At 72.9% G+C, this 56,295-nt stretch carries 53 protein-coding genes and 1 riboswitch; of the genes, 25 read left to right on the top strand and 28 right to left on the bottom strand.

The genetic code is table 11. The annotated features are described in order from the left end of the window. Nucleotides 1-30: 30 nt before the first annotated feature. From ACFY0F_RS36505 to ACFY0F_RS36490, 4 genes are read left to right on the top strand one after another with little or no spacing between them, the layout of a single operon-like run. Nucleotides 31-894 carry a transporter substrate-binding domain-containing protein gene (locus ACFY0F_RS36505; RefSeq protein WP_388804541.1) on the top strand — a complete coding sequence of 288 codons (864 nt, stop codon included), beginning with the start codon at nt 31-33 and terminating at the stop codon, nt 892-894. Then, a complete protein-coding gene (locus ACFY0F_RS36500; protein ID WP_388804538.1) occupies nt 891-1,727 on the top strand; it encodes an amino acid ABC transporter permease in 837 nt (278 codons plus the stop codon). The genes ACFY0F_RS36505 and ACFY0F_RS36500 overlap by 4 nt, the downstream gene beginning before the upstream one ends. Then, nucleotides 1,724-2,518, top strand: a complete 795-nt coding sequence (locus tag ACFY0F_RS36495) for an amino acid ABC transporter ATP-binding protein (protein WP_388804536.1) — start codon at nt 1,724-1,726, stop codon at nt 2,516-2,518. The genes ACFY0F_RS36500 and ACFY0F_RS36495 overlap by 4 nt, the downstream gene beginning before the upstream one ends. Nucleotides 2,519-2,536: 18 nt before the next feature. Beyond that, on the top strand, nt 2,537-3,628 hold the full coding sequence (locus ACFY0F_RS36490; protein WP_388804533.1) for an amidohydrolase family protein: 1,092 nt from the start codon (nt 2,537-2,539) through the stop codon (nt 3,626-3,628). A gap of 185 nt (nt 3,629-3,813) precedes the next feature. On the opposite strand, the gene cobC is transcribed toward ACFY0F_RS36490, so the two are convergent. From cobC to cobM, 6 genes are all read right to left on the bottom strand, one after another. Then, nucleotides 3,814-4,878 (bottom strand): Rv2231c family pyridoxal phosphate-dependent protein CobC, encoded by a 1,065-nt coding sequence (gene cobC / locus ACFY0F_RS36485; protein WP_388804530.1) that lies wholly within the window; start codon nt 4,876-4,878, stop codon nt 3,814-3,816. Next, nucleotides 4,868-5,800 (bottom strand): sirohydrochlorin chelatase, encoded by a 933-nt coding sequence (locus ACFY0F_RS36480; protein ID WP_388804527.1) that lies wholly within the window; start codon nt 5,798-5,800, stop codon nt 4,868-4,870. Before ACFY0F_RS36480 ends, cobC begins: the two co-directional genes overlap by 11 nt. After that, nucleotides 5,797-6,384 carry a precorrin-8X methylmutase gene (locus tag ACFY0F_RS36475; protein WP_388804524.1) on the bottom strand — a complete coding sequence of 196 codons (588 nt, stop codon included), beginning with the start codon at nt 6,382-6,384 and terminating at the stop codon, nt 5,797-5,799. Before ACFY0F_RS36475 ends, ACFY0F_RS36480 begins: the two co-directional genes overlap by 4 nt. Continuing rightward, nucleotides 6,381-8,063: a precorrin-3B C(17)-methyltransferase gene (cobJ, locus tag ACFY0F_RS36470; protein ID WP_388804521.1), complete on the bottom strand. Its 1,683-nt coding sequence runs from the start codon at nt 8,061-8,063 to the stop codon at nt 6,381-6,383. The genes ACFY0F_RS36475 and cobJ overlap by 4 nt, the downstream gene beginning before the upstream one ends. Nucleotides 8,064-8,259: 196 nt before the next feature. After that, a complete protein-coding gene (gene cbiE / locus ACFY0F_RS36465; protein WP_388804518.1) occupies nt 8,260-9,504 on the bottom strand; it encodes a precorrin-6y C5,15-methyltransferase (decarboxylating) subunit CbiE in 1,245 nt (414 codons plus the stop codon). Then, on the bottom strand, nt 9,501-10,319 hold the full coding sequence (gene cobM, locus ACFY0F_RS36460; RefSeq protein WP_388804516.1) for a precorrin-4 C(11)-methyltransferase: 819 nt from the start codon (nt 10,317-10,319) through the stop codon (nt 9,501-9,503). Before cobM ends, cbiE begins: the two co-directional genes overlap by 4 nt. Before the next feature lie 102 nt (nt 10,320-10,421). Between cobM and ACFY0F_RS36455 the strand changes: the two genes are divergently transcribed. After that, the gene (locus ACFY0F_RS36455; RefSeq protein WP_388804513.1) at nt 10,422-11,153 is read left to right on the top strand and encodes a ZIP family metal transporter; all 732 of its coding nucleotides are present in this window, start codon (nt 10,422-10,424) and stop codon (nt 11,151-11,153) included. Nucleotides 11,154-11,167: 14 nt separating this feature from the next. Here the strand turns inward: ACFY0F_RS36455 and cobI are convergent, their stop codons facing one another. The 9 genes from cobI to ACFY0F_RS36410 form a co-directional block, all read right to left on the bottom strand. After that, nucleotides 11,168-11,899, bottom strand: a complete 732-nt coding sequence (cobI, locus tag ACFY0F_RS36450) for a precorrin-2 C(20)-methyltransferase (protein WP_388804511.1) — start codon at nt 11,897-11,899, stop codon at nt 11,168-11,170. Then, the gene (locus ACFY0F_RS36445; protein WP_388804509.1) at nt 11,896-13,458 is read right to left on the bottom strand and encodes a cobyrinate a,c-diamide synthase; all 1,563 of its coding nucleotides are present in this window, start codon (nt 13,456-13,458) and stop codon (nt 11,896-11,898) included. Before ACFY0F_RS36445 ends, cobI begins: the two co-directional genes overlap by 4 nt. After that, entirely contained in the window at nt 13,452-14,051 is a 600-nt protein-coding gene (gene cobO, locus ACFY0F_RS36440) for a cob(I)yrinic acid a,c-diamide adenosyltransferase (protein ID WP_388804506.1), read from the bottom strand. Before cobO ends, ACFY0F_RS36445 begins: the two co-directional genes overlap by 7 nt. Continuing rightward, complete coding sequence (locus ACFY0F_RS36435) at nt 14,051-16,042, bottom strand: putative cobaltochelatase (protein ID WP_388804504.1); 1,992 nt, start codon at nt 16,040-16,042, stop codon at nt 14,051-14,053. Before ACFY0F_RS36435 ends, cobO begins: the two co-directional genes overlap by 1 nt. A gap of 169 nt (nt 16,043-16,211) precedes the next feature. After that, on the bottom strand, nt 16,212-19,862 hold the full coding sequence (gene cobN / locus ACFY0F_RS36430) for a cobaltochelatase subunit CobN (RefSeq protein WP_388804501.1): 3,651 nt from the start codon (nt 19,860-19,862) through the stop codon (nt 16,212-16,214). Next, nucleotides 19,859-21,367, bottom strand: coding sequence for a cobyric acid synthase (locus ACFY0F_RS36425; protein ID WP_388804498.1), 1,509 nt, complete (start codon nt 21,365-21,367; stop codon nt 19,859-19,861). Before ACFY0F_RS36425 ends, cobN begins: the two co-directional genes overlap by 4 nt. Then, nucleotides 21,364-22,305 (bottom strand): cobalamin biosynthesis protein, encoded by a 942-nt coding sequence (locus ACFY0F_RS36420; RefSeq protein ID WP_388804495.1) that lies wholly within the window; start codon nt 22,303-22,305, stop codon nt 21,364-21,366. Before ACFY0F_RS36420 ends, ACFY0F_RS36425 begins: the two co-directional genes overlap by 4 nt. A gap of 100 nt (nt 22,306-22,405) precedes the next feature. After that, nucleotides 22,406-22,546, bottom strand: a riboswitch (cobalamin riboswitch). Nucleotides 22,547-22,685: 139 nt separating this feature from the next. After that, nucleotides 22,686-22,913: a hypothetical protein gene (locus ACFY0F_RS36415; protein WP_388804493.1), complete on the bottom strand. Its 228-nt coding sequence runs from the start codon at nt 22,911-22,913 to the stop codon at nt 22,686-22,688. Nucleotides 22,914-22,947: 34 nt separating this feature from the next. Next, nucleotides 22,948-24,195: an anion permease gene (locus ACFY0F_RS36410; protein WP_388804490.1), complete on the bottom strand. Its 1,248-nt coding sequence runs from the start codon at nt 24,193-24,195 to the stop codon at nt 22,948-22,950. A 150-nt stretch (nt 24,196-24,345) separates the two neighbouring features. Here ACFY0F_RS36410 and ACFY0F_RS36405 point away from each other — a divergent pair, with 150 nt between their 5' ends. The 3 genes from ACFY0F_RS36405 (at nt 24,346) to ACFY0F_RS36395 (ending at nt 27,917) form a co-directional block, all read left to right on the top strand. Continuing rightward, nucleotides 24,346-25,014 (top strand): class II aldolase/adducin family protein, encoded by a 669-nt coding sequence (locus tag ACFY0F_RS36405; protein WP_388804487.1) that lies wholly within the window; start codon nt 24,346-24,348, stop codon nt 25,012-25,014. A gap of 132 nt (nt 25,015-25,146) precedes the next feature. Continuing rightward, complete coding sequence (locus ACFY0F_RS36400; protein ID WP_388804484.1) at nt 25,147-26,274, top strand: alpha/beta hydrolase family protein; 1,128 nt, start codon at nt 25,147-25,149, stop codon at nt 26,272-26,274. A 224-nt stretch (nt 26,275-26,498) separates the two neighbouring features. Further along, nucleotides 26,499-27,917 (top strand): hypothetical protein, encoded by a 1,419-nt coding sequence (locus tag ACFY0F_RS36395; RefSeq protein WP_388804481.1) that lies wholly within the window; start codon nt 26,499-26,501, stop codon nt 27,915-27,917. Between the two features lie 13 nt (nt 27,918-27,930). On the opposite strand, the gene ACFY0F_RS36390 is transcribed toward ACFY0F_RS36395, so the two are convergent. After that, the gene (locus ACFY0F_RS36390) at nt 27,931-28,344 is read right to left on the bottom strand and encodes a VOC family protein (RefSeq protein WP_388804478.1); all 414 of its coding nucleotides are present in this window, start codon (nt 28,342-28,344) and stop codon (nt 27,931-27,933) included. Between the two features lie 994 nt (nt 28,345-29,338). Between ACFY0F_RS36390 and ACFY0F_RS36385 the strand changes: the two genes are divergently transcribed. The 3 genes from ACFY0F_RS36385 to ACFY0F_RS36375 all read left to right on the top strand — a co-directional run bounded on the left by ACFY0F_RS36385 (nt 29,339) and on the right by ACFY0F_RS36375 (nt 32,401). Continuing rightward, nucleotides 29,339-30,937: an ABC-F family ATP-binding cassette domain-containing protein gene (locus ACFY0F_RS36385; RefSeq protein ID WP_388804475.1), complete on the top strand. Its 1,599-nt coding sequence runs from the start codon at nt 29,339-29,341 to the stop codon at nt 30,935-30,937. A 335-nt stretch (nt 30,938-31,272) separates the two neighbouring features. Beyond that, complete coding sequence (locus tag ACFY0F_RS36380) at nt 31,273-31,494, top strand: helix-turn-helix domain-containing protein (RefSeq protein WP_010355597.1); 222 nt, start codon at nt 31,273-31,275, stop codon at nt 31,492-31,494. Nucleotides 31,495-31,597: 103 nt separating this feature from the next. Next, nucleotides 31,598-32,401: an enoyl-CoA hydratase/isomerase family protein gene (locus ACFY0F_RS36375; RefSeq protein WP_388804473.1), complete on the top strand. Its 804-nt coding sequence runs from the start codon at nt 31,598-31,600 to the stop codon at nt 32,399-32,401. A gap of 11 nt (nt 32,402-32,412) precedes the next feature. Here ACFY0F_RS36375 and ACFY0F_RS36370 read toward each other — a convergent pair whose 3' ends face one another. Further along, entirely contained in the window at nt 32,413-33,132 is a 720-nt protein-coding gene (locus ACFY0F_RS36370; protein WP_388804470.1) for a nucleopolyhedrovirus P10 family protein, read from the bottom strand. A gap of 87 nt (nt 33,133-33,219) precedes the next feature. Here ACFY0F_RS36370 and ACFY0F_RS36365 point away from each other — a divergent pair, with 87 nt between their 5' ends. From ACFY0F_RS36365 to amaP, 5 genes are read left to right on the top strand one after another with little or no spacing between them, the layout of a single operon-like run. Next, on the top strand, nt 33,220-33,717 hold the full coding sequence (locus ACFY0F_RS36365) for an Asp23/Gls24 family envelope stress response protein (RefSeq protein WP_388804467.1): 498 nt from the start codon (nt 33,220-33,222) through the stop codon (nt 33,715-33,717). A 48-nt stretch (nt 33,718-33,765) separates the two neighbouring features. Beyond that, nucleotides 33,766-33,960 carry a hypothetical protein gene (locus ACFY0F_RS36360; protein WP_388804465.1) on the top strand — a complete coding sequence of 65 codons (195 nt, stop codon included), beginning with the start codon at nt 33,766-33,768 and terminating at the stop codon, nt 33,958-33,960. Continuing rightward, entirely contained in the window at nt 33,957-34,340 is a 384-nt protein-coding gene (locus ACFY0F_RS36355) for a hypothetical protein (protein WP_388804462.1), read from the top strand. The genes ACFY0F_RS36360 and ACFY0F_RS36355 overlap by 4 nt, the downstream gene beginning before the upstream one ends. Further along, nucleotides 34,337-34,984: a DUF6286 domain-containing protein gene (locus ACFY0F_RS36350; protein ID WP_388804459.1), complete on the top strand. Its 648-nt coding sequence runs from the start codon at nt 34,337-34,339 to the stop codon at nt 34,982-34,984. Before ACFY0F_RS36355 ends, ACFY0F_RS36350 begins: the two co-directional genes overlap by 4 nt. Beyond that, a complete protein-coding gene (gene amaP / locus ACFY0F_RS36345) occupies nt 34,981-35,568 on the top strand; it encodes an alkaline shock response membrane anchor protein AmaP (protein WP_388804456.1) in 588 nt (195 codons plus the stop codon). Before ACFY0F_RS36350 ends, amaP begins: the two co-directional genes overlap by 4 nt. A gap of 38 nt (nt 35,569-35,606) precedes the next feature. Here the strand turns inward: amaP and ACFY0F_RS36340 are convergent, their stop codons facing one another. The 5 genes from ACFY0F_RS36340 to ACFY0F_RS36320 form a co-directional block, all read right to left on the bottom strand. Next, nucleotides 35,607-36,362, bottom strand: coding sequence for an SDR family oxidoreductase (locus tag ACFY0F_RS36340; RefSeq protein WP_388804453.1), 756 nt, complete (start codon nt 36,360-36,362; stop codon nt 35,607-35,609). Between the two features lie 5 nt (nt 36,363-36,367). Then, nucleotides 36,368-38,155 (bottom strand): glycoside hydrolase family 15 protein, encoded by a 1,788-nt coding sequence (locus ACFY0F_RS36335; RefSeq protein ID WP_388804451.1) that lies wholly within the window; start codon nt 38,153-38,155, stop codon nt 36,368-36,370. Nucleotides 38,156-38,239: 84 nt separating this feature from the next. Beyond that, nucleotides 38,240-39,034, bottom strand: coding sequence for an SURF1 family protein (locus tag ACFY0F_RS36330; RefSeq protein ID WP_388804449.1), 795 nt, complete (start codon nt 39,032-39,034; stop codon nt 38,240-38,242). 48 nt (nt 39,035-39,082) lie between these two features. After that, nucleotides 39,083-39,316 carry a hypothetical protein gene (locus tag ACFY0F_RS36325; protein ID WP_388804446.1) on the bottom strand — a complete coding sequence of 78 codons (234 nt, stop codon included), beginning with the start codon at nt 39,314-39,316 and terminating at the stop codon, nt 39,083-39,085. Nucleotides 39,317-39,425: 109 nt separating this feature from the next. Further along, nucleotides 39,426-40,433: a DEDDh family exonuclease gene (locus tag ACFY0F_RS36320; protein ID WP_388804444.1), complete on the bottom strand. Its 1,008-nt coding sequence runs from the start codon at nt 40,431-40,433 to the stop codon at nt 39,426-39,428. 159 nt (nt 40,434-40,592) lie between these two features. Between ACFY0F_RS36320 and ACFY0F_RS36315 the strand changes: the two genes are divergently transcribed. The 5 genes from ACFY0F_RS36315 to ACFY0F_RS36295 are packed head-to-tail and all read left to right on the top strand — an operon-like array spanning nt 40,593 to nt 45,608. Continuing rightward, the gene (locus ACFY0F_RS36315; protein ID WP_388804441.1) at nt 40,593-41,399 is read left to right on the top strand and encodes an acetoacetate decarboxylase family protein; all 807 of its coding nucleotides are present in this window, start codon (nt 40,593-40,595) and stop codon (nt 41,397-41,399) included. Beyond that, nucleotides 41,399-42,319, top strand: a complete 921-nt coding sequence (locus ACFY0F_RS36310) for an SDR family NAD(P)-dependent oxidoreductase (protein ID WP_388804438.1) — start codon at nt 41,399-41,401, stop codon at nt 42,317-42,319. Before ACFY0F_RS36315 ends, ACFY0F_RS36310 begins: the two co-directional genes overlap by 1 nt. A 9-nt stretch (nt 42,320-42,328) precedes the next feature. Continuing rightward, a complete protein-coding gene (locus ACFY0F_RS36305; RefSeq protein ID WP_388804436.1) occupies nt 42,329-43,612 on the top strand; it encodes an amidohydrolase family protein in 1,284 nt (427 codons plus the stop codon). Beyond that, nucleotides 43,609-44,871: an amidohydrolase family protein gene (locus ACFY0F_RS36300; protein WP_388804433.1), complete on the top strand. Its 1,263-nt coding sequence runs from the start codon at nt 43,609-43,611 to the stop codon at nt 44,869-44,871. Before ACFY0F_RS36305 ends, ACFY0F_RS36300 begins: the two co-directional genes overlap by 4 nt. A 26-nt stretch (nt 44,872-44,897) precedes the next feature. After that, nucleotides 44,898-45,608 carry a VIT family protein gene (locus tag ACFY0F_RS36295; protein WP_388804430.1) on the top strand — a complete coding sequence of 237 codons (711 nt, stop codon included), beginning with the start codon at nt 44,898-44,900 and terminating at the stop codon, nt 45,606-45,608. A 23-nt stretch (nt 45,609-45,631) separates the two neighbouring features. Here the strand turns inward: ACFY0F_RS36295 and ACFY0F_RS36290 are convergent, their stop codons facing one another. Together ACFY0F_RS36290 and ACFY0F_RS36285 are read right to left on the bottom strand one after the other, a co-directional pair. Then, complete coding sequence (locus ACFY0F_RS36290; protein ID WP_388804427.1) at nt 45,632-47,005, bottom strand: CoA transferase; 1,374 nt, start codon at nt 47,003-47,005, stop codon at nt 45,632-45,634. Between the two features lie 70 nt (nt 47,006-47,075). Further along, nucleotides 47,076-48,596, bottom strand: coding sequence for a S8 family serine peptidase (locus tag ACFY0F_RS36285; protein WP_388804424.1), 1,521 nt, complete (start codon nt 48,594-48,596; stop codon nt 47,076-47,078). A 274-nt stretch (nt 48,597-48,870) separates the two neighbouring features. Between ACFY0F_RS36285 and ACFY0F_RS36280 the strand changes: the two genes are divergently transcribed. The 3 genes from ACFY0F_RS36280 (at nt 48,871) to moaA (ending at nt 52,003) form a co-directional block, all read left to right on the top strand. Further along, nucleotides 48,871-49,227: a DUF485 domain-containing protein gene (locus ACFY0F_RS36280; protein ID WP_388804422.1), complete on the top strand. Its 357-nt coding sequence runs from the start codon at nt 48,871-48,873 to the stop codon at nt 49,225-49,227. After that, complete coding sequence (locus ACFY0F_RS36275) at nt 49,224-50,849, top strand: cation acetate symporter (RefSeq protein ID WP_388804419.1); 1,626 nt, start codon at nt 49,224-49,226, stop codon at nt 50,847-50,849. Before ACFY0F_RS36280 ends, ACFY0F_RS36275 begins: the two co-directional genes overlap by 4 nt. A gap of 164 nt (nt 50,850-51,013) precedes the next feature. Next, entirely contained in the window at nt 51,014-52,003 is a 990-nt protein-coding gene (gene moaA, locus ACFY0F_RS36270; RefSeq protein WP_388804416.1) for a GTP 3',8-cyclase MoaA, read from the top strand. Here moaA and ACFY0F_RS36265 read toward each other — a convergent pair. After that, nucleotides 52,000-52,218, bottom strand: coding sequence for a hypothetical protein (locus ACFY0F_RS36265; RefSeq protein WP_388804413.1), 219 nt, complete (start codon nt 52,216-52,218; stop codon nt 52,000-52,002). The two genes, moaA and ACFY0F_RS36265, sit on opposite strands and share 4 nt — an antisense overlap. A gap of 213 nt (nt 52,219-52,431) precedes the next feature. Continuing rightward, nucleotides 52,432-52,833, bottom strand: coding sequence for a DUF3099 domain-containing protein (locus ACFY0F_RS36260; RefSeq protein WP_388804411.1), 402 nt, complete (start codon nt 52,831-52,833; stop codon nt 52,432-52,434). 219 nt (nt 52,834-53,052) lie between these two features. Between ACFY0F_RS36260 and ACFY0F_RS36255 the strand changes: the two genes are divergently transcribed. After that, nucleotides 53,053-53,349 carry a GlsB/YeaQ/YmgE family stress response membrane protein gene (locus tag ACFY0F_RS36255; protein WP_388804408.1) on the top strand — a complete coding sequence of 99 codons (297 nt, stop codon included), beginning with the start codon at nt 53,053-53,055 and terminating at the stop codon, nt 53,347-53,349. A gap of 54 nt (nt 53,350-53,403) precedes the next feature. Here ACFY0F_RS36255 and tyrS read toward each other — a convergent pair whose 3' ends face one another. Together tyrS and ACFY0F_RS36245 are read right to left on the bottom strand one after the other, a co-directional pair. After that, nucleotides 53,404-54,672: a tyrosine--tRNA ligase gene (tyrS, locus tag ACFY0F_RS36250; protein ID WP_388804405.1), complete on the bottom strand. Its 1,269-nt coding sequence runs from the start codon at nt 54,670-54,672 to the stop codon at nt 53,404-53,406. 55 nt (nt 54,673-54,727) lie between these two features. Continuing rightward, nucleotides 54,728-56,122: a metallopeptidase TldD-related protein gene (locus ACFY0F_RS36245; protein WP_388804402.1), complete on the bottom strand. Its 1,395-nt coding sequence runs from the start codon at nt 56,120-56,122 to the stop codon at nt 54,728-54,730. Between the last annotated feature and the right edge of the window lie 173 nt (nt 56,123-56,295).

The raw sequence follows: 56,295 nt of genomic DNA, 5'->3' as shown, positions 1-56,295 counted from the left end.
ACCCAAAGTTCCCTCACAGGGAGGCCCCCCGTGCACACCACCTCCGGGCGCCGGACCCGCGTCCTGGCCGCCACCACCGCGACGGCCGGCCTGGTGCTCGTGGCTGCCGCCGCCTCCGGCTGCACCTCCACCGGCAACGGCGGCAGCGGCTCGAAGACCGCCGCCGGCGGGGTCAAGGTCGTCAAGGCGGGACAGCTCACCACCTGCACCCACCTGCCGTACCCGCCCTTCCAGTCGGAGATCGACGGCAAGGTCCAGGGCTTCGACGTCTCGCTCATCGACCTGGTGGCCAAGGACCTCGGAGTGAAGCAGGCCATCGTCGACACGCCCTTCGAGAACTTCAAGACGGGCGCCTTCCTCAACTCCGGCCAGTGCGACCTGGCCGCGGCCGGCATGACCATCACCGCCGAGCGCAAGAAGAACGTCGACTTCTCCGACCCGTACTTCAACGCCACCCAGGCCGTCCTCGTCGACAAGAAGAGCGGCATCAACTCGCTCGCCGACGTCAAGGCCAAGGGAAAGAAGCTCGGCGCCCAGGCGCAGACCACCGGCGAGGACTACGTGAAGAAGCAGGGCTACGACCCGGTCTCCTTCGAGTCCTCCGACGCGGTCCTCAACGGCCTGCGCACCGGCCAGGTCCAGGCCGTCGTCATCGACTACCCCGTGGTCCAGGGCTGGCTCAAGGACAAGGCCAACGCCGCCCGCTTCAAGGTGGTCGACAACATCAACACCGGCGAGCAGTACGGCTTCACGGTGAAGAAGGGCAACACCAAGCTCCGCGCCGCCATCAACAAGGCGCTCGCCGACGCCAAGGCCGACGGCACGTACAAGAAGCTGTACGAGAAGTGGATCGGCCCGTATGACACCGCCGCGGCCTCCCCCTCCGCCTCATGACCGGCATCGCCGACGCCGAGGTGCGGCCCAGGAAGAAAGGCCTGTCCCGCCGCCAGAAGCGCAGGCTGTCGCGGGGCGTCCAGTACGCCGTGTTCGTCGCCGCCCTGATCGCCTTCGCGGTCACGGCCGACTGGGGACAGCTCCAGAACCAGTTCGCGCAGGCCCACATCGCCCGGGAGATGTTCCCGGACGTCATCACGCTGGCGCTGAAGAACACCGTCCTGTACACCGTGTCCGGCTTCGTCGTCGGCCTGGTGCTCGGCATGGTCATCGCGCTGATGCGGCTGTCGTCCGTGGGGCCCTACCGCTGGCTCGCCGGCATCTACATCGAGATCTTCCGCGGCCTGCCCGCCCTGCTGATCTTCATCTTCATCGGCGTGGCCGTGCCCCTGGCCTTCCCCGGCACCGAGATCATCGGGGGCACCTACGGCAAGGTGGCCCTCGCTCTCGGCCTGGTGGCGGCCGCGTACATGGCCGAGACGATCCGCGCCGGCATCCAGGCCGTGCCCAAGGGCCAGATGGAGGCGGCCCGTTCGCTGGGCTTCTCGCCCGCCCGGGCCATGGCCTCGATCATCGTCCCGCAGGCCTTCCGGATCATCCTCCCGCCGCTCACCAACGAGTTCGTCCAGCTCTTCAAGGACTCCTCACTGGTGCTGTTCCTCGGTGTCACCCTGGAGGAACGCGAACTCTCCAAGTTCGGCCGCGACCTGGCGAGCACCACCGCCAACTCCACGCCGATCCTCGTCGCCGGCCTGTGCTACCTGCTGGTCACGATCCCGCTCGGCTTCGTCGTCCGCCGTATGGAGGCCAAGGCCCAGGAGGCCGTCAAGTGAGCACCCCCGAGGTCCGCATCCAGGACCTGCACAAGTCCTTCGGCGACAACCACGTGCTGCGCGGCATCGACCTGGAGATCCGCCAGGGCGAGGTGGTCTGTGTCATCGGCCCCTCCGGCTCCGGCAAGTCCACGCTGCTGCGCTGCGTCAACCTCCTCGAGGAACCCACCAAGGGCCGGGTCCACGTCGGCGGCGTCGAACTGACCGACCCCGACGTCGACATCGACGCCGCCCGCCGCCGCATCGGCATGGTCTTCCAGCAGTTCAACCTCTTCCCGCACCTTAACGTGACCGAGAACCTCACCCTCCCGCAGCGCCGGGTGCTCGGCCGGGACAAGGCGACGGCCGCGCGGGTGGCCGACGAGAACCTGCGGCGGGTGGGCCTGTCGGAGAAGGCGGACGCCTACCCCTCCGCCCTCTCCGGCGGCCAGCAGCAGCGGGTGGCCATCGCCCGCGCGCTGGCCATGGGCCCCGAGGTGATGCTCTTCGACGAGCCGACCTCCGCGCTCGACCCGGAGCTGGTGGGCGACGTCCTGGCCGTGATGCGGATGCTCGCGCACGAGGGCATGACCATGATCGTCGTCACCCACGAGATGACCTTCGCCCGCGAGGTGGCCGACCGGGTCGTCTTCATGGACGGCGGCGTCATCGTCGAGGACGGCACGCCGGACCAGGTCATCGGCGCCCCCGCCCACGACCGCACCCGCCACTTCCTCTCCCGCCTCCTGGACCCGGCGAGGGCCGAGGTGGAGGAGGAGACCGCGGACCAGGTGGGCGGGAGCAGCCAGTAGCTCACTAAGGTGCCGTACATGAGCGATCAAGCGGTGCTGCACGTGAAGGGCCGGATCCTCGTGGGCCCGGACGAGGTCCGCGACGAACTGTGGGTCGTGGACGGCCGGATCTCCTACGACCGCCCCGTCGGTGCCCGCGAGGTGACGACCGTGGAGGGCTGGGCGCTGCCCGGCCTCGTCGACGCCCACTGCCACGTCGGTCTCGGCGCACACGGCCCGGTCGACAAGGACGTGGCCGAACAGCAGGCCCTGACCGACCGCGAGGCCGGCACCCTGCTGATCCGCGACGCCGGCTCGCCCTCCGACACCCGCTGGATCGACGACCGCGACGACCTCCCGAAGATCATCCGGGCCGGTCGGCACATCGCCCGCACCCGCCGCTACATCCGGAACTACGCCCACGAGATCGAGCCGGACGACCTCGTCGCGTACGTCGCCCAGGAGGCCCGGCGCGGCGACGGCTGGGTCAAACTGGTCGGCGACTGGATCGACCGCGACCTCGGCGACCTGGCCGCGTGCTGGCCGCATGAGGCGGCCGAGGCGGCCATCACCGAGGCCCACCGCCTCGGCGCCCGCGTGACCGCCCACTGCTTCGCCGAGGACTCCCTGCGCGACCTGGTCGAGGCCGGCATCGACTGCATCGAGCACGCGACGGGCCTGACCGAGGACCTGATCCCCCTCTTCGCCTCCCGGGGCGTCGCGATCGTCCCCACCCTCGTCAACATCGCCACCTTCCCCCGGCTCGCCGACGGTGGCGAGTCCAGGTTCCCGCGCTGGTCCGCCCACATGCGCCGCCTCCACGAGCGTCGCTACGACACCGTGCGAGCCGCCTACGACGCCGGAATCCCGGTGTACGTCGGCACGGACGCCGGAGGCTCACTCGCCCACGGCCTGGTCGCCGACGAGGTGGCCGAACTGGTCACCGCCGGCATCCCCCCGACCGAAGCCCTCTCCGCGACCGCCTGGTCCGCCCGCGACTGGCTCGGCCGCCCCGGCCTGGACGAGGGTGCCCCGGCGGACCTGGTGGTGTACGAGGCGGACCCGAGGGCGGACGTGCGGGTACTGGCGGCGCCGCGACGGGTGGTACTGAACGGGGCGGTGGTGGAGTAGCGCAGGCGGAAGTCCCAGGGGGCGGGTGCGCAGCCCTGCGGGGGTGCAGGGGGCGGAGCCCCCGCCGGGGTCCGGGGCGGAGCCCCAGGTGGGGGCACTCCTCGATCGGCTGTCACGGGTGGGTGGGTGGAAACCCCGGGGTCCAGGGGCGGAGCCCCCGCCGGGGTCCAGGGGCGGAGCCCCAGCTACCCCAGCGCGGAAGACAGCGCACGCAGGAACCCGTCCACCGTCCCCCGGTCCCGCACAGCGACCCGCACCCACTCCTCCCCGAGCCCGGGAAACGTGTCCCCCCGCCGCACCGCGTACCCCAGCTCCCGCAGCCGCCCCCGCACCGCCCCCGCCCCCGGCATCCGCACCAGGATGAACGGCCCCTCCGCAGGGGACACCACCCGCACGCCCAGCCCGGCGAACGCCGACAGCCCCGCCACCAGATGGGCCCGGTCGGACGCCACCCGGTGGGCCGCGTGGGCCGCCTCCGCCAGCGCCCGGGGTGCGACGCACGCCGCCGCCGCGGCCAGCGCCGGAGTGGACACCGGCCACAGCGGCTGGGCCCGCTCCAGCTCCCCGATCGTCTCCGGCGCGGCCAGCACGTAGCCGATCCGCAGCCCGGCCAGCCCCCACGTCTTGGTCAGGCTCCGCAGCACCACCAGCCCGGGCACATCCATCCGCCCGGCCAGAGCCTCCCGCTCACCCGGCACCGCGTCCATGAACGCCTCGTCGACCACCAGCACCCGCCCGGGCCGGGCGAGGGAGGCGATCACCTCGGCCGGATGCAGCACCGACGTCGGATTCGTCGGATTGCCGATCACCACCAGGTCGGCGTCCTGAGGCACCCGCGCCGGATCCAGCCGGAACCCGTCCGCCTCCCGCAGCAGCACCCGGTCCACGCTGTGCCCCGCGTCCCGCAGCGCCGCCTCCGGCTCGGTGAACTGCGGATGCACGACCACCGGCCGACACACCTTCAGCGCCCGCGCCAGCAGCACGAACGCCTCCGCCGCCCCCGCCGTCAGCAGCACCCGCTCCACCGGCAGCCCGTGCCGTGCCGCCACCGCGGCCCGCGCGGCCCGCCCGTCCGGGTAGGCGGCGAGCGAGGCCAGCGACCCGGCGATGTGCTCCCGCAGCCACGCGGGCGGGGTGTCCGCACGGACGTTGACGGCGAGGTCGACCAGCGCGGCCCCGTCGTCACGGACCTCGGCGTCCCCGTGGTGGCGCAGATCGTGCTGCCCCGTGACGGTGTCCTCAGTGCGCATGGCTGTGTGCGTGCCCCCCGTGATGGTGATGCCCGTGTCCGTGGCCGTCCTCGTCGTCGTCCGGGTGGAAGTGCGGCTGCTGGGGCAGACCCACCTTGTCCTCGAAGCCGGGCAGCGCGATGCGGTACACGCACGAGTCGCAGTTCATCCTGAGGTCGCCCTTGACGGCCTCCGCGTACCGCTCCATCACCAGGTCGAGCAGCTCCGGTTCGGGCCCGATGACGTCCGCCGACCGCACCTCGACCTCGGGGTGCGCCGCGGCCCAGCCCTCGGTCTGCTGCCGTACCCGGTCGGGCAGGATCCCGGTGAACAGGAAGTACGGCAGGACCACGATCCGCCGGGCCCCCAGCCGAGCGCACCGGTCGAGGCCGCTCGGCACGTCCGGTGCCGCCAGCGACACGAACGCCGTCTCCACACCGGCGTACCCGCGCCCCTCCCACAGCAGCCGGGCGGCCTTGTGCACCTCGGCGTTGGCGTCCGGGTCGGTCGAGCCGCGCCCGACGAGCAGCACGGTCACGTCGGCCCGGTCCTCCGGACTGCGCACCGAGGAGCCGAGCGCCTCGTCCAGCCGTCGCTCCAGCACGTTCAGCAGCGCCGGGTGCGGCCCGAGCGGACGGCCGTAGGTGTAGGAGATGCCGGGGTGCCGTTCCTTCTCGCGGGCCAGCGCGGCCGGTATGTCGCCCTTGGCGTGCCCGGCGGACACCAGCATCAGCGGCACGGCGGCGAAACGGCGTACGCCCTTCTCCACCAGTTCGGTGACCGCATCGCCCAGCGGCGGCGGGGACAGTTCGATGAAGCCGCCCGCGACGGGCAGTTCGGGGTGGCGGCGGCCCAGCTCCCGGACGAAGTCGCGGAACGCCTCGGCTCCGGCGTCGTCCCGGGTGCCATGGCCGGCGATGAGCAGGGCGGGCGGGGTGGTCACGGCTTCTCCTCGGTGGGAACGGGGTGGTACAGCAGGGCGTTGAGCGCGGCGGCGGCGACCGCCGAACCGCCCTTCTCGGACACGTTGCTCACGGCGGGCAGCCCGCTCTCGCGGAGCGCGGCCTTGGACTCGGCCGCGCCGACGAACCCGACGGGCAGACCGATGACGAGCGCGGGGTCGGCGTCCAGCGTCAGCAGTTCCTCCAGGGCGGTCGGCGCATTGCCGATCACCCACAGGGCCCCCGGGCCGACCTGCTCGTACGCGAGCCGGATCGCGTGCGCCGAACGCGTCAGCCCGGGGCCGGACTCCGCGTCCTTGAGGCGGCAGACGGTCTCCCGCCGGGTGATCCCGGCCGCGACCATCTCGACGTCCACGACCACCGGCGCCCCGGCGTGCAGCGCGGCGTGCGCCTTCTCCAGGTCGCCCTCGTCCATGACGAGGTCGGTGGCGTACTCCAGGTCGGCGGCGGAGTGGATGACCCGCTCCACGACGGCCCGGGTCAGCGGCGGGAAGTGCGAGGTGTCCAGGCGGGCACGCAGCCGCCGGTAGGACTCCACCTCGATGGGGTGGACCACACGATTCACCGGTCGCCCTCCTGCCAGCGGTAGCCGCGCGGTGTCACCATGCGGCCCGCGATCTCACGGGTCGCCGTGTTGCCCACGGTGACGACCGTCATCATGTCGACCGTCGCCGGGTCCAGCGCGGCCAGGCTCGTCAGCCGGCTGGACTCGTCCGGCCGCGAGGCGTTGCGTACGACACCGACGGGCGTCGTCGGCTCCCGGTGTTCGGCGAGGACGGCGAGCGCCTTGGGGAGCTGCCAGTCGCGGCCCCGGGAACGGGGGTTGTAGAAGGTGACGACGAGGTCCGCCTCGGCCGCCGCCCGTACCCGCCGCTCGATGACCTCCCACGGCGTGTGCAGGTCGGACAGGCTGATCGACACGTGGTCGTGGCCGAGCGGCGCGCCGAGGATCGCCCCGGCCGCGAGCGCGGCCGTGACGCCGGGGACCCCGACCACGTCGATGTCCTCGGAGGCCTCGGCGAGCGCCGGGGACGCCATGGCGTACACGCCCGCGTCGCCGCTGCCGATCAGCGCGACCGCGTGCCCGGCGCGGGCCTCGGCGACCGCCGTACGGGCCCGCTCCTCCTCCGCGCCGAGCCCCGACTCCAGGATCCGGGTGCCGGGCCGCAGCAGATCGCGGATCTGGTCGACGTACTGGTCGAGTCCGACGAGCACGGAAGCCCGCCGCAGTTCCGCCTCGGCGCGCGGGGTGAGCAGGTCCCGGGCGCCCGGCCCGAGCCCGACCACCGCGAGCCGCCCGCGCCCCGGCCGCCGTACGACGGCACAGGTCGCCATCGCGGGGCTCGCCGCCGACTTCCGCTTGGGTACGAGGAGTTCGCCGCCCCGGAGCAGCGCGGCGGCCTCGGCGACGGACGGCGTGCCGACCGCCGCGAGGGGCGCGTCCGAGGGGTTGGGCACCTCGACGCCCGCCAGCTCCTCGGCGGAGTACGTCACCAGCGGAACCCCGAGCCGCCCGGCGGCGGCCACGATCCCGGGCTCCTCCGCCTTGGCGTCGACGGTGGCGAGCTCGGCGACGGACCTGGCGGACAGCCCGGCGTCCCGCAGCGCGGCCTCGACCAGCCCGAGCACCTCCTCGGCCGGCGCGCCCCTGGAGGCGCCGACGCCGACCACCAGGGACGGCGGCCGCAACAGCACCTCACGCTCGCCCGCCTCGACGTCCCGGTCGGTCAGCCGGATGGTGTACGCCCCTTCCGCCGCCGTCGGCAGCGGGGGCAACGGCCACACCGACTCGGCCTCCAGGGCCACCGGTTCACCGTCCAGCAGGGCCCGCGAGACGGCCGCGACGGAGCCCTCCACCGGAAACCCGAGCGTGTCGAGGCCCGGCAGTCCGACGGAGTCCGTCGCGGTGGTCACCACCGGCTCGGCGCCCAGCAACCCGCCCACCTCACGGGCCAGTTCGTTCGCCCCGCCGCCGTGCCCGCCGACCAGCGACACGGCGAACCGCCCGCCCTCGTCGACGCACACCACACCGGGATCGGACTCCTTGTCCGCGAGCAGCGGCGCCACGAGCCGCACCACGGCCCCCGTGGCCAGGAAACACACGAGCTGCTCGCATTCCGCGAACGCGGCCCGTACGGCGTCCCCGACGGGACCCTCGTACACGCGCGTACGGTCCGGCCACGCGGCGGCCAGCCGGTCGCGCGCGACGGTTCCGGCCGCGGTGGTCGAAATCAGAGCAATCACCGGGTGCCCCCGAAAGGTGACTGGTAGAGTCGCGAATCGCTGAGCGAGAACCAAGCCAGCACTGCAGTAACCTCCAACAACTTCATAAACCGGGCTGGTTTCAACCCGGCTGGTGCCGATCGCGTCAGACTCGGCCGCTCATCGAGCCGACGAGCAGCGTGAGCCAGGAATCTCCTCCTTTGCGGGGGGAGAGGATTCAATGAGCAACTCCTTCGTGCAGGAGGCCGGGGGCTCTGACCCCCCACAGCAGGAAAACGGGATTGGTAGCCGCCAGCCGGGTCACGTCACCCGGCAGCGGCGCCAGCCGCGACGACTGCAACAGCACCCCGTCGCAAGTGAACCCGGCCCCGGTGAGCGCGGCCCGGGCCGCCGGGACCCGGTCCAGGGCCGCCATCGCGACGACCACGGTGCGCCGGGCCCGCCGCGCGCACTCCCCGACGATGCCGGGCAGCTCGCGCCCGCCGCCGCCGACGAACACGGCGTCGGGATCGTCGAGTCCGGCCAGCGCCCCGGGTGCCGTGCCGTGGACCACGTGCACGTCCACGCCGTGCGCGGCGGCGTTGGCGCGGATCCTGGCCACCCCGTCCGGGGCCCGCTCCACCGCGCTGACGGCGGCACCGAGCCGCGCGCACTCCACGGCGACGGACCCGGACCCGGAGCCCACGTCCCACACCAGCTCGCCGGGACGCGGTCCGAGCCGGGCCAGGGCCAGCGCCCGCACCTCGAACTTGGTGATCATCGAGTCGCGGTGGGCGAAGTCGCCCTCGTCCAGCGCCCACCCGGCAGCGGCCGGGCCGGCCGGGCCGGCGAGCGTCCGCATGGGACCGGGCGTCCGCGTCTCGTCCAGGCACAGCACGACGCTCACCGCCGTGCCCCAGTCGCGTTCCGCGGCCTCCGCCGGCGCCACCCGCTCGATACGTTCGTCCGCCGAGCCCAGCGCCGAGGCGACGACGAGGACCCGGTCGGGGGCGCTGCGGGCGAGCGCGGCGCCCAGCTCGGCGGGTCCGGCGCCCGGCCCGGTCAGCACCGCGACCTTGGGATGCGCACGGCACACGTGCACGGCCGTCCGCGGCTTCCGCCCGTGCGCGCTGACCACCACCGCGTCGTCCCAGGTCAGTCCGAGACGGGCGAAGGCGGCCGCGACGGACGACACCCCCGGCCGCACGTCCAGCAGCTCGGACCCGAACCGTTCGGCCAGCGCCCGCACGATCCCGAAGAACCCGGGATCACCCGAGGCCAGCACGACCACGCGCCGGTCCTTGCCGACGTACTCCCCGATGGTGTCCAGGGCGGGTGCCAGCGGGCCGAGCACGATCCGCTCGGCGGCCTCGGGCAGCGCCACCGCGCCCAGGTGCCGCCGCCCGCCCACGACGAGCTCGGCCCCCGCCACCACCTCGGCGTCGACCGGCGCCCCGGTTCCCGTACCGACGACCGTGATCACGTACTCGCCCCTCGCTCGCGCAGGGCCTTGCGGGCCGCGGGGTCGGCCTTGCGGAAGCCGTGGAAGTGACCGGGGTGGTACAGGTGCGAGCGGGTGCCCTCGGCGTCCAGGGCCGGGCCGACCAGGAACAGCGTGTGCTTCCAGAGCTTGTGCTCCTTGACGGTCTCCTCCAGCGTGCCGACCGTGCACCGCACGACCAGCTCCTCCGGCCAGGTCGCCTGGTAGGCGACGACGACCGGGGTGTCCGTCGGATAGCCGCCCTCCAGCAGCTCCCGCACGAGCTGCCCGCTGCGGGCGGCGGACAGGAAGATCGCCATCGTGGTGCCGTGCCGGGCGAACTCGCGTACCTCCTCACCGGGCGGCATCGGCGTCTTGCCACCGCCCAGCCGGGTGAGGACGACCGACTGCGCCACCTCGGGAATGGTCAGCTCCCGCTGCGCGAGGGCGGCCACGGCGGAGAAGGCGGAGACCCCGGGCACGACCTCCGTCGCGATCCCGATCCGGGCACACCGGTCGAGCTGCTCCTGCGTGCCGCCCCACAGGGCCGGGTCGCCGGAGTGGATCCTGGCCACCTGCAGGCCTTCCCGGTGGGCCCGCTCGTACACGGTGACGACGTCCTCCAGGGACATCGTCGCCGAGTCCAGGATCTCCGCGTCCGCACGCGCGTGCTCGAGAACCTCCGCCTGGACCAGGCTGGCCGCCCAGATCACCACGTCGGCCTCCGCGATGGCGCGCGCGGCACGGAACGTCAGCAGGTCGGCGGCGCCGGGGCCGGCCCCGACGAAGGTCACCTTGCCGGTGGGGGCATCGGCCATGAGAATCTGTCCTTCCCTACAAGTCCTACGAGCAAAGTCCTGTGAGTACGGCGGCTACGGCCGTGTGTGCGTGAGCGCGGGTCGATCGGATAGCAAGAGCACATGGCGGTCTTCGTCGCGCTGGGCGCGTTCCTGATGACGCTGGCCGGAGGGTGGACGGCACAACGCGTGACCGACCGCCGCCACCTGGTCCTGGGCCTCGCCGGAGGCCTGATGCTGGGCGTGGTCGGCCTCGACCTGCTGCCGGAGGCGCTGCACGCGGCCGGCCGCGAGGTGTTCGGCGTGCCGGCGGCCCTGCTGCTGTTCGTGGCCGGTTTCCTCCTGGCCCACCTGGTGGAACGCACGCTGGCCGCCCGGCAGGCCGCGCACGGCGGTGCCGAGGGACACAACCACCGCGCGCCCGAGGTGGGTCTCGCGGCCGCGGGCGCGATGGTCGGCCACAGTGCCATGGACGGTGTCGCGATCGGCGCGGCCTTCCAGGTGGGCGGCGGCATGGGCGCGGCGGTCGCGCTCGCCGTCATCGCCCACGACTTCGCGGACGGCTTCAACACCTTCACCATCACCAGCCTGTACGGCAACGAGCGCCGCAAGGCCGTCGCGATGCTCGTCGCCGACGCCTGTGCGCCCGTGCTGGGCGCCGCCTCGGCCGTGTTCTTCACCATCCCGGAGGCGTTCCTCGGCGGCTATCTCGGCCTGTTCGGCGGCGCGCTGCTCTACCTCGCCGCCGCGGAGATCCTCCCCGAGGCCCACCACGAGCACCCCGCCCACTCCACCCTGCTGTGCACGGTGGCCGGGGTGGCGTTCATCTGGCTCGTGGTCGGCCTCTCCGGCTGACAAGCGGGGCGCTCTCACAGCTTCCCGCCCCGTCCGCCGTCGCGCCGCGCGGGCGCGATCAGCGTGGAGAGGTACGGCAGCGGCTCACCGCCGAGCTCGGCGGCCGGCCGGATGGACTCGCTCTCCAGCCCGAGCGCCGACCCCCACACGGCGTCCCCGAGCCTTCCGGTCTCCCGCAGCGCCTCAACGACCTCGGCGGCCTGCCGCCCGAACTTGTACGCCACGACCGTCCCGGGCCCGGCCAGGGCCTCCTTGAGCACGGCCGAACCGGCGGTGACCGGCACCAGCGTCAGCGGCTCCGTGCCCTCGGTGAGCACGGCACCCGAGCGCGCCGCGAGATCCTGCATGGCGGTGATCCCGGGCACGGTCTCCACCACCGTCCCCGGCACCAGCTCCGCGACGGTCTGGGCGAGATAGGTGAAGGTGGAGTACACGTTGGGGTCCCCGATGGTCGCGAACGCCACCGACCCGCGCTCCCGCAGCAGCCCGGCGACCCGCTCGCCGGCCGCGTCCCAGGCCGCCTCCCGCCGTCCCCGGTCGGTCCGCTCGTTGAGCGCGAACACGACCCGCACGACCTTCTCCTCGGGCACGTAGTGCAACACGGTCGCCTCGGCCCGCCCGCGTTCCAGGGTGTCCATCACCGGTACGACGACGACATCGGCGGCACGCAGGGCGCCCACGCCCTTGACGGTCACCAGCTCCGGATCACCGGGGCCCACCCCGACTCCGACCAGCCTGCTGCTCATGACGTCCGGCACCTCTCCACGAACCGACGGGCCACACCGGGCGCGGACGCCCAGTGCGTGTGCAGATAACTCGCGTGCACGCCCTGCTGTACAAAACCCTCGACGCGCCGCTCGGCGCCGCGCACCCCCCACGCGGGCTCCGCCCCCGCCCCCGGCTCGACGACCGTCCGGTGGAACTCGTGCCCACGCATCCGGGTCCCGGCGCCGACGAGCACACTGTCGCTCACGGCGACGGCGTCCCGGTACCCGAGAGTCAGCCGCTCGCTCATCCGGGCGGACGCGTCCACCACCCCGCACATGGGCCGCCCGTCGAGCTCCCGGCAGAGATAGAGCAGCCCCGCACACTCGGCGGCCACGGGAGCCCCGGTCTCCGCGAGGGCTGCGACGGCCTTGCGCAGGGGTTCGTTGGCGGACAGCTCGGCGGCGTACACCTCCGGGAACCCACCGCCGATGACCAACCCTCGGGTACCGTCCGGCAGTTGCTCATCACGGAGAGGATCGAAGGGGACGACTTCGGCTCCGGCGGCGGTGAGCAGCTCACTGTGCTCCGCGTAGGAGAAGGTGAACGCGGGGCCTCCGGCCAGGGCGACGGTCACCTTCGAGCGCCGGTCGGCATCACTCAGCCCGTCCGGGGGTGCCCCCTCTGGGGGAGTTTGAGGACGAGGCCGTCCAGGCCGATCGGGGGTCCAGGGGGCGGAGCCCCCGGTGGGGTGCAGGGGCGAAGCCCCGCGAGGGGTCCAGGGGGCGGAGCCCCCTGGCGGGGTCGAAGGGGCGGAGCCCCTGGAGGACGGGAAGGGCAGGGGCGGCGGGGACGAGACACCCACAGCCTCGGCCGCATCCCAAGCCGCACCCGACAAGGCTCCCGCACTGCGCGCCAGCCCGACCAACGCCTCCAGATCACACCCGCCGGAGACCTGCGAAGCCATCGCCGCAACAGCCCCCACCGCCGAAGCCCGCCGCTCGGCGACCGGCACCAGCCCCAGATGCCGCGACGGCGTCTCCACCTGAGCCACCCGCCGCAACACCCCCAGCACGGGCACCCCGGCGGAATCCAGCGCCTCCCGCAGAAGCGCCTCATGCCGGTCGGACGCGACCTTGTTGAGGATCACGCCCCCGACCCGCACCTCCGGATCCCAGGAAGCGAACCCGTGCACCAGCGCCGCCACCGACCGCGACTGCGACGACGCGTCCACGACCAGCACCACCGGCGCCCGCAGCAGCTTCGCCACCTGCGCGGTGGACGCCAGTTCACCCTCCCCGGCGGCGCCGTCGTACAGCCCCATCACACCCTCGACGACGGCGATGTCACACCCGCGCGCCCCGTGCAGGAACAGCGGGCCGACCAGCTCGGGTCCGCACAGGTACGCGTCGAGGTTGCGCCCCACCCGCCCGGTCGCGAGCGCGTGGTACCCGGGGTCGATGTAGTCGGGCCCGACCTTGTGCGGGGAGACGGCCAGCCCCCGCCCGGTCAGCGCGGCCATCAGCCCCGTGGCAACGGTGGTCTTGCCGCTGCCGGAGGCCGGCGCGGCGATGACCAGCCGAGGCACGGATGTCACCACTCGATGCCCCTCTGCCCCTTCTGCCCGACGTCCATGGGGTGCTTCACCTTGGACATGTCGGTGACGAGGTCGGCGAAGTCGACGAGCTTCTCCGGCGCGTTCCGCCCGGTGATGACCACATGCTGGGTGCCGGGCCGGTTCCGGAGCACGTCGACGACCTCGTCCGTGTCCACCCACCCCCAGTGCATCGGGTACGCGAACTCGTCGAGCACGTACAGCTTGTACGTCTCGGCGGCGAGGTCCCGCTTGACCTGCTCCCAGCCCTCCCGGGCCTTCTCCTCGTTGTCCATCTGATCGTCGCGCTGGACCCAGGACCAGCCCTCGCCCATCTTGTGCCAGTCGACGGTGCCACCCTCGCCGGAGGCGCCGAGCACCCGCAGCGCGTTCTCCTCGCCGACCTTCCACTTGGCCGACTTGACGAACTGGAACACCCCGATCGGCCAGCCCTGGTTCCAGGCGCGCAGCGCGAGCCCGAACGCGGCGGTCGACTTGCCCTTGCCGATGCCCGTGTGGACGACGACCAGCGGACGGTTGCGCCGCTGCCGGGTCGTCAGCCCGTCGTCCGGCACCACACTCGGCTGTCCCTGAGGCATTACGCGGCCCTCCTCTGTACGTCCTTCACCAGTCCGGCGATCGAATCCGCCCGCAGTTCGTCCAGCGTCACCGCCGTGCCCCCCAGTTCACCGGCGAGCTGTCCCGCGAGCCCCAGCCGTACGGGCCCCGACTCGCAGTCCACGACCACCGACGCGATGCCCTCGGCGGCGAACAGCCGGGCCGCCCGCCCGGCGAGCGCGACCGGCTCAGGCCCACCGGTGGCCCGCCCGTCGGTCACCACCACGACCAGCGCCCGCCGCGCCGGATCCCGCAGCCGCTCGACCCGCAGCACCTCGTGGGCACGCAGCAGCCCCGCGGCCAGTGGCGTCCGACCGCCGGTCGGCAGCGACTCCAGCCGGGCCGCCGCCGTGTCCACGGAGGACGTCGGCGGCAGGGCGACCTGGGCGTCCTTCCCCCGGAAGGTCACCAGGCCCACCTTGTCCCGCCGCTGGTAGGCGTCGAGGAGCAGGGACAGCACGGCGCCCTTCACGGCGCTCATCCGCTGCCGTGCCGCCATCGACCCGGAGGCGTCCACCACGAACAGCACGAGGTTCCCCTCACGCCCCTCCCGGGTGGCCTGCCGCAGATCGTCCCGGCGCACGACCAGTCCCGGCCCGGACCGCCCGCGTGCCCGCTGGTGCGGGGCGGCGGCCTGCACGGTGGCCGCCAGGTGCAGCTTGGTCAGCGTGCCCTGCGGGCGCCGGGCCCCGGTGGTGCGGCCGTGCTCGGTCCGCGCCCGGGAACGCCGGCCGGCGGCACCCTCGCCGATGCCGGGGACGCTGAGCACCTTGGCGCGGAAGGGCTCGGCGGCCCGGGCGGGGGCCTGTTCGCCCGCCCCGGCGCCGGAAGGCTGCGGCTCCCCGCCCTCACCGGCCTCGGGGCTCGCGCCGGTGTCCCCGCCCTGCGGGTCGCCGTCACCCTGCGGGGGCTGCCCGCCACCGCCGCCGGGGCCGTCGGGGTCGGGATCCTCGTCGTCCTCGCCGGAGAACTCCTCCAGGGTCTGGTCCAGCTTGTCCTCGTCCAGCCCCGGCGCGTCGAAGGGGTTGCGCCTGCGGCGGTGCGGCAGCGCGAGCAGCGCGGCCTGCCGCACGTCCTCGGCGAGCACGTCGGTCCGCCCGGCCCAGGCGGCCAGCGCGGTCGCGGTACGGGCCATCACGATGTCGGCCCGCATGCCGTCCACCTCGAAGGCCGCACAGGTCGCGGCGATCTGCCGCAGCGCCCCGTCGCCGAGCCGCACCGACGGCAGCAGTTCCCGCGCCGCCACGATCCGCGCCCGTACGGCGGCCTCCTCCTCGGCCCAGCGGGCGGCGAAGCCGGCGGGATCGTCGTCGTACGCCAGTCGCCGCCGCACGACCTCCACCCGCTGCTCCGGCTCCCGCGAGGCCGCGACCTCCACGGTCAGCCCGAACCGGTCGAGGAGCTGCGGCCGCAGCTCGCCCTCCTCGGGGTTCATGGTGCCGACGAGCAGGAACTTGGCCGCGTGCCGTACGGAGACGCCCTCGCGCTCCACGTAGGAGGCGCCCATCGCGGCGGCGTCCAGCAGCAGGTCGACCAGGTGGTCGTGGAGGAGGTTGACCTCGTCGACGTACAGGATCCCCCGGTGCGCGTCGGCGAGCAGACCGGGCTCGAACGCCTTCACGCCCTCCGCGAGCGCCCGCTCGATGTCGAGCGCCCCGACCAGCCGGTCCTCGGAGGCGCCGACGGGCAGCTCGACCATCCGGGCCGGCCGGGACTCGAACGCCCCCGGTGCGTGCGGCCCGTCCGGGCAGGCGGGGTCGGGGGAGCCGGGGTCGCAGGAGAACCGGCATCCGGAGACGACGTCCACCTGAGGCATCAGCGAAGCCAGCGCACGCACCGCGGTGCTCTTCGCAGTCCCCTTCTCACCCCGCACCAGGACGCCGCCCACGGCGGGGCTCACCGCGTTGAGGAGCAGCGCCAGGCGCAGATCGTCCTGCCCGACGACGGCAGTGAAGGGAAAGGGCGTGCTCATGCCTGGATCACTCCTTCGAGTGGCTGGTGTCCGAGTCGGCCGCGTGCCGGGCACACGGCTGTCAACGTGTCGCTCGGATCCCCGCCGACGCGGGGATGGTCCGGGCACTGCCAGATCGACAGCCGTCCGTGCGCGTTGCTCCCCGCCGCTGCGGGGATTTCCAGGGAGCTCACGCTTCTCCCTCCAGATCGCCCTCAAGCTCGAGGTAGGTCGCTCGGAGCCGGTCCAGGGTCTCCTGGTCCGGCTCCGCCCAAAGGCCTCGCTCCGCGGCTTCCAGCAGGCGCTCGGTGATGCCCCTCAGCGCCCACGGGTTGGACTTGCGCATGAACTCCTGGTTCTCGGCGTCGAAGACGTACTCCGCGCTGAGCTTCTCGTACATCCAGTCGTCGACCACGCCCGCGGTGGCGTCGTAGCCGAAGAGGTAGTCGACGGTCGCCGCCATCTCGAAGGCGCCCTTGTAGCCGTGCCGGCGCATCGCCGCCATCCAGCGCGGGTTGACCACGCGGGCCCGGAAGACACGGTGTGTCTCCTCGCCGAGCGTGCGGGTCTTCACCTGGTCCGGCACGGCCGAGTCGCCGACGTACGCCTCGGGGGAGGCGCCCGTCAGATGCCGCACCATGGCGACCATGCCGCCGTGGTACTGGAAGTAGTCGTCGGCGTCGACGAGGTCGTGCTCGCGGGTGTCGACGTTCTTCGCCGCGACCGCGATCCGCTTGAACGCCGTCTCCATGTCCCCGCGGGCCGCCCGCCCGTCGAGCCCGCGCCCGTAGGCGTAGCCGCCCCACACCGCGTACACCTCGGCGAGGTCCGCGTCGGAGCGCCAGTTGCGCGCGTCGATCAGCGGCAGCAGGCCCGCGCCGTAGGCGCCCGGCTTGGAGCCGAAGACACGGGCGGTCGCGCGCCGCCGGTCGCCGTGCCGCGCGGTGTCCTCGTCGGCGTGCGCCCGTACGTAGTTGGACTCGGCGGGCTCGTCCAGCTCGGCCACCGCCCGTACCGCGTCGTCGATCAGCCCGACGACGTGCGGGAACGCGTCCCGGAAGAAGCCGGAGATCCGGACCGTGACGTCGATGCGCGGCCGGCCCAGCTCGGCCAGGGGGACCACCTCGAAGCCGGTCACCCGGCGCGAGGCGTCGTCCCAGACCGGGCGGCAGCCCAGCAGGGCGAGGATCTCGGCGATGTCGTCGCCCTGGGTGCGCATGGCGGACGTGCCCCAGACCGTCAGGCCGACGGACTTCGGGTACGCGCCCGTGTCCTGCAGGTAGCGCGCGACCAGCGAGTCCGCCAGCGACTGGCCGACCTCCCAGCTCAGCCGCGACGGGATGGCCTTGGGGTCCACGGAGTAGAAGTTGCGGCCGGTCGGCAGGACGTTCACCAGCCCGCGCGTCGGCGAGCCGGACGGTCCCGCCGGGACGTAACCGCCGTCCAGCGCGCGCAGGATGTGCCCGATCTCGTCGGTGGTCCGGGCCAGCCGGGGCACGACTTCGGTGCAGGCGAACTCCAGCACGGCGACCGCGTCGGGGAGTTCGGCGCCGAGCACCTCACCCACCAGACCGGCCGCTGCCGTCACGTCCCACGCCCGGGACTCCATGCCCTCCGCGATCCGCCGGCACAGCTGCTCCAGCAGGTCGATCGTGTCGGCGGCCGTCCGGGCCGGCCCCTCCACCAGGTCGGTCAGCTCCGCCGGCACCTTCACCGGGGCGCCCGGCCCGGCCAGCAGTTCCTTCTCCACCAGCCCGAAGTGGGCCGCCAGCGAGGCCCTCAGTCCCGGCAGCGCGTTGGCCTGCCCGCCCCACACCTGCGAGGCCCGCAGCACGGCGAGCACCAGGTTCACCCGGGGCTCGCCGACCGGGCCGCCGCCCAGGATGTGCAGACCGTCGCGGATCTGCACGTCCTTGATCTCGCAGAGGTAGCCGTCGATGTGCATGACGAACTCGTCGAACTCGTCGTCGTCCGGCTGTTCCGCCACATGCAGGTCGTGGTGCAGCTCCGCGGCCTTGACCAGGGTCCAGATCTGCGCGCGCACGGTCGGCGCCTTCGCCGGGTCCAGGTCCGAGACGAGCGCGTACTCGTCGAGGAGCTGCTCCAGCTTGGCCAGGTCGCCGTAGGTGTCGGCGCGGGCCATCGGCGGCACCAGGTGGTCGACGACCGTGGCGTGCCCGCGCCGCTTGGCCTGGGTGCCCTCGCCGGGGTCGTTGACGATGAACGGGTAGATCAGCGGCAGGTCGCCGAGGACCGCGTCCGGCGCGCAGCCGCCGGACAGCCCGAGGCCCTTGCCGGGCAGCCACTCCATCGTGCCGTGCTTGCCCATGTGCACGATCGCGTCGGCGCCGAAGCTGTTCTCCAGCCAGCGGTACGCGGCCATGTAGTGGTGCGACGGCGGCATGTCGGGGTCGTGGTAGATCGCGATCGGGTTCTCGCCGAAGCCGCGCGGCGGCTGGATCATGACGACGACGTTCCCGAACCGGAGGGAGGCGAGGACGATGTCGTCGCCGTCGACGTAGAGGGACCCCGGGGGCTCGCCCCACGCCTCCAGCATGGCGTCCTTCAGCTCCGGGTCGAGCTTGTCGAACCACGCCCGGTAGTCGGCGAGCGGCACGCGCGCGGGCGCGGCGGCAAGCTGCTCCTCCGTGAGCCACTCGACGTCGTGCCCGCCGGCCTCGATGAGGCGGTGGATCAGCTCGTCCCCGTTGTCGGGGTACTCGGTGAGGCCGTACCCGGCGTCACGGAGCGCGTCCAGCACCCGTACCGCCGACGCCGGGGTGTCCAGACCGACCGCGTTGCCGACCCGGGAGTGCTTGGTCGGGTAGGCGGTGAAGACCAGCGCGATCCTCTTGTCCGCGTTGGCCTTGTGCTTCAACTGCGCGTGGCGTACGGCGATCCCGGCGACCCGTCCCGCCCGCTCGGGGTCCGCCACGTACACCGGCACCTCGTCGGGGCCCTGCTCCTTGAAGGAGAACGGCACCGTGATGAGTCGCCCGTCGAACTCCGGGATCGCGACCTGCATCGCCGCGTCCATGGGGGAGAGGGCGGCGTCGGACTCGTCCCAGGCCGCGTGCGACGAGGTGAGGCAGAGCCCCTGCAGCACCGGGATGTTCAGCCCGGCCAGCGCCCCGATGTCCCACGCCTCCTCGTCGCCGCCCGCGGAGGCCTGCGAGGCGTGCGTGCCGCCCGCGGCGAGCACGGTGGCCACCAGGGTGTCCGCCCGGCCGAGGATCTCGTACAGCCCGGCGTCGGCGCCGCGCAGCGAACCGCAGTAGACCGGCAGGGCGTTGGCGCCGCGCGCCTCGATCGCGTCGCACAGGGTGTCCACGAAGGCGGTGTTGCCGCTCAGCTCGTGGGCGCGGTAGAAGAGCACGCCGACGGTCGGGCGGCCGTCCTGGAACGTGCGCGAGCCGTGCACGCCGTACTCCGGCATCTTCCGCGGCTCGACGAAGCCCTCACCGGTCAGCAGCACGGTGTCGGACAGGAACCGGGCCAGCTCGGTCAGGTTCTCCGGGCCGCCCTCCACGAGGTACTTCAGCGCCTCGGCCACCACACCGGCGGGCACCGACGACTCGGCCATCAACTCGGCGTCCGGCACGGCCTCTCCGCCGAGCAGCACGGTCGGGACGCCGGACGTCCTGAGCGCGGCCAGTCCGTCCTCCCAGGCCCGCTTGCCGCCGAGCAGCCGTACGACGGCGATGTCGGCGCCCGCGAGGAGCGACGGCAGCTCGGCCTCGACGTCCACCCGGGTCGGGTTGCCGATCCGGTAGGACGCGCCGGAGGCCCGGGCCGCCAGCAGATCGGTGTCGGCGGTCGACAACAACAGCACTGTGCTCATGCGGGCGCTCCCGGTGGAATGAAGGGCAGTCCTTGCGGCGCGCCCGACTCGATGAGCCGCAAGAGCGCGTCCGTGTCCGCGTGTTGTTCGATCAGGTCGCCGAGCCGGTCGAGCTGCTCCTCGCGCAGCGCGGCGAACGACGTGTCCGGCGCCGGTACGAAGCGGCGGCCCGCGGCGGCGGCCACCTCGCGCAGGAAGGCCCGCCGGAAGCCGTCCGACTCCAGCGAGCCGTGCCAGTGCGTGCCCCAGGTCTGGCCGACCCGGCAGCCGTCCAGGAAGGGCGTGCCGCCCGTCACCTCGGCGACCCCGTGATGGATCTCGTACCCCTCGACCGGCTCGCCGAGGGCCTCGCCCACCGGCCGGGTGAGGGTCTTCTCGCGGGCGAACCGCACGCGGACGGGGAGGACTCCGAGCCCTTCGACCTGACCGACGCGCGACTCGACCTCGTCCTCGATGTGCTCGCCGAGGATCTGGAAGCCGCCGCAGATCCCGAGGACCGGCCGTCCTTCGGCGGCTCTCCTGCTGATCGCCTGCGCGAGCCCGCGCTCCCGCAGCCACTGAAGCGCCCGCACGGTCCCGCGCGTCCCCGGGATCACCACGAGGTCGGCGTCCGCGAGCTCCTCCGGCCGGTCCACGAACCGCACCACGACACCCGGTTCGGCGGCCAGCGCGTCCACGTCGGTGAAGTTGGACATCAGCGGGATCGCGCACACGGCGACCCGCAGCACGTCCTCGCCGACGGGCGGGGCGGTGTTCGACTCGCGCACCGTCCCCCGCAAGGACACCCTCAGTCCGTCCTCCTCGTCGATGCCGAGCCCGTGCCGGAAGGGCAGCACGCCGTACGTGCGCCGTCCGGTGAGCCCCTGCAGCATGTCCAGGCCGGGTTCCAGCAGGGAGACGTCACCGCGGAACTTGTTCACCAGGAACCCGGCGACGAGCTCCTGGTCCTCGGGCGACAGCAGGGCGACCGTCCCGAAGAAGGAGGCGAACACACCCCCGCGGTCGATGTCGCCGACGACGAGCACGGGCAGCCGCGCGTTCCGCGCGATGCCCATGTTCACGATGTCCGTCCGGCGCAGATTGATCTCGGCGGGTGAACCGGCCCCCTCGCAGATCACCGCGTCGTACGTGCCGCGCAACTCCTCCAGGCACTCCAGCACGGTCCCCAGCAGCCGCTGCTGCCGCCCGCCGTGATAGCCGCGCGCGCTCAGCTCGCCCACCGGCTTGCCCAGCAGCACCACTTGGCTGCTCTGCTCGCCGCCCGGCTTGAGCAGCACGGGATTCATCAGCGCGGTCGGCTCGACACGGCACGCCTGTGCCTGCATGGCCTGCGCCCGCCCGATCTCCGCGCCCTCCCGCGTCACGAACGAGTTGAGGGACATGTTCTGCGCCTTGAACGGCGCCACCTTGACCCCCTGCCGCACCAGCCAACGGCAGATACCGGCGGTCACGACGCTCTTGCCCGCGTCGGAGGTGGTACCGGCGACCAGGAGGCCCCCGCTCATTTCCCACGTCCCTTCACAACGGCGCGCGCGGCGACGGTGACGCCGAGCGCGAGCAGACCGACCCGCCGGGAGAGCCGTACGGCCCGTTCGATGTCGGGCACGGCGACGGTGCGTCCCTCCTGGTTCAGCACCGGCCGGTGCTCCACCCGCCCCCCGTACGACAGGGTTCCGCCCAGCCGCACGCCGAGCGCCCCCGCGAACGAGGCCTCCACGGGCCCGGCGTTGGGGCTCGGATGCCTGCCGGCGTCGGCCCGCCAGGCCCGTACGGCTCCGCGCGGGTCGCCGCCCGCCACGGTCGCCAGGGCGGCCGTCAGCCGTGCCCCCGGCCATCCCGCGAGGTCGTCCAGCCGCGCCGAGGCCCACCCGTACCGCCGGTATCTGAGGGACTTGTGCCCGACCATGGCGTCGAGGGTGTTGACGGCCCGGAAGCCCAGCAGCCCGGGCACCCCGCCGAGGGCGCCCCAGACCAGGGCCCCCACGACCGCGTCGGAGGTGTTCTCCGCGACGGACTCCACGACGGCCCGGGCGATCCCGTCGGCGTCGAGCGCCTGCGGATCCCGGCCGCACAGGTGCGGCAGCCGCTCCCGGGCGCCCTCGACGTCCCCGGCCTGAAGCGCACGCCCGATGCGCCGGGCCTCACGGGCGAGGGAGGTCCCGCCCACGACGGCCCACGTGGCGGCGGCGGTCAGCGCGACGGAGGCGCTGCGGGAGGAGCGTACGGCCGCGGCGGCGACGGCGCCCAGACCGGCGGCGCCACCCACGCAGGCCGCGGTGTGCAGTGCGCCCCATCCCCGGTGGTCACGCCACAGCACCCGCTCCACGGCGGCGGCGGCCCGCCCGAACGCGGCGACCGGATGCCCGCGGTGCGGATCACCGAGCAGGTGGTCGCCGAGGAGGCCGGCGGCGGCGCCGTACGCGAAGACGCGATCGGCACGCATCGGCTCAGCCGGCCGTGGGGTCGGGCAGCGACCTGGTGCTGTACCTCAACGGCCGAGCGAGCATGGCGATATGTCCTCACTCAGGGTGTCCACGCCCTGGTTCGACTAGACCGGCGGTGAGAGTTCCTGGCTCCCGGGGCTTCCTACCCCGGTGACAGTGGCGGGACCGCGCCGGATTCGCACCGGCTTCCTCTCCTGCCGCCGTACATGGCTCCGGAAGTCCACCACGGCCCCGGAAGAGCCGTCAACTTGCTGTTGACCTGCACGGGGAGAGTGTGCTGAGGCCCACACCGACGCGGTGGCGGACGGTACGGCGGCATGCGAAAGGCTCCTCCCCGAGGACTTCGGGGAGGAGCCTCGATGCCTTGTTCAGGCTTTGATCAGGCTTTGTGCATGATCAGGTAGATCCCGTAGGCCACCGCCGCCGCGCACGCCGCGAAGCAGACGTACGCGCCGGTGACGGCGAGCCCGGCCGAGTCCCCCTGGGCGGCGGCGCGCTCGCGGCGCGAGAGGCCGGTGACGCCGAGGGTGAACAGGGCCACCAGGCCGACGGTGACGGCGAGGCTGACGCCGAAGACGGAGCCGAGGGCTGCCCAGTCGATCTTCATGTCGGAACTGCTTTCTCTAACCGGGTGCCCGGGGTCAGACGGTGGCGGCCGGCGGGGTCGCCGGGTCGGCGGCGACGCGTGCCGCCGGGGACGGGATCGTGCTCGACAGGTCCTCGGCCGGCACGCCCACCGGGGGCGGGGTGACGACGGCGATCGCGGTGGTGACCACGCCGGCCGGCTCCTCGCTCTCGTTGACGTTGGTCGCGTCGACCACCCCGCGGCGGGAGTACTTCCAGATCGCGGCGCTGGAGGCCACGAGGAAGACCAGTACCAGCGCGGTGCCCCAGTCACCGAGACCGGTGACCGACTCGGCGAGCGCGCCGACCAGCGCGGCGGCCGGGAGGGTGAGCGCCCAGGCGACGAACATCCGGGTCGCCGTGGACCAGCGGACCACACCGCCCTTGCGGCCCAGGCCCGCGCCCATCACGGAACCGGAGACGACATGCGTGGTGGAGAGGGAGAAGCCGAGGTGGGAGGAGGCCAGGATGGCCGTGGCCGCGCTGGTCTGGGCGGCGAAGCCCTGCTGCGGCTGAAGCTCCGTCAGGCCCTTGCCCATGGTGCGGATGATGCGCCAGCCGCCGATGTAGGTGCCGAGCGCGATGGCGAGACCGGCGGAGAGGATCACCCAGGTGGGAGGGTCGGAGTCAGGGGCGATGGAGCCGCCGGCGACCAGGGCGAGGGTGATGATGCCCATCGTCTTCTGCGCGTCGTTCGTGCCGTGGGCCAGGGACACCAGGCCGGCCGAGGCGATCTGGCCGACGCGGTAGCCCTTGCGGGTGGCCTCGCCGTCGGCGTTCTTGCCGATGCCGTAGGAGACCCGGGTGGCGAGCATCGCCGCCACGCCCGCGACCACGGGGGCCGCGACCGCCGGGAGCAGCACCTTGGTGACGAGCACGTCGCCGTGGACGGCGCCCATGCCGGCGGAGGCGACGGTGGCGCCGATCAGGCCGCCCATCAGGGCGTGCGAGGAGCTGGAGGGCAGCCCCACCAGCCAGGTCAGCAGGTTCCAGAGGATCGCGCCGACCAGGGCGGCGAAGATGACCTCGGGACGGATGCCGCTCTCGTCGACGAGACCCTTGGAGATCGTGTTGGCGACCTCCACGGAGAGGAAAGCGCCCACAAGGTTGAGCACGGCGGACATGGCCACCGCGACCTTGGGCTTGAGCGCGCCGGTCGAGATGGTGGTGGCCATCGCGTTGGCGGTGTCGTGGAAACCGTTCGTGAAATCGAACGCGAGAGCGGTTACCACCACTATCGCGAGGATCAGCGAGAAGCTTTCCATTTACCCAGGCAATCGTTCGAAGTCATTGGTCGGTTGACCGTAGGCAACCTGGATGAACGGAAGGTGAACTGAGATAGGCGTCGAGGTGTCGGAAACGCCTGGTGAAGGACCTGAGTGGGGGTGCGCGCCACGGATGGCAGGATCACCGCCATGGCTGAAGAGAGCAGAGGCGTACGCGAGGCCGAATCGCGGGCCTGGGAGGCGCTGGTCGCCACGGCCCGCCGGACCGTGGCCGACGGACTCGTGGTCGGCACCTCCGGCAACGTGTCGGTACGCGTCGGCGACACCGTGCTGGTCACACCGTCGGGCGTCCCCTACGACCGGCTCACGCCGCACGACGTGACCGGCGTCGACCTCACCGGACGCCAGGTGCTCGGCACGCTGGTCCCCACCAGCGAACTGCCCATGCATCTGGCCGTCTACCGCACCACCGACGCCGGCGCCGTCGTCCACACCCATGCCGTGCACGCCACGGCCGTCTCCACCCTCGTGACCGAACTCCCGGCGGTCCACTACATGTCCGGCACCCTCGGCGGCCCGGTCCGGGTCGCCCCCTACGCGACCTACGGCACCGAGGAACTGGCCGAGAACATGCTCCGTGCCCTCGCCGACCGCTCCGGCTGCCTGCTGCAGAACCACGGCACGATCACCTACGGCGCCGGCCTCGACCAGGCCTACGACCGCACCGCCCAGCTCGAATGGATGTGCCGCCTGTGGCTGACGGCCTCCGCGGTGCCCGGGCTGACGCCGTCCCTGCTGACCCCGGAGCAGCTGGCGGCCGCGGGGGAGAAGCTGCGCGGGTACGGCCGGCGGAGGTGAAGGGCGACGGCCACCCACTTGGTCCCCGCCCACGGGGATTGAAGGGCGCCCCGCGCTGGAACCCGGAAGGACATGTCACCCCGACCCTTCCTCCCGCTGGCCGGTAAGGCGGCCCCCCGGGACACTGGACCCGTGCGCACCGTCACAGCGGCGGCCTCGGCCGTCACCGCGGTCCTGGCGGCCGGCGCGGCCGGCGTGGCCGTCGGCCGGATCGCCAGCGACGCCGCGCTCAAGGCGGCGCCCGGCAGACCGCTGCCCACCGAGCCCCGGCTCACGGTGCACACCGTGACCGCGGACCGGCTCGCACTCACCCGTGACCTGGCCTCCCTGCGTCCCGGCGCCTACGGCCTGGCCGGCGACGGTTCACACGCCGTCGTCGGCCCCGTCCTGGAAGCCGCGGCGCCCTCACCCGACACTGTCGTACGCCGCCTCGAACGCGTCACCCACGGCACGCTGGAACCCGGCGACCAGGTGTGGCTCACCCCCAACCTCTACGTCGGCAACCCGGACGCCGCCCTCGGCCTCGACCACGCCGACGTGGACGTGCCCGGGGAACTCGGCGCGCTGCCCGCCTGGTTCGTGCCCGGCGCGCGGGACACCTGGGTGATCGCGGTGCACGGCCTCGGCACGACGCGGGAGCTCCCCATGAACGTCATGGGGTTCCTGCACGGTCTGCGTCTCCCCGTACTCGCCGTCTCCTGCCGCGGCGACCTCGGCGCCCCGCGCCCGCCGGACGGCCTGAACCACCTCGGGGAGACCGAATGGCGCGACGTGGACGCGGCGATCCGCTACGCCGTCCGCCACGGCGCCCGACGCGTCGTCCTCCACGGCTGGTCCACCGGCGCCACCATGGCCCTGCGCGCCGCCCTCCACTCCGCCACACGCGACCGGGTCTGCGGACTGGTCCTGGACTCGCCGGTGCTGAGCTGGGAGGCCACGCTGCGCGCCCTGGCCGCGGCCCGGCGCACGCCCGACTTCCTGCTGCCGCTCGCCGTCCGGGCCGCCCAGGGCCGCGTCGGCCTGCGCGCCGAGCGCGCCGCGGAAAGTGCCGACCCGGCGCGGCTGACCGTGCCCACCCTGCTGATCCACGGACCGGACGACGCGGTGGCCCCCTGGGAGTTCTCCCGCCGCCTCGCCGCGCGGCGCCCCGACCGGGTCACCCTGCACACCGTGCGGGACGCCCCGCACGGGGCCATGTGGAACGCCGACCCGAAGGGATACGAGGAGGCCGTACGGCGGTTCCTGACGCCGCTGATGTGAACGCCGTCGGCGGGAACGCCGCCGGTGTGCACACCGACCGAGCCATGCCGACCCGCTGCCGCGACGCGGGGGCTGACGTCCCGTCCGGCCGTTCCGTTCAAGGCCGTACCACTGGCCGGAACCGCCCTCCTCGGCCCCCGCCGGAGCCGGTGCGTTGGCCCACCCCGTCGCCCGCGGTGACATTCCGTTTGGGTTTTCGGACCGTCAACCGGAAGACTGCACCCGTGACGTCCCGTATCCCGCGCGACTCCAGGCTTCGACTCGTCCGACCGCGACCCCTGGCCGCCGCCCCCCGAGCGATGAACCAGCGGCGCTCGCGCCGCCCCGCACCCCGCCCGCCGGAGGGCACGCCCGCCCCCGCCGAGCTGGCCAGGATGGCGCGATCCCGCCTGGCCGGCGCCGCTCGCGTGGCGCACTGGGCCGACGCCGCCCTCGGCCCGGGCCGCGACGGAGCGACCGCGGACGGCAAGGCCACCCTGTCCGCGGCGACGGCCGAAAGCGCCGCCGCGGATCTGGGCCTGACCGCCGCTCAGGTCCGGGCGGACTGGGACACCGCCCGCCTCGCCGGCCTCGTGGAGGTGCACGGCGACAGCGCACGCCCCGGCTGGCGCCTGCGCGCCTGGGACCGCGACGACAGCGCCGTCCTGCGCGGCTGGGTCGCCCTCTTCGACGCCTGGTCGCTCGCCTACCCCGAGCCCGCGGAGCACGAGGCCGCCGCCGTCGCCGAGGTCGTCTCGGCCATGCCCCAGGTGCTGTCCTTCCTCCAGCTGTCGGCCGGTCCCGTCCCGGTCGAGCAGCTCCTCGACCTGCTCCAGCAGCGGGTCACCGAACTGCGCACCGAGCGCTGCGAGATCTCCTACGGGCCCGAGCCCCGGCCCGTCACCGGCGCCGCGCCCGCCGCCGCCCGGCCGGCGCAGCCCGCGCCCGACCTCGCACCGCTGCTCGACTGGGCCCTGCACGCCCTCGCCTCCGTCGGCGCCCTCACCTACGGCGACGGCCAGGCCACGCTCACCCCGCTCGGCAGCTGGGCCGTCTGGGTCAAGCTCGAGCAGATCTGCGTGGCCGCGCAGAGCCCCGCCGGGAACATCGAGCAGGGCGCCGAGGACATGCTGCGCGGCTGCTCCCAGCTCCGGCCCAACGCGGCCCGCGCCGAATACCGCGCCTGGCTCGCCGCCCGTCCCGTCGGAAGCGCCGTCACCGAGCTCATCGACGCCGCCCGCGGCGAGGACGCCCTGCTGCGCGGCCTCGCCTTCGAGGCGCTGCGTGTCGTCGGCGCCCCGGCGGAGGCCGACGTGCGCGCCGTCCTCGACGAACCGACGCTCAGACCGTACGCGCTGCTGTGGCTCGCCGAGCACGACGGCGTGGACCCGGAGGACGCCCACGAGGTCCTCACCCGCGAGGAGGCCACCTGGCTGTGGGTGGACACCGCCGCCGCCGTCGCCGACCACGGAGAGGCGCCGTTGCTCGTCCGCCATCTGGAGTCGGCGGTGCAGCCCACCGTCCCCCAACTGCTGGACGAGGTCCGCGCGGTCGGTCACCCGCGCACGGTGCAGGTCCTGGTGGCCCTCGCCGCCGCGCACCCCGACCCCGCCCTGGCCAAGGCGGTGCGGCGGGCCGCCTTCCAGGTGCACACGGGGGGATGAGACCGGGCGGGCGTCAGGCCCCGATCTCGGGGGCGTACGTCCCGAAGCTCCAGATGTTGCCCTCGACGTCCCGGGCCATGTAGTCCCGGGAGCCGTAGGGCTGGTCGGTCGGGGGCACCAGGATCTCCGCGTCGTGGTCCACGGCGCGTCGGTGGTGGGCGTCGACGTCGTCCACCACGACGTACACCCCCGTCGGGCCCGCGTCCCCCATCGCCTCCGCGAAGACGCCGTCCCGGCCCTTGGAGCCGACCATCACCCCGCCGTTGCCCTGCACCAGCTCGGCGTGCAGCACCGTGCCGTCCTCGCCCTCGTACACCGACAGCTCGCTGAACCCGAAGGCCTCCGTGAGCTGCCTGATCGCCGCCTTGGCGTCCGCGTACAGCAGCGTCGGATAAACGGTCGGCCGACCACCACCCGTGCCCGCCATGCCCACCACTCCCTTCCACGTCCGTTGTGCCCGGCTTGCCCGTTCAGTCTGGCACCGCCTTTCCCCGGCCGGGGGTTGCGGTGTGGACCGCCGGCCCGGTTCCTGCGAGGGGGATATCGCCCCCGCCGCCCCTACCCATCCCGACCCCAGGGGCTCCGCCCCTTCAACCCCACCGGGGGACTCCGTCTCCCCGGCCCCCTGCGGGGCTGCGCCCCTGCGCCCCGGGCTGGGGCCTTGCGGGGCTGTGCTCCTGCGCCCCGGGCTGGGGCCTTGCGGGGCTGTGCCCCTGCGCCCCGGGGGGCGTGCCTCTGGTCTCCTGCGGGGCTTCGCCCCTGCACCCCGGGGGGTTGCACTTCCGGTCTCTTGCGGGGCGTCGCCTCTGCGCCCCAGGGGCTGTGCTCCTGGTCTCCTGCGGGGCGCCGCCCCTGCACCCCTGGGGGCTGTGCTCCTGGTCCCCCTGCGGGGCTTCGCCCCCGCACCCCGGGCTTTCGCCCCCGCACCCCGGGCTTTCGCCCGCGCACCCCGGGCTTCGCCCCCGCCCCGGGGGCTGCGTGCCCGGACCCACCCACGCCCTGGGGCCGCGCGCCCCCACGCCCGCCGGGGGCTGCACCCCTACCGCCTGCTCCGGCCTGGAAGGCCAAGGTTCGGACGCCGGCGCCGGGTCCTGCCGGTGGGCTCGCGGCCCTGGGCCTACCGTGCGCCCTCGCCCGGAGGGCCACCGCGCCCTCGCCCGGAGGGCCACCGCGCCCTCGCCCGGAGGGCAACCGCGGGCGTGCCGTATGTCACGCGGGTGTCCTGCTCTGCGTACGGCTCAGGGACCGCGCAGGTCGTCGCGGTGGACGGCCTGGGCCGACGGTGGCCCGAACACTCGCACGCAGAAAAAGTGCTTGCCCCGCCCCGTTAGACTTCTCCCATGGCCATTCTCCTCGCGCATTAGACGGCGGGAACGTCCTCAGCCGCCCACCCGCCACTACCTCCGCTCTGGAGTCTGTCCGTGATCTCCGCCTCCGGTATCGAGCTGCGCGCCGGTGCCCGCATCCTCATCGAGAACGCCACCTTCCGCGTGGCCAAGGGCGACCGCATCGGCCTGGTCGGCCGCAACGGCGCAGGAAAGACCACCCTCACCAAGTGCCTCGCCGGCGAAGGCATCCCGGCCGCCGGCACCATCACCCGCTCCGGCGAGGTCGGCTACCTCCCGCAGGACCCCCGCACCGGCGACCTCGACGTCCTCGCCCGCGACCGCATCCTCTCCGCGCGCGGCCTCGACGTACTGCTCCGCAAGATGCGCGAGAACGAGCAGCGCATCGCGAACGGCCAGGGCGCGACCCGGGAGAAGGCCCTCAAGCAGTACGAGCGCCAGGAGACGGAGTTCCTCACCAAGGGCGGGTACGCCGCCGAGGCCGAGGCCGCCACCATCGCCGCCGCGCTGAACCTGCCCGACCGGGTGCTCGGCCAGCCGCTGCACACCCTCTCCGGCGGTCAGCGCCGTCGCGTGGAGCTCGCCCGGATCCTGTTCTCCGACGCGGACACCCTGCTGCTCGACGAGCCGACCAACCACCTCGACGCCGACTCGATCGTCTGGCTGCGGGACTACCTGAAGACCTACCGCGGCGGCTTCATCGTGATCTCCCACGACGTCGACCTGGTCGAGACGGTCGTCAACAAGGTGTTCTACCTGGACGCCAACCGCTCCCAGATCGACATCTACAACATGGGCTGGAAGCTCTACCAGCAGCAGCGCGAGGCCGACGAGAAGCGCCGCAAGCGCGAGCGCGCCAACGCCGAGAAGAAGGCCGCCGCATTGCATTCGCAGGCCGACAAGATGCGCGCCAAGGCCACCAAGACGGTCGCCGCGCAGAACATGGCCCGCCGCGCGGACAAGCTGCTGGCCGGTCTGGACGCCGTCCGGCAGTCCGACAAGGTCGCCAAGCTCCGCTTCCCGGAGCCCGCGCCCTGCGGCAAGACCCCGCTGATGGCGGAGGGCCTGTCGAAGTCGTACGGCTCGCTGGAGATCTTCACCGACGTCGACCTGGCCATCGACAAGGGTTCGAGGGTCGTCATCCTCGGCCTCAACGGCGCCGGCAAGACCACCCTGCTCCGTCTGCTCGGCGGGGTGGAGCAGCCCGACACCGGCGCGGTCGTCCCCGGTCACGGCCTCAAGCTCGGCTACTACGCCCAGGAGCACGAGACCCTGGACCCCGAGCGCACGGTGCTGGAGAACATGCGCTCGGCGGCGCCCGACATGGACCTCGTCGAGGTGCGCAAGGTGCTCGGCTCGTTCCTCTTCTCCGGTGACGACGTCGACAAGCCGGCCGGTGTCCTCTCCGGCGGCGAGAAGACCCGCCTGGCCCTCGCGACCCTCGTGGTGTCCTCCGCGAACGTGCTGCTCCTGGACGAGCCCACCAACAACCTCGACCCGGCCAGCCGCGAGGAGATCCTCGGCGCGCTGCGCACCTACAAGGGGGCCGTGGTGCTGGTCACCCACGACGAGGGCGCCGTCGAGGCGCTCCAGCCGGAGCGGATCATCCTGCTGCCGGACGGCGTGGAGGACCTGTGGGGCTCCGACTACGCGGATCTCGTCGCCCTGGCTTGATCGAATGAATGATCCACTGCGTATGGATCATTCGGCCGATCCGTGATCCATCATCTGTGTGAGATCTCCTCGTATCGAGGTGTGTCCTACATCGATTTCGCGGCCGATCCCTCAGTTGCCGAGGGGTCGGCCGCTGCGCGTCTCTGACCTGGCACTTCATGAAAGAACCCGTTCGGCCGTACGGACACACGCGTCCGGAATTGCGGATTCCGGTTGTGGGGATGCGCTCCTGTCGTCAAAACCGTGTCTCACGGACCTTGCCGAATGGGTGGCCATCGGGCCCGGGAGGGGTGATCATGAGGAGACCAGAGCGCACTTCCCATGAGGAGGCACGGGTGGCCGAGACTCTGAAGAAGGGCAGCCGGGTGACCGGCGCCGCGCGCGACAAGCTCGCGGCAGACCTGAAGAAGAAGTACGACTCCGGTGCGAGCATCCGGGCGCTGGCCGAGGAGACCGGCCGCTCGTATGGCTTCGTACACCGGATGCTCAGTGAGTCGGGCGTCACGCTCCGTGGGCGTGGCGGAGCGACCAGGGGCAAGAAAGCCGCCACGTCCTGATCCGGGCGGCCATCGGCTTCGATGGTGGCCACCCGGTCGGTCGGGTGATCGGCCGGGTGGTTACTGTGCAGTCACTTGAGCGACCGCACGCATCGGAGGCGTCATGGCTTCGTCCGACAAGGATCTCGTTCCCCTGCTCGACCAGGACGGCGTACGGCTCACCGTCGACGACGCGCTCGCCACGGTGACGCTGACCAACCCGGACAAGCGCAACGTGCAGAGCCCCGCTCTGTGGCGGGCGCTGGCCCAGGTCGGCCGGCTGCTGCCGGGCTCCGTTCGGGTGGTCGTGCTGCGCGGTGAGGGCAAGTCCTTCTCCGCCGGACTCGACCGGCAGATGTTCACGCCCGAGGGGATCGAGGGCGAGCCGACCTTCGTCGATCTCGCGCGCCGTGACGACGCCGAGCTCGACGCGACCATCGCCGGCTACCAGGAGGCGTTCACCTGGTGGCGGCGGAACGACATCGTGTCCGTCGCCGCCGTACAGGGCCACGCCATCGGCGCCGGCTTCCAACTGGCCCTCGCATGTGACCTGCGCGTCGTCGCGCACGACGTGCAGTTCGCCATGCGCGAGACCAGCCTCGGGATCGTGCCCGACCTCACGGGCACGCACCCGCTGGTGGAGCTGGTCGGGTACGCCCGCGCGCTGGAGATCTGTGTGACCGGACGGTTCGTGCAGGCCGAGGAGGCGGTGAGTTCCGGGCTGGCCAACATCGCGGTGCCGGTGGCGGAGCTCGACGACACGGTCCGCGACTTCACGGCCGCGCTGCTGGCAGCGCCCCGTGACGCGGTCGTGGAGACCAAGGCCCTGCTGCGTGGGGCCGCCGGTCGCGGCTACGACGAACAGCGTGCCGCCGAGCGTCAGGCCCAGGCACGACGGCTGCGCGACCTGGCCGGCGTCGGCGAGTGAGCCCTACGCAGTCAGTCGACCGCCGTCACCAGGACGGCCACGGTCGGATGATCCGGTAGCGCGTCCGCGACAGCGGCACGCACCCGCCGGGCCACGTCCAGGGCCCGGTGGCCGGCGTCCACCGCCACCTCCACCCGCACATGACGATGCGCGAGCGCGGCTCCGTCCCGCCGTTCCTCGACGTGCACCGCCCGGCCGAGGCCGCCCAGCGCGCCCGTCAGCCGGGTCACGCCGGGCACGTAGAGGGCGGCCGTCTCGGCGCGCTTCTCGTCGGCGTCCGTGGCCCGCCGCGCGGGAGCCGGCACCGCCGCCTCCGCCGTCGGCGCGGGCGGCTCCTCGGCGTCCAGCAGATCGGTCACCCTGAGGTCCACTTCGGTGACCGTGAGCCCGATCCCCTCCGCCGCGGCCCGCGCCAGCACCAGACGCAGACGGGCCGCGGTGTCCGGCAGGGGCACGGCCGCCGTGGCCGCGAAGTCGGCGGTCAGCCGGAGCGGCCCCGGCGGCAGGGCGCTCGGCGGCAGGGGTACGCAGCTCTCCTCTGCGCCCTCCGGCCCGGCCGGCCCGAGCCGCAGCGGCCCCGGGCGCACACCCGTCACCTCTCGTGCCGCGCGCCGCAGCAGTTCCCCGGCCGCCGCCTCCGCGATCCACGCGCCGTCCCGCGCGCCGCCGAGCGGCAGCAGCCGGCCGAGCCCGATCTGCTGCCGCACCGCGTGCGTCCATGACTCCGTCATTGCTCCAGCCTGCCGTATCCCCGGCGCACTGTGCCGCAAGCACGCTTACCGTGGTCGAAGGGGGACGACCGAAAGGGACATGCGGCCATGACCGACATGACGGACCAGAACCGGACGGCGGGTCCCACGGGCGGCAACGAGGTGCCCGACACGCCGGGAACCCGCAGGACACAGAGCACCCGACGCGGGACCGGCGATCCCGCCACCCGGGGGCGGACCACCATCGCCGACGGGGTCGTGGAGAAGATCGCCGCGCTGGCCGCCCGGGACGTGGTCGGCGTGCACGCCCTCGGCAGCGGACTGGCGCGGAGCCTCGGCGCCGTACGGGACCGGGTGCCGGGCGGCGCGAAGTCGGTGACCCGGGGAGTGAAGGCGGAGGTCGGCGAGGTGCAGACGGCGCTCGACCTGGAGGTCGTCGTGGACTACGGCGTCTCGATCTCCGACGTCGCCCATGCCGTGCGGGAGAACGTGATCACCGCGGTGGAACGCATGGCCGGGCTGGAGGTCGTCGAGGTCAACATCGCGGTGAGCGACGTCAAACTCCCCGAGGAGGAGGAAGAGGAACCCGAGCCCCGGATCCAGTAGGAGCCGACGGTGCGGGCAACACACGGCTGACCAGCTAGGGAGCGCAACATGAGCATGGCCGTGGTCGGCATGATCGCAGGGATGGCGTTGGGCTTCGCCGGGTACTTCGGCGGATTCGGAGCCTTCCTGCTGGTGGCCGCCCTGGGAGCCGTCGGGTTCGTCGCAGGCAGGTTCGCGGACGGCGACCTGGCACCGGGCGACTTCTTCCGCACCCGGGACGACCGGCGCGAGCGGCGGCCGTGACCGCCATGAGCGGCGCCGCCGGTGAGGTGCGCGAGCCGGCGACCGTCGTCGCGCCCGGGGAGCGAGGCGCCCTCCGGATCGGCGACAAGGTCGTTGCGAAGATCGCGGCACAGGCGGCACGCGAGGCGGTCGGCCCGCTGCCCGGACCGGCGGCACCGCCCTCCACCGGCGTCGTCGTCCACCGTGACTCCGTCCGGGTCCTCGTCCACCTCGAACTGGGCTACCCGTCCGACATCCCGGCCCGCTGCCGCGCGGTGCGCCACCAGGTCACCGATCGGGTGACCACACTGGCGGGAATGGCGGTCCGTGAGGTCACCGTCCGGGTCGAACGGCTGCATCCGGCGCACCCGCGGGGCACGGCCGGCGGGAGGACGCGATGAGCGAGCCCGGAGGAACCGAGGGCACCACCCGGCGACTGCCGGTGGTCATGGAGAAGGCGCCCCCACCGGCGGCGGGCGACCCGCCGGTGCCGGCCGGCGGGAGGAACGGCCGCTTCTGGTCGGCCCGCCGCGTCCCCGCGGGCATCGTCGCGGCACTGCTCCTCGTCGTCGCCGTGGTCTTCCTCTACGACATCGCGGCCGTCCGCGCCCACCTGCCCGCCATGAGCTGGCGTCGCGTCCTCGTCCGGCAGCTCGCCGAACGGCCGCTCGACGACAGATGGGTGCTGCTCGGCGCGGGCGTCGCGGCGGCCCTCGGCCTCTGGCTGCTGGTGCTCGCGGTCACGCCCGGTCTGCGGGAGCTGCTGACGATGCGCCGCCCGCACCCCGACGTACGCGCCGGACTGCAGCGCGCGGCGGCAGCCATGGTCCTGCGGGACCGAGCCGTGCAGGTCTCGGGCGTGCAGTCGGTGAGGGTCCGGATGGGCCGCAGGAAGGCCGACGTCCGCGCGGTCTCGCACTTCCGCGACCTCGACGAGGTACGCGCCGACCTCGACACGGCCCTCACCACGGCCGTCGAGGGGCTGGGCCTTGCTCGGCCGCCCAAGCTGTCGCTGCGCGTCCGCCGGCCCAAACGGAAGGGGTGAGCGCGGTGCTCAATGCCGTCAACCGGACGCTGACCGGGCTGGTGGGGCTGGTGCTCCTCGCCCTGGGCGGCTCGGTGCTGGCCGTGGGGCTCGGGGTCCGGCCGCCCTCCTGGTGGATCCACCAGGGCCCGCACGATGTCCTGCTCAGTGACGCCGAGCGGACGCGCTGGCGGGACGCCGGCTGGTGGTGGCCGGCCGTCCTCGCCGCGCTCGCCCTCCTGGTCCTGCTCGCCCTGTGGTGGCTGACCGCGGTACTGCGCCGCCGCAGGCTCGCCGACGTGCTCGTCGACACCGGCGACGGGGAGACGGCGCTCCTGCGGGGCCGCGCCCTGGAAGCCGCCCTGACCGCCGACACGGCCCGCCGGAAGGGCGTCGCCGACACCCGCCTGCTGCTGACCGGCCGCCGTACCGCCCCGCGGGCGCGGGCGTGGCTGCGGCTGCACGCGGACGCCGACCCCGCGACGACCCTGCGGGACTTCGCCGCCCAGGCCCTGACCGACGCCCGCGTGTCGGCGGGCCTGCGGGCGCTCCCGGCGGAGGTACGCCTGCGCGCGGTCAGGCACCGCGCGGAACGGGTGGCCTGAACCCCGACCAGACCCCCCTGGCAGCGAGCGCACGGGCCTCAGAACCCGTGCCGCATCCCGCCGTCGACCGGGAGCATGATTCCCGTCAGATAGGACGCGGCCGGAGACAGCAGAAACGCCGCGACCCGCCCGAACTCCTCAGGAGCCCCGTACCGCCGCAGCGGAATCCGGGACTCGTTCGCGGCCCGGGTGGCCTCGGGGTCGGCGGACAACCCGTCCAGCTCGCGCACGCGGTCCGTGTCGATGCGCGACGGCAGCAGCCCCACCACCCGGATGCCCCGCGGCCCCAGCTCGTCCGCGATCGACTTGGCGAACCCGGCGAGACCCGGCCGCAGCCCGTTCGAGACGGTCAGCCCCGGAATCGGTTCGTGCACCGACCCGGACAGCACGAACCCTATGACCCCGCCCGGCTCCAGTTCCGCCGCCGCCGCGCGGGCGACCCGCACCGCACCGAGGAACACCGACTCGAACGCGTCCCGCCACTGCTCGTCCGTGTTGTCCGCGACGAACCCCGGGGGCGGCCCGCCGACGCTGATCAGCACACCGTGGAAGCCGCCGAAGCGCTCCCGGGCGGCCGCGATCAGCCGCTCCGCGCCCTGCGGGTCGGCGTTGTCGACGGCGACCCCGGCCGCGTTCGCGCCCAGCTCGGCCGCCGCGTCGGCGACCCGCTTCTCGTCCCGTCCCGTGATGACCACCTTCGCCCCGTCGGCGACGAGCTCACGCGCGGCGGCGTTGCCCAGGCCGCGCGTGGCCCCGGTGACGACGTACACCCGGTCCTTCAGTCCAAGATCCATGGCCTCTATCCTGCCTCCTCGGTCCCGAACAGGGCGAGGGCGGTGTTCACCAGACCGATGTGGCTGAAGGCCTGCGGGAAGTTCCCGAGCTGGCAGCGGGCCACCGGGTCGTACTCCTCCGACAGCAGCCCCACGTCGTTGGCGACGCCCACCAGCCGTTCGAACAGCTCCCGGGCCTCCTGCGTCCGGCCCGTCATGTGCAGGGCGTCCGCGAGCCAGAACGAGCACGCGAGGAAGACGCCCTCCCCGCCGGGCATCCCGTCGACGGACGCGTCGTCGTCGGTGTCGTAGCGGCGTACGAAACCGCCGTGCCCGAGCTCGGCGCGGACGGCGTCGACCGTGCCGACCACCCGCGGATCGTGGGCCGGCAGGAAGCCGACGCGCGGGATGAGCAGCACGGCCGCGTCCAGCTCGCGCGACCCGTAGGACTGCGTGAAGGTCCGGCGCTCGGGGTCGTAGCCCTTCTCGCACACCTCCCGGTGGACCTCGTCGCGCAACGCGCGCCAGCCGTCCACGTCGCCGGGCAGCTCGGGATGCTCCTCCAGCGTCCGCACGGCACGGTCGGCGGCCACCCACACCATCACCTTCGAGTGCACGAACTGCCGCGGCCCGCCCCGCACCTCCCACAGGCCCTCGTCCGGCTGCCGCCAGACCGAGCGCAGGAACTCCAGCAGCACGGCCTGCAACGACCAGATGTGCGGCCTCGGCGGCAGACCCGCGCGCCGCGACAGCGACAGCGAGTCCATGACCTCGCCGTACACGTCGAGCTGCAACTGCCGGACGGCGTCGTTGCCGATCCTTACGGGCGCCGAGCCGGCGAATCCGGGGAGCCAGGGCAGTTCGAACTCGGGCAGCCGGCGCTCGCCCGCGAGGCCGTACATGATCTGCAGGTCCGCCGGGTCGCCCGCGACCGCGCGCACCAGCCAGTCACGCCAGGCCTCCGCCTCCTTGTGGTAGCCCGCCGCGAGCAGGGCGCCGAGCGTGAGGGTGGAGTCGCGCAGCCAGCAGTAGCGGTAGTCCCAGTTGCGTACGCCGCCCGGTTCCTCGGGGAGCGAGGTGGTGGCCGCGGCGACGATGCCGCCGGTCGGCGCGTAGGTCAGGGCCTTGAGGGTGATGAGGGAGCGCATGACCGCGTCCCGGTACGGCCCCTGGTAGCGGCAGTGGGACGCCCAGCGCCGCCAGTCCCGCACGCTGGCCCGCAGGGCGTCGTACGGGTCGACGAGCGGGGGACGCGGCTGGTGCGAGGGGTGCCAGGTGAGCACGAACGCGACCCGTTCGCCCTTGCCGAGGGTGAACTGCGCGTGCGTGCTGAAGTCCTCCCCCCAGGTGCGCACCGCCGGTTCGCTGCGCAGCCACACCGAGTCGGGCCCCGCGACGGCGACCCGGTGATCGCCGGACCGGCGCACCCACGGCACGATCGAGCCGTAGTCGAAGCGGAGACGGAGGGTGCTGCGGACGGTGACCCGGCCGGAGAGGCCCTCGACGATGCGTACGACGTCGGGTGCGCGGTCGCGCTGCGGCATCAGGTCCGTGATCCGGACCGATCCGTCCGGGGTGTCCCACTCGGTGTCGAGGACCAGCGTGTCGCGGCGGTAGGCACGGCGGGTGCAGGGCCCGGCGCCCAAGGGGGCGATCCTCCAGTGGCCGTGCTCCTCGTCACCCAGCAGCCGGGCGAAGCAGGCGGCGGAGTCGAAGCGGGGCAGACACAGCCAGTCGACGGAACCGTCCCTGCCGACCAGGGCCGCGGTCTGCTCGTCGCCGATGAGGGCGTAGTCCTCGATGCGCGGATGCACGGCTTTCCGGATTCCCGGCCCGCCACCGCGGCAATCAGCCCGCTGGGCCGGGAAGGTGACCGCTCGGACGTGCTCTTCTCGGGCTCACACCGCGGCGGGCGTCGGCTCCTCGCTCTGCTGCCCGGCCTTCTCCGCCCGTGACCGGGCCTCGCGGCGCACCAGGACGAACCAGCCGTACGGGACACCCGCGGCGAACAGCCACCACTGGATCATGTACGCGTAGTTCAGCGGCGCGTCTTCCTTGCCGGGGTCGGAGAGCTGCTCGGGGCTGCCGCCCCTGGGCTCCGGCGCCGTCTGCTGGATGTAGCCGCCGAGCACCTGGGCGCCGAGCCGCCTCGCCTGCTCCTGGCTGTTGATCAGCATGATCTGCCGGTCCGGCAGCCCCTTGATCTCCTTGATGCCGCTGGCCGCCGTCGTCTCGTCGGGCATCAGCCGCCCGGTGACCGTGGTCCGGCCGCCGGGCGGGGCGGGGATCTTCGGGAAGGCGGTCTGCGCCCCGGCCGCCGGGATCCAGCCGCGGTTGACCAGCAGCACCCTGCCGTCCGTCAGCACGAACGGGGTGAGCACGTGGAACCCGACCTCGTCGTCGGCGTTGACCCGGCGCCGGACGACCTCTTCCCGCGCGGTGTCGAACGTGCCCGTCGCCGTGACCGTGCGGTACCGGTCGGTACGGGTGACGGCGTGCCCGGGGGCCGTCAGCCGCTCCACGGGGACCGGCTTGGCCGACAGCGCCTCGGTGACCAGCTGGTTACGGGCGCTGCGTTCCTCGTAACGGTGCTTCTGCCAGAAGCCCAGCCGGATCATCGTGGGGATCAGCAGCAGGGCCACCAGGGTGAGGATCACCCACTGGCGGGTCAGCAGGAAGCGGTACTGGTGCACCCCACGACGGTACAACTCGGTCGGGGGGTGCAAGCGGGCGGGTACCGGTCACACCTTGTCGACGATGCCCACCCTCCCCTCGGAGCGCGCGCAGTGGGCGCCGCAGTACCAGTGGCCCTCGACCTCGACGCCCTGACCGATGATCTGCACCCGGCAGTGCTCGCAGATCGGGGCCATGCGGTGGATCGCGCAGGAGAAGCAGTCGAAGACGTGCACCGCGCCCTGGGCGTGCACCTCGAAGGACATACCGTAGTCATTGCCGCACACTTCGCATCTCGCCATGCGCCACAGGGTGAGCCGTGGTAGTCGCCCCGCGCGAGCGGGCGCCGGGCGAGTCGTACGACAATCACCCGTCCGTACGGTCACCCGTTCATACGGTCGGTCCGTGCGGTCACTCCTCCGAGGCGGGCTCCACGTCCGCGAGGAGCTGCCCGAAGGCCGCCTCGTCCACCACCGGCGTGCCGTACTGCCGGGCCTTGACCACCTTGGAGGTGCCCGAGTCCGGATCGTTGGTCACCAGCAGACTGGTCAGCCGGGACAGGCTGGTCGCGACGTGCAGGCCCGCCTCCGTCGCCCGGTCCTCCAGCAGCTCGCGCTCGACCGAGGTGTCCCCGGAGAAGGCGACCCGCATGCCCTGCTTGAGGCGTTTGCCCTCCTCGTAACGGCCCGGGTTGGGATACGGGCAGGCGGGCCGCTTCCGGGACGGGCGCCAACTGCCGGGCCGGTAGCCCCCGTAGCCACCGGAGCCTTCACCGACCGCCTGTCGGCCGATCCGGGGCGCGGGCCGGTCCTGCCACTCGGTCAGCGGCCGGCACTCCAGCAGCGGCAGCCGCACGCCACCCTCGGCCGCGGCCCGCAGACTGGGCCGGAACGCCTCCGCGAGCACCCGCGCGTCGTCCAGGGCGTGGTGCGCGCGCCGCTGCTCGACGCCGAAGTGGGCCGCCAGCGACTCCAGCTTGTGGTTGGGCAGCGGCAGGCCCAGTTCCTTCGAGAGCGCGATCGTGCACAGCCGCTGCCGCACCGGGGCCTCGCGTTCCGCGCGCGCGTACTCCCGGGCGATCATCTGCCAGTCGAAGACGGCGTTGTGTGCGACCAGCACCCGGCCCTCGAGCCGGGCGGCGAACTCCTCGGCGATGTCGGTGAACAGCGGCGCGCCCTCGAGCGCCTCGCTCGTCAGGCCGTGGATCCACACCGGGCCCGGGTCCCGCTCCGGATTGACCAGCGTGTACCAGTGGTCCTCGACCTCACCGCGGGCGTCCAGCCGGTAGACGGCCGCGGAGACTATCCGGTCGTCCCTGGCCAGGCCGGTGGTCTCCACGTCAACGACCGCGTATCCCTGGGGATACGCGGTCGGCCACCGGGTGGCGGAGGACGCTGCGGTCGTGACGTCTTCGAGCATGGTCAATGAGGATACGGGCCATGACTGACAGTCCCCGCCCGGAGGTTGGCGTGCGGCGCCGTCAAGCCCCGCTCCTGCGCGGCTATGGACCTTTTCACCGGCCGGTGCCACCGTGCTGCCGCCCGGCGGTTGACGGCCCATGGAAGGGCGGTACGGCGTATGGCACGCGTACGGTACGGCGCACGGACCGAGGCGGAGGTCACGGCCACGCGCACCGCGAGCGCGAAGCTCCCCGACATCTGGTCCACCGGCGTGGTGGCCCTCTGGGAGACCGATCCGGACGCGGTGGCGGCGGTGCTGCCACCCCCGCTCAAACCGACCGGACGCCCCCTCGTCCGGGTGAACATCAGCAAGGTCGACCTGCCCGGGTACCCGCTCGGCGCGGGCTCGTTCGCGGTCGCCGCCGCCCACGACGGAACCGAGGGCTGGTACCCGCTGGTGATGCCGATGACCCACGAGCGTGCCCTGACCGGCGGCCGCGAGGTCTTCGGCGAGCCCAAGAAACTCGGCGAGGTGAGCGTCGAACGGGACGGGCCGGCGGTGCGCGCGTCGATGGCCCGGCACGGCATCGCCTTCGTCGAGGTGCGCGGCACGGTCGGCGGCGACCTCCCCTTGCCCGAGCCGGCGCACAAGACCGACTTCTACTTCAAGTTCCTGCCCGCGGTGGGCGGTTCCGGCTTCGACGGCGACCCGCTGCTGGTGCACTGCGTGCGCCACGAGAAGGTGCGCAGGCTCCAGGCCGTCACCGGGGACGTCGTCCTGCGCGAGTCCATGTACGACCCCGTCGCCGATCTGCCGGTCCTGCGCCTGGTCGAGATCACCCTCGGCGAGAAGACCGGCGACCAGCGCGGCAGGGTCGTCGAACGGGTCGACCCGCGGGCCCTGTTGCCGTACGTCCACCAGCGCTACGACGATCCGCGCCAGGTCCTGGACGCACCACCGCAGGCCCCCGAGGGGAGCCTCTGATGGAGCTGAGGGAGGGACAGGTCGCGGTCGTCACCGGCGCCGCGAGCGGCATCGGCCTCGCCATGGCCCGGCGGTTCGCGGCGGAGGGCCTGAAGGTGGTCCTGGCCGACGTCGAGGAGGCCGCCCTGGCCAAGGCCGCCGACGACCTGCGCGCGGACGGCGCCGATGTGCACGCGCGCGTGGTCGACGTCGGCGTCCGCGAACAGGTCCTGGACCTCGCCGCGTCGGCGTACGAGACGTACGGCGCCGTGCACGTCCTGTGCAACAACGCCGGGGTCGGCTCGGGCGCCGAGGGCCGCATGTGGGAGCACGATCCGAACGACTGGCAGTGGGCGTTCGCGGTCAACGTGTGGGGCGTCTTCCATGGCGTCCAGGCCTTCGTGCCCCGGATGCTCGCCTCCGGGGAGCCCGGACACGTCGTCAACACCTCATCCGGCGACGGCGGCATCGCCCCGCTGCCCACCGCCTCGGTGTACGCCGTCACCAAAGCGGCCGTCGTCACGATGACCGAGTCCCTGTACGCCCACCTGAAGGCGGAGCACGCGCGCGTGGGCGCCTCGGTGCTCTTCCCCGGCCCGCACATGCTGCGCACCGGCCTGTGGGAGTCGCACCGCAACCGGCCCGCCCGGTACGCCAAGCAGCGGCCCCGCAGGACCCCGTACCGCAGCCTCGACCAGTGGGAGGCGGCGATGCGCGCGGCCGGCGAGGAGGTCAGCTTCACGCCCGTCGAGGAGGTCGCCGACCTCGTCGTGGACGGCGTCCGCGCCGACCGGTTCTGGCTGCTGCCGCCCAGCGAGCACAGCGACGCGCAGATCCGCGCGCGGGCACGGTCGATGCTGGACCGCGCGAACCCGTCGTACCTCGAGAGCTTCATACTGGACAACCTGAACAACCTGGATAAGTCGGACAAGTTGGACTAGGAGGCCGATGTGACCGGCCAGGACCCGTACCTGATCGTCTCCTCCGACTGCCACGCCGGGCTGCCCACCGAGGAGTACCGGCCCTACCTGGAGGCCCGCTTCCACCGCGACTTCGACGAGTTCCTCGCCGGCCGCGACCGGCGCCGCGAGGAGATGACCCGGCTCGGCATCCGCAACGAGGCGTTCGCGGACAAGTGGTTCCAGGACAACGAGGAGGGCCTGCGCGGCGGCTGGGACACCGCGCAGCGCCTGAAGGAGCTGGACGGCGACGGGGTGGCCGCCGAGGTGGTCTTCCCCGACGCCGACGCCGTGGACAGCCGCACCGCCGCCCCCTTCGGCGTGGGCCTCGGCCTCTCCGGTGACCAGGACCCCGAGCTGGGCATGGCGGGCGCCCGGGCGCACAACCGCTGGCTGGCCGACTTCGTCTCCGAGCACCCCGAACGGCACTGCGGAGTGGCCCTGCTGCCCGTCACGGCCCCGGCCGAGCAGGTGGTCGCCGAGATCCACCGCGCGAAGGAGTCCGGGCTCGGCGCCCTGATGATCCCGTCCATGTGGGTCGACAAGGAGCCCTACCACGACCGCCGTTACGACCCGGTGTGGGCGGCGGCGGCCGAGTGCGCGATGCCCGTGCTGACGCACTCCGGAGCGGCCCCGCGCCACGAGTACGGCGACCACCTCGGGATCTTCGTCTCCGAGGTCACCTGGTGGCCCGCCCGCCCCCTGTGGTTCCTGCTCTGGTCGGGCGTCTTCGAACGCCACCCCGGCCTGCGCTTCGGCGTCGCCGAGTCCGGCTGCTGGTGGCTGCCGAACCTGCTGTGGTTCATGGACCGCCTCTACCTCGGCGCGCACGGCGGCAAGAAGCTCTCCCCCTTCCAGGGGCTGAAGCACCCGCCGCACGAGTACCTCGACCGGCAGGTGTTCGTCTGCGCCACCAACACCAAGCGCCGCGAGCTGGCCCAGCGCTACGAGATCGGCGTGGACAACATCCTCTGGGGCAGCGACTTCCCGCACCCCGAGGGCACCTGGCCCGACACGCGCGCGTGGCTGCGCCGCACCTTCCACGACATCCCGGTGAGCGAGACCCGCCGCATGCTCGGCCTCGCGGCGGCCGAGGTCTTCGGCTTCGACGTGGCGAAGCTGGCCCCGCTCGCCCGGCGCATCGGCCCCACCCCCGCCGACCTCGGCCAGCCGGACGACCAGACGGCCGTCGAGGCGTCCTGGGCCCGCTCACGCGAGGTGGGCCGCCACTGGCTGACCGGCCACGACTTCCCGGCGCTGGGGGTGACCGCGTGAGCTCCCCGGAAGAACGCCTCGGCGAGGACCACGGCGAGGACCGCTACACCGTCATCTCCGCCGACTGCCACGCGGGCGCCGACCTCCTCGACTACCGGCCGTACCTGGAACGGCGCCACCACGACGACTTCGACGCCTGGGCGTCGACGTACGTCAACCCGTACGAGGACCTGCTCGCCGACTCCGCCGACCGCAACTGGGACTCCGACCTCCGGCTGGCCGAGCTGGAGGCGGACGGGATCGTCGCGGAGGTCGTCTTCCCGAACACGATCCCGCCGTTCTTCCCGTCCGGCTCCCTGAGCGCGCCCACGCCGACCCCGGAGGAGTTCGACCGCCGGTGGGCGGGCCTGCGCGCCCACAACCGCTGGCTCGCCGATTTCTGCGCGGCCGCGCCGGGCCGCCGCGCGGGCGTCGTCCAGATCCTCCTGAACGACGTCGAGGAGGCCGTGAAGGAGATCCGGTGGGCGGCGGACACCGGCCTGACGGGAGGGGTGCTGCTGCCGGGCACACCGCCGGGCTCGGGGCTTCCCGAGCTGTACTCGGAGACGTACGACCCGATCTGGGCCGTCTGCGCCGAACTCGGCGTGCCCGTCAACCACCACGCGGGTTCCGCCTCCCCGCCGCTCGGCGACGAACCGGCCGCCCGGGCCGTCTTCATGGTCGAGACCACCTGGTTCTCCCACCGCGCGCTGTGGCACCTCGTCTTCGGCGGCGCCTTCCGCCGGTACCCGGACCTGAGGCTGGTCCTGACCGAGCAGGGCGCGGGATGGATCCCCGGGGTCCTCGACATGCTGGACTACTACCACGGCCGCCTGGTCGCGGCCGGGACGAAGGCGGCCACGGCGGAGGCCAAGTTCGGCGCGGGCCTGGCCTCCGCGATGGGCGGCGCACCCTCGCAGGTCTGGCGCGACAACTGCTACGTGGGCGCCAGCTTCATGCGCCCGCACGAGGTCCCGCTGCGCGACCGCATCGGCCTCGACAAGATCATGTGGGGCAGCGACTACCCCCACGACGAGGGCACCCACCCCTACACCCGCGAGGCCCTGCGCCTCGCCTACGCGGGCGTCCCCCGAGGCGAGCTCGCGGCCATGCTCGGCGGCAACGCCGCCCGTGTCTACGGCTTCGACCTCGGCCTCCTCGACCCGATCGCGGCCAAGGCCGGCCCGACGGTGGCGGAGATCGCCCAGCCGCTCCCCGAACCCCCCGCCGACGCGACCAGCCCGGTCTTCGCCCGCGGGGCGTCGGTACGGGTCTGGTGACGGCCGGAGGTGAGATCCTCGCTTGCGTGACCGAACGAACCCATGACGAGGCCCACGGCGGCGCACTGGGCTCCCGCCTGAACTGGCTGCGGGCCGCCGTCCTCGGGGCGAACGACGGCATCGTGTCCACCGCCGGACTGGTCGTCGGCGTGGCCGGCGCCACGGACTCCCGCGCCGCCCTGCTCACCGCGGGGCTGGCCGGGCTGCTCGCCGGGTCGATGTCGATGGCGGCGGGGGAGTACGTGTCGGTGTCGACCCAGCGCGACTCCGAACGGGCCGCCCTGGCGGTCGAGAGACGGGAGCTGAGGGAACGGCCGGAGGCCGAACTGGAGGAGCTGACCGAACTCCTGCAGGACCGCGGACTGTCCCGGGAGGTGGCGCGGGAAGCGGCGGAACAGCTCACCGCGCGGGACGCGTTGAGGGCCCACGCGCGCGTGGAGCTCGGCATCGACCCGGACGAGCTGACCAACCCCTGGCACGCGGCCTGGGCGAGCTTCCTGGCCTTCACCGTCGGCGCTCTGCTACCGCTGCTGGCGATCGTCCTCCCGCCGCCCGGCTGGCGGTTGCCGGTGACCGTGGTGTCCGTCCTGGCCGCCCTCGTCCTGACCGGCTACACCAGCGCCCGCCTCGGCGCGGCGTCCCCCGGCCGGGCGGTACTGCGCAACGTGGCGGGCGGTGCGCTGGCGATGGGCGTGACCTACGTGGCGGGGGCACTGCTGGGCGCGGCGGGGGCGTAGGGGAGGGCCGCCGGGCCCGCCGCTCAGCTCCAGCGGGCCGGGTCCGTACCCCAGGGCACCGGAGGCCGTGTCCAGTCGGCCGGGCCGCCGGCGAAGGAGACGGCCGGGCGCGCGTACCGCAGCCGCCCGAGCCGGCTGTCCGTCTCGGTGAGCCAGGCGTCCGGCCCGTCGTACGGAAGGTCGCCGCCGGCGCCCCGCTCGAGCCCGTCCGTCAGCCAGCGGGCGGTCCGGGCGAGCGCCAGCCGGACGAAACGGCCGCCGCCGTCGTACGACTGCTCGGTCAGCGCCCGCAGTACGGCCCCGGCCAGCAGATAGCCGGTGCCGTGGTCGAGCGCCTGCGCGGGCAGCGCGCCGGGCCGGCCGGCCGAGCCCTCGACGGCGGCGATGCCGGTGGCGACCTGCACCAGGCTGTCGAAGCCGCGCCGCCCGTCCCACGGCCCGTACGCGCCCCAGGCCGACACCTGCGCCACGATCAGCCCGGGCCGCCGCTCGGCCAGCGCCCGAGGGGAGAGACCGAACCGGTCGAGGGCGCCCGGCCGGTATCCGGTGACCACCACGTCCGCCTCGGCCAGCAACTCCTCGAAGACCTTGCCGTCCGTGGCGAGGTCCAGCGTCGCCGACCGCTTTCCGAAGCCCGTGTCGGCGTGCTGGTCGGACAGTTCGGGCAGGTGCGGCGGATCCAGGCGCAGCACGTCCGCGCCCAGCAGGGCGAGCGTGCGGGTGGCGACCGGGCCCGCGAGGACCCGGGTCAGGTCCAGGACGCGCAGTCCGGCGGCGGGCAGCAGGGGAGTGGCGTCACCCAGCGGCGGCAGTACACGCGCGCGTGCCGAGTCCAGCCGCCCGCGCTCGACCAGCGGCCGTGCGGCCACGGCGGCGGCCTGGTCGTGCGCGGCCCACTCCTCGGGGGTACGGAGCGCGACCGCCAGGCCCCCCGCGCGGTACACCGTCTCCTCGGTCTCCCGCGCGGTGCGCCCGGCCAGCCGCTGGGCGACGGTTTCCACGGACGCGTCCTGCGGCAGCCCCAGCGCACCCAGCAGCCGCGTCCGGTGATGCGGGTAGTTGGCGTGCGTGCGCACCCATCCGTCGGCCGTGCGCCAGAACCGCGACAGCGGTGCGAAGGCGACCGGCGCCCGCCCGTCCACGAGCAGATGCCGCTCACTGTGGAACGCCGTCGCGACCGCACCGTCGTCCACCCGGACCTCCGGCACCGCACCGAGCCCGGCGCGCCGGGCACCCAGCTCGGCGGCGGCCAGCGCGCAGGCGCCCACACAGGAGCGGGCCAGCTCCCGGACGGGAAGACGCGCCGGGAGCGCGCCTTCCCGCACGACGGGGGTGATCCGCGGGAGAAGGGCGGGGTCGCCGCCCAGGGCGGACCATGCCAACTTGATTCCAGTCATTACTGCACTATGCAGTATTGACTCAATCAATATAGGGCGGCCCCGCCCCTCCGCCCGTCCACGTGGTCAGCTACCTGGTCACCGCGGCGAGTGCGTCCGCCGTGCCCCAGCCGTAGAAGCCGTTGCGGTTCGTCGACCCCTCGCACACCGCGTCCACCTTGCCGTCCCCGTTGATGTCGTACGGGTCGGTGCACGGTGTGGCGTCGGCCTCGGCGTACAGCAGGGCCTTCACCAGGGCGGCGGAGGCGTGCGGGTGGGTTGACTTGATCAACGCGGCGACACCGGCGACATGCGGGGTCGCCATCGACGTGCCCGCCATGTAGCCCCACTTGCCGCCGGGCAGCGGGCCCAGGATCCGGCCGTCCGTCGCCGGGGGCTCCGGCTTCTGGTACGCCGTCGAGTCACCGCCGGGCGCGGCTATGTCGATCACGCCCAGGCCGTAGTTGGAGAAGGACGACTTGATGCCCTTGGCGCCGGTCGCCGCGACCGTCACGACCCCCGGGAGCTGGGTGGGGATGTCGTAGCACTTGTGCGGGTCGATCACCCGGTCCGACGGGGTGGAGTCGTTCGGCGAGACCGGGTCGGTGATCGAGTCGGACGCCAGGTCGTAGTTCTCGTTGCCCGCCGCCGCGACGTTGACCGCGCCCTTGCGCTCCGCGTACCGGGAGGCCCGGGTGACGGCGTCGACCAGGGCCTTCTGGTCCGGGTCGGTGGTGCAGTTGAAGTACCACGGGTCGGTGTAATAGCTGTTGTTGGTCACGTCGACGTGGTGCTCGGCCGCCCAGACGAACCCGCAGACCACGGCCTCCGTGTAGAAGAAGCCGTCCGGGTTGCCCACCTTGATGCCCGCCACCCTGACACCCGGCGCCACGCCCGTGATGCCGACGCCGTTCTTCGCGCCCGCGATCTCACCGGCCACGTGCGTGCCGTGCGGGCTCTCGCTCGCGCTGGGCCGCCAGGCACCGTCGGTGGTGTCCGGCTTGCCCGACACGCAGTTGGCGGAGGCGGCGCGGTCGAAGTTGGGCGCGATGTCCGGGTGGGTGTCGTCGACGCCGGTGTCGATGACGGCGACGGTGACCTTCCGGCTGCCGAGCGTCTTCTCGTGCGCCTTGTCCGCCTTGATGGCGGGCAGGTCCCACTGCAGGGGCTCCAGCGGGTCCTGTCCGTCGGCGGCCCGGGCGCCCGCGACCTGCTCGGCACCGAGCACCTTCGGCGTGCCGACGTCGGTGGTCGACTGGGCGGGCAGCGGAGCGGTCCTGGTGGCGCCGGCGGAGTCGACGCCGCGCACCTCGCGGATGGTCTTGGCGAAGTCGGGGTTGGACGAGTGGACGACGATCACGCCGATCCTGTCGTACGCCACCACGACGCTGCCGCCGGCCGCGGCGATCACCTTCCGCACCGACGCGATCGTGTGGTGGCCGGTCCTCGTGTTGACGACGTACGAGAGGCTCGGGCCGTCGGCGGCGGGCGTCGCCTCAGCCGTCAGCGGGGTCGCCGAGACCGGCGACGGGAGGAAGCCGAGCGACGCGGTCAGCGACAGCACGACGGGTACGGCGAGCGCGAGCCGACGTCGGGTGCGCAGATGAGGCATGGGTTCTCCACATCATCCGAGAGTCATCCGAATGTCATCCGGAAACGAAACCGGCCCGAGGCACAGGTGGTGCTCGGGCAGGTACATGACGAGTGCTGCAGACGTGAAGCTATCTCCCCGGCTCACAGGCCAGCAATGACTTCGTAAAGACGACTTCCGAAAGAGCTCATAGGACTTGAACCGGACCTCGCGTGGCGCCGTGGACCTTCGACGGGGAGCCCGAGCAGGATCGAGCCCCCGCCGCCGCAAACCGCCCGCAACCCGAGGAGACCCCGTGGCCACCGAGACACCGCCCCCCTCGAAGACCCACCCCCAACTCCCCTCCACCGAGGAGTTCGTCGCGGTGCAGGAGAGCGCGGAGTTCGGGGAACTGCGCCGGTCCCACCGCTCCTTCGCCTTCCCGCTGACCATCGCCTTCATCGCCTGGTACCTGCTGTACGTCCTGCTCTCCAACTACGCGGGCGACTTCATGGGCACCAAGGTGGCCGGCAACGTCAACGTCGCCCTCGTCCTGGGGCTCGCCCAGTTCCTCACCACGTTCCTCATCGCCTGGTGGTACGCGCGGCGTGCCGCCGCTCACCTCGACCCCAAGGCGGAGGCCATCAAGTCCCGGATGGAGGGCGGCGCATGAGCATCCCGCAGCAGAGCGTGCTGGCGGCCGGTGAGGCGAGCGAGCACCGGCCCCTGATCATCACCCTGTTCGCGGTGTTCGTCGCCGCGACCCTCGTCATCACCGTCTGGGCGGGCCGTCAGACCAAGGGCGCCGCCGACTTCTACGCCGGCGGACGGCAGTTCACCGGTTTCCAGAACGGCCTCGCCGTCTCCGGCGACTACATGTCGGCCGCGTCCTTCCTCGGCATCGCCGGCGCCATCGCCCTGTTCGGCTACGACGGCTTCCTGTACTCCATCGGTTTCCTGGTCGCCTGGCTGGTCGCCCTGCTCCTGGTCGCCGAACCGCTGCGCAACTCCGGCCGCTACACCATGGGCGACGTACTGGCGTACCGCATGCGCCAGCGACCCGTGCGCACGGCGGCCGGCACCTCCACGATCGTGGTGTCGATCTTCTACCTGCTGGCCCAGATGGCCGGAGCCGGCGTCCTGGTCTCACTGCTGCTCGGCATCACCAGCGACGGCGGCAAGATCGGCATCGTCGCCCTGGTCGGCCTCCTGATGATCGTGTACGTCACCATCGGCGGCATGAAGGGCACCACCTGGGTCCAGATGGTCAAGGCCGTCCTGCTGATCGCGGGTGCGGTGCTGCTGACCTTCCTGGTCCTGCTGAAGTTCCACTTCAACATCTCCGACCTGCTGGGCAGGGCCGCCGACAACAGCGGCAAGGGCTCCGCGTTCCTGGAGCCCGGTCTGAAGTACGGCGCCACCGGGACCACCAAGCTGGACTTCATCTCCCTGGGCCTCGCCCTGGTCCTGGGCACCGCGGGCCTGCCGCACATCCTGATCCGCTTCTACACCGTCCCCACCGCCAAGGCCGCCCGGAAGTCGGTGATCTGGGCGATCGGCCTCATCGGCGCCTTCTACCTGATGACGCTCGCCCTCGGCTTCGGCGCCGCCGCGCTGATCAAACCGGACGAGATCGTCGCCTCCAACAAGGCGGGCAACACGGCCGCACCACTGCTCGCCCTCCACCTCGGCGGAGTGGACTCCAACTGGGGCGCCGTCCTGCTCGCCACCATCTCCGCGGTCGCCTTCGCCACGATCCTCGCGGTCGTCGCGGGACTGACCCTGGCCTCGTCGTCCTCCTTCGCCCACGACATCTACGCCAACGTCATCAAGCGGGGCCGGGCAACCGAGAAGCAGGAACTGGGCGCCGCCCGCTGGGCCACGGTCGGCATCGGCGCGGTGTCGATCGTGCTGGGCGCCCTCGCCCGCGACCTGAACGTGGCGGGCCTGGTCGCCCTGGCCTTCGCGGTCGCCGCCTCCGCCAACCTGCCGACCATCCTCTACAGCCTGTTCTGGAAGCGGTTCACCACCTCGGGCGCCCTGTGGTCGATCTACGGCGGCCTGGTCACCGCGGTCGGTCTGGTGCTGTTCTCACCGGTGGTCTCCGGCAAGGAGACGTCGATGTTCCCGGACGCCGACTTCCACTGGTTCCCGCTGGAGAACCCGGGCATCATCTCGATCCCGGTCGGCTTCCTGCTGGGCGTCGTCGGCACCCTCCTGTCGAAGGAGGCGCCGGACGCGGGCAAGTACGCGGAGCTGGAGGTGCGCTCCCTGACCGGGACCGGGGCCCACTGAGCCGCGTACCGGCGGCCGTGTCGCGGGAACCGTCAGGCCCCCGCGGCGCGGCCGCGTCCCACCTCGTGGAAGCGGACCTGTGTCCCTGTCAGTGGTGTCGCGTAGGCTCACAAGTGACAGCACACGAGTGACCGCAGTGATCCACGACGAGGGAGGGGGCCCACGTGCTCATCGACACCTTCGGCCGGGTGGCCACCGACCTGAGGGTCTCGCTGACCGACCGGTGCAACCTGCGTTGTACGTACTGCATGCCCGAGGAGGGCCTGCAGTGGCTGGCCAAGCCCGACCTGCTCACGGACGATGAGATCGTCCGCCTGATCGACATCGCCGTCGCCTCCCTCGGCATCACCGAGGTGCGCTTCACCGGCGGCGAGCCCCTGCTGCGCCCCGGGCTGGTGGGCATCGTGGAGCGCGTCGCCGCCCTGGAGCCCCGCCCCCAGACGTCCCTGACGACCAACGGCATCGGCCTCGGGCGCACCGCGGCCGCCCTGAAGGCGGCGGGCCTGGACCGGGTCAACGTCTCCCTCGACACGCTCCGGCCGGACGTCTTCAAGACCCTCACCCGGCGCGACCGCCACAAGGACGTCCTGGCCGGCCTCCAGGCCGCCCGCGAGGCCGGACTGACCCCGGTGAAGGTCAACACCGTCCTCATGCCGGGCCTCAACGAGGACGAGGCCCCGGACCTCCTCGCCTGGGCGATCGAGCACGACTACGAGCTGCGCTTCATCGAGCAGATGCCCCTGGACGCCCAGCACGGCTGGAAGCGCGAGGGCATGGTGACCGCGGGCGACATCCTGACCTCCCTGCGCACCCGCTTCGAGCTGACCCCGGAGGGCTCCGAGGAACGCGGTTCGGCCCCGGCGGAACGCTGGATCGTCGACGGCGGCCCGCACCGCGTCGGCGTCATCGCCTCCGTCACCCGCCCGTTCTGCGCCGCCTGCGACCGCACCCGCCTCACCGCCGACGGCCAGATACGCACCTGCCTCTTCGCCACCGAGGAGACGGACCTGCGCGCCGCCCTGCGCTCCGGCGCCCCCGACGAGGAGATCGCCCGCATCTGGCGGCTCGCGACCTTGGGGAAGAAGGCCGGCGCGGGCCTGGACGACCCGTCGTTCGTCCAGCCGGACCGGCCGATGTCGGCGATCGGCGGCTAGGAGGCTTCGGGCGCTTCCCAGTCCGCGAACTTCACCACGTCCTTGAGGAACCCTCGTACTCCGAGGAACTGGGACAGGTGCTCACGGTGCTCCTCGCACGCCAGCCACGTCTTGCGACGCTCCGGCGTGTGGATCTTCGGGTTGTTCCACGCCAGCACCCACACGGCGTCGGCACGGCAGCCCTTGGCGGAGCAGATGGGAGTCTCGTCAGTCACGGCTTCGTTCTCACACACGGCGGAAAAAGGCGACGCCGAGCAGCCACGGGGGGAGCTGCCCGGCGTCGGTCCGTCGCTCCGACGGGGGATGCGGAGCGCGTACGAAGTATGTCACGGGTAAGCCGTCGCCCGGCACTGGAACAGCATGATTGATCTGAGCTTTTCTTGAGCTTGGCGCGGAATCTACGTCCGCCCGCGGAGCATCCGCGATGGTCACACGGGGTCCCGCCGCTCACCGTGCACCCCGGTCGGGGGGTCCACCGGCACGTCCTCCGGCACGGGTTCCGTCTGCGTGTCGTCCGCCGCGGGCGGCGCAGCGATCATCGGCCGAACCGGCACGGTCACAAAGGTCGACGGCAGCCCCGGCGCCCGCTCGCGGCCCGCGTTGGCGACCACCACGGCGATGTAGGGCAGGGCCGCGCCGAGCACCAAGGCCACGATGGCCACGTACCGTTCGACGTTCCACAGGGTGGCCGCGAGGATCACCGCGACCGTACGGATCGACATGGAGATGACATACCGGCGCTGCCGGCCGCGCACGTCCTCCGCCAGGCCCGTCCGGGCTCCGGTGATCCGGAACACCTCGACGTTGCCGCCGCCATGCTGCTTCCGCATCACATTCCACCATCCGCCCGTGTCAGCCACTCCCCGGCTCCCACGGTACGCCGCGACCGGGCCCCCTTCGAGACCGGGTCGCCCCCGCCGGCCCGCGAACGGCCTCCGCCGCACCACGTAGGTGCCCGTACGCCCTCCGGCCGTACTCGACATGCGTCATGCGGCCGACCCGCCGAGACTTGGCGTAATGCTCACGTCGAGCCGTACGAGGAGGCAGTGATGGGCTGGTTGTGGGCGATCATCGTCGGATTCGTGCTGGGTCTGATCGCCAAGGCGGTCATCCCCGGCAAGCAGCACAGCCCGCTCTGGCTGACCACCATCTTCGGCATGCTCGGCGCCGTCGCGGGCAACGCGATCGCCCGCGCCTTCGGCGTCGCGGAGACCCGGGGCATCGACTGGACCCGGCACCTCTTCCAGCTCATCGCCGCGATCATCATCGTCGCCGTCGGAGACATGGCCTACATGGCGCTGTGGGGCAACCGGAAGAAGGAGCGGCAGCAGCAACAGCAGGTCTGACACGGATACGCCGGAGGGCGGCTCCCCCTCACGGGAGCCGCCCTCCGGCAGGTCTCACGCGCCGACGACCTCGACGGCCGCCAGGTTCTTCTTCCCGCGGCGCAGGACCAGCCAGCGCCCGTGCAGCAGGTCCTCCTTGGCGGGGACGGCGTCCTCCGCGGCGACCTTGACGTTGTTCACGTAGGCGCCGCCCTCCTTCACCGTGCGCCGCGCTGCCGACTTGCTGGCCACCAGGCCGACCTCGGCGAACAGGTCGACCACCGGGCCCAGCTCGGCGACCTGGATGTGCGGCACCTCGGACAGGGCCGCGGCCAGCGTCCGCTCGTCCAGCCCGGCCAGCTCGCCCTGGCCGAAGAGGGCCTTGGACGCGGCGATCACGGCGGCCGTCTGGTCGGCACCGTGCACCAGCGTCGTCAGCTCCTCGGCCAGCGCCCGCTGCGCGGCACGGGCCTGGGGGCGCTCCTCGGTCTGCTTCTCCAGCTCCTCGATCTCCTCGCGGGACCGGAAACTGAAGATGCGCAGGAACTTCGAGATGTCCCGGTCGTCCGCGTTCACCCAGAACTGGTAGAACGCGTACGGCGTGGTCATCTCCGGGTCCAGCCAGACCGTGCCGGACTCGGTCTTGCCGAACTTGGTGCCGTCCGCCTTGGTGATCAGCGGCGTGCCCAGCGCATGCACCACGGCACCCGGCTCGACCCGGTGGATCAGGTCGGTGCCCGACGTGAGATTGCCCCACTGGTCGCTGCCGCCGGTCTGCAGTGTGCAGCCGTACCGCCGGTACAGCTCCAGGAAGTCCATGCCCTGCAGGATCTGGTAGCTGAACTCCGTGTAGCTGATGCCCGCGTCGGAGTTGAGCCGCCGGGCGACGGCCTCCTTGGCGATCATCTTGTTGACCCGGAAGTGCTTGCCCATGTCCCGCAGGAACTCGATGGCCGACATGCCCTGGGTCCAGTCCAGGTTGTTGACCATGACCGCCGCGTTCGGGCCCTCGAAGTCCAGCAGCGGGGCGATCTGCGCGCGCAGCCGCTCGACCCACTGGCCGACCACCTCGGGCGAGTTCAGGGTGCGCTCCGCGTTGGGCTTCGGGTCGCCGATCAGACCCGTGGCGCCCCCGACCAGGCCCAGCGGGCGGTTGCCCGCCTGCTGGATCCGGCGCATGGTCAGGATCTGCACGAGGTTGCCGAGGTGCAGGCTGGGCGCGGTCGGGTCGAAGCCGCAATAGAACGTGACGGGACCGTCCGCGAACGCCTTGCGCAGTGCGTCCTCGTCCGTGGAGAGGGCGATCAGCCCCCGCCACTTCAGTTCGTCGACGATGTCCGTCACGGTCTCTTGTCTCCTTGATGATCTTCGGGCAGCCGAGTGACTACCGGCTACGAGGTTATACGCCCTGGCTGACAGAGCTCATATTGAAGTCGGGCACCCGCAGCGCGGGCATCGCAGCCCTAGTGAACCAGTCGCTCCACTCCCTCGGCAGCGTCTTTTCCGTGCGCCCGGCCTCCGTCGCCCGCCCCAGCAGGTCCACCGGCGACTCGTTGAACCGGAAGTTGTTCACCTCACCGGTGACCTCGCCGTTCTCCACGAGGTAGACACCGTCCCGGGTCAGTCCGGTCAGCAGCAGTGTCGCCGGATCCACCTCGCGGATGTACCACAGGCAGGTCAGCAGCAGACCCCGCTCGGTGGCCGCGACCATCTCCTCCAGGGAGCGGTCCTCGCCGCCGTCCAGGATCAGATTGCCGCCCGCCGGGGCCACCGGCAGCCCGGTCAGGTCCGCGCTGTGCCGGGTGGTCGTCAGGTGCTCCAGCCGGCCGCCGCCGACCCACTCGGTGCCCCGGACCGGCAGCCCGTTGTCGAACACCGACTGGTCGCCGCCCGAGGAGTGCGCGATCACGAACGGCGAGCACTCCAGACCCGGCTCGTTCGGGTCGCTGCGCAGGGTCAGCGGCAGCTCGGTCAGCCGCTCGCCGAGTCGCGTGCCGCCACCCGGCTTGGAGAACACCGTCCGGCCCTCGGCCGCGTCCCGGCCCGACGATGACCAGAACTGGTAGATCAGCAGGTCGGCCACCGCGGTCGGCGGCAGCAGCGTCTCGTAGCGGCCCGCGGGCAGCTCGATCCGCCGCTCGGCCCAGCCGAGCCGCACGGCCAGCTCGGCGTCGAGCGCCCCCGGGTCGACGTCCTTGAAGTCCCGGGTGGAGCGGCCCGCCCACGCCGAACGCGCCCGGTCCGGGGACTTGGCGTTGACCTCCAGCGTGCCGTTGGGCTGGTCGTGCCGCAGGCGCAGGCCCGTGGACGTGCCCAGGTACGTCGAGACCATCTCGTGGTTGGCGAAGCCGTACAGCTCCCGGCCGCCCGCACGCGCGCGTGCGAACGCCTCGCCCAGCGCCGGGGCGAAGTCCGCGAACACGGCCGAGGAGGTCTCGGCGGGCGCGTCCGTGAAGTCCGGGGACTCCTGCACGTCCGTGACCAGCGGCTGCGCGTCCTCCGCGGGCCCGGCGCCGCGCGCGGCGGCCTCCGCGGCCCGTACCAGGGGCTCCAGCTCCTCGGCGGTCACCGCGGACCGCGACACCACCCCGGAGGCGGTGCCCTCCTGCCCGTCCACGGTCGCGATCACGGTGAGCGTACGGCCGCGCGTGACGCCGTTCGTCGTCAGCGCGTTGCCCGCCCAGCGCAGGTTGGCCGTCGAGTGCTCGTCGGCGATCACCACACAGCCGTCGGCCCGGGACAGCCCGAGGGCCCGCTCCACGACCTCGTGCGGCTTGTTGGTACGGGCGCTCATCGACCGGCCTCCTGCGTCGTGTTGAGACTGTGCCTTCCCGGGGGGTAACCCCCGGACCCCCAGCCGATGCCCCTGCTGGCGCTCATCGACCGGCCTCCTGCGTCGTGTTGAGACTGTGCCTTCCCGGGGGGTAACCCCCGGACCCCCAGCCGATGCCCCTGCTGGCGCTCATC

Source organism: Streptomyces sp. NPDC001544, assembly GCF_042894285.1.
Taxonomy (GTDB): Bacteria; Actinomycetota; Actinomycetes; order Streptomycetales; family Streptomycetaceae; genus Streptomyces.
The sequence above is the reverse complement of the archived record's forward strand: the minus strand, read 5'-3'. Positions and strand labels throughout refer to the sequence as shown.

Bases quoted from the DNA above. Each gene is read 5' to 3' on its own strand.
- ACFY0F_RS36500 (WP_388804538.1), top strand. From the start codon at position 891: ATGACCGGCATCGCCGACGCCGAGGTGCGGCCCAGGAAGAAAGGCCTG.
- ACFY0F_RS36490 (WP_388804533.1), top strand. From the start codon at position 2,537: ATGAGCGATCAAGCGGTGCTGCACGTGAAGGGCCGGATCCTCGTGGGC.
- cobC (WP_388804530.1), bottom strand. From the start codon at position 4,878: ATGCGCACTGAGGACACCGTCACGGGGCAGCACGATCTGCGCCACCAC.
- cobM (WP_388804516.1), bottom strand. From the start codon at position 10,319: ATGGCCGATGCCCCCACCGGCAAGGTGACCTTCGTCGGGGCCGGCCCC.
- ACFY0F_RS36455 (WP_388804513.1), top strand. From the start codon at position 10,422: ATGGCGGTCTTCGTCGCGCTGGGCGCGTTCCTGATGACGCTGGCCGGA.
- cobI (WP_388804511.1), bottom strand. From the start codon at position 11,899: ATGAGCAGCAGGCTGGTCGGAGTCGGGGTGGGCCCCGGTGATCCGGAG.
- cobO (WP_388804506.1), bottom strand. From the start codon at position 14,051: ATGCCTCAGGGACAGCCGAGTGTGGTGCCGGACGACGGGCTGACGACC.
- ACFY0F_RS36435 (WP_388804504.1), bottom strand. From the start codon at position 16,042: ATGAGCACGCCCTTTCCCTTCACTGCCGTCGTCGGGCAGGACGATCTG.
- cobN (WP_388804501.1), bottom strand. From the start codon at position 19,862: ATGAGCACAGTGCTGTTGTTGTCGACCGCCGACACCGATCTGCTGGCG.
- ACFY0F_RS36425 (WP_388804498.1), bottom strand. From the start codon at position 21,367: ATGAGCGGGGGCCTCCTGGTCGCCGGTACCACCTCCGACGCGGGCAAG.
- ACFY0F_RS36420 (WP_388804495.1), bottom strand. From the start codon at position 22,305: ATGCGTGCCGATCGCGTCTTCGCGTACGGCGCCGCCGCCGGCCTCCTC.
- ACFY0F_RS36415 (WP_388804493.1), bottom strand. From the start codon at position 22,913: ATGAAGATCGACTGGGCAGCCCTCGGCTCCGTCTTCGGCGTCAGCCTC.
- ACFY0F_RS36410 (WP_388804490.1), bottom strand. From the start codon at position 24,195: ATGGAAAGCTTCTCGCTGATCCTCGCGATAGTGGTGGTAACCGCTCTC.
- ACFY0F_RS36405 (WP_388804487.1), top strand. From the start codon at position 24,346: ATGGCTGAAGAGAGCAGAGGCGTACGCGAGGCCGAATCGCGGGCCTGG.
- ACFY0F_RS36390 (WP_388804478.1), bottom strand. From the start codon at position 28,344: ATGGCGGGCACGGGTGGTGGTCGGCCGACCGTTTATCCGACGCTGCTG.
- ACFY0F_RS36375 (WP_388804473.1), top strand. From the start codon at position 31,598: ATGGCTTCGTCCGACAAGGATCTCGTTCCCCTGCTCGACCAGGACGGC.
- ACFY0F_RS36370 (WP_388804470.1), bottom strand. From the start codon at position 33,132: ATGACGGAGTCATGGACGCACGCGGTGCGGCAGCAGATCGGGCTCGGC.
- ACFY0F_RS36365 (WP_388804467.1), top strand. From the start codon at position 33,220: ATGACCGACATGACGGACCAGAACCGGACGGCGGGTCCCACGGGCGGC.
- ACFY0F_RS36360 (WP_388804465.1), top strand. From the start codon at position 33,766: ATGAGCATGGCCGTGGTCGGCATGATCGCAGGGATGGCGTTGGGCTTC.
- ACFY0F_RS36350 (WP_388804459.1), top strand. From the start codon at position 34,337: ATGAGCGAGCCCGGAGGAACCGAGGGCACCACCCGGCGACTGCCGGTG.
- ACFY0F_RS36340 (WP_388804453.1), bottom strand. From the start codon at position 36,362: ATGGATCTTGGACTGAAGGACCGGGTGTACGTCGTCACCGGGGCCACG.
- ACFY0F_RS36325 (WP_388804446.1), bottom strand. From the start codon at position 39,316: ATGGCGAGATGCGAAGTGTGCGGCAATGACTACGGTATGTCCTTCGAG.
- ACFY0F_RS36320 (WP_388804444.1), bottom strand. From the start codon at position 40,433: ATGCTCGAAGACGTCACGACCGCAGCGTCCTCCGCCACCCGGTGGCCG.
- ACFY0F_RS36315 (WP_388804441.1), top strand. From the start codon at position 40,593: ATGGCACGCGTACGGTACGGCGCACGGACCGAGGCGGAGGTCACGGCC.
- ACFY0F_RS36310 (WP_388804438.1), top strand. From the start codon at position 41,399: ATGGAGCTGAGGGAGGGACAGGTCGCGGTCGTCACCGGCGCCGCGAGC.
- ACFY0F_RS36290 (WP_388804427.1), bottom strand. From the start codon at position 47,005: ATGACTGGAATCAAGTTGGCATGGTCCGCCCTGGGCGGCGACCCCGCC.
- ACFY0F_RS36285 (WP_388804424.1), bottom strand. From the start codon at position 48,596: ATGCCTCATCTGCGCACCCGACGTCGGCTCGCGCTCGCCGTACCCGTC.
- ACFY0F_RS36275 (WP_388804419.1), top strand. From the start codon at position 49,224: ATGAGCATCCCGCAGCAGAGCGTGCTGGCGGCCGGTGAGGCGAGCGAG.
- ACFY0F_RS36260 (WP_388804411.1), bottom strand. From the start codon at position 52,833: ATGCGGAAGCAGCATGGCGGCGGCAACGTCGAGGTGTTCCGGATCACC.
- ACFY0F_RS36255 (WP_388804408.1), top strand. From the start codon at position 53,053: ATGGGCTGGTTGTGGGCGATCATCGTCGGATTCGTGCTGGGTCTGATC.
- ACFY0F_RS36245 (WP_388804402.1), bottom strand. From the start codon at position 56,122: ATGAGCGCCCGTACCAACAAGCCGCACGAGGTCGTGGAGCGGGCCCTC.